This window comes from Psychrobacillus sp. FSL H8-0483 (assembly GCF_038637725.1).
In the GTDB taxonomy this organism is placed as follows: domain Bacteria; phylum Bacillota; class Bacilli; order Bacillales_A; family Planococcaceae; genus Psychrobacillus.
Genome location: NZ_CP152052.1, coordinates 3,872,177 through 3,929,847, shown reverse-complemented (window position 1 = coordinate 3,929,847; position 57,671 = coordinate 3,872,177). Strand labels below are relative to the sequence as shown.

Genomic DNA, 57,671 nt, shown 5'->3' with positions numbered 1-57,671 from the left:
CCATATTATTTATATACTTAGCTTTGGAGGGGTAGCGAAGTGGCTAAACGCGGCGGACTGTAAATCCGCTCCTTAGGGTTCGGCGGTTCGAATCCGTCCCCCTCCACCAGTTTATTGGGGTATAGCCAAGCGGTAAGGCAACGGATTTTGATTCCGTCATGCCCTGGTTCGAATCCAGGTACCCCAGCCATGACCTTACAAAGCTTTTATGATTTAGGGGCCTTAGCTCAGCTGGGAGAGCGCCTGCCTTGCACGCAGGAGGTCAGCGGTTCGATCCCGCTAGGCTCCATAATTTTATATTAAAGTAACCCTTTCCAAAGTACTTGGAAAGGGTTTTTTCTTGCCTTTTAACGGAATATTCCTTGTTTCTCCAAAAAAAAAATTCTTTTCAATATTACCTACTTATCGTTATGATGAAATAAAAAATGCGAGGTGTTGAGTTTTGGGAGAAACAATTATCTATGGGGACGTAACCCTTCGACCATTAACACAAATGGATTTTCCGTTTCTATGGGAACTTTATGAACCCGAAATTTTTGAATTTATGTTGAATAAAATTGAAAATCTAGAGCAACTTGAGAAATGGCTGCAAGTTGGTATTAAACAAATGAGAATCGATAAAACTGCTTTTGCATTTGTGGTGGAAGACACAAACACAAAAGAAATAATGGGTACTACCCGTATTTACGGCATAGATCACACCAATCATGCTTGTGAAATAGGCTCCACTTTTTACGCTAAAAAATTTCAGCGCACGCATGTGAATACGGTATGCAAATACTTGCTTTTGAAATATTGTTTTGAGACATTAGAAATGTTTCGTGTTCAATTTAAAACAGATGAGCAAAATATAGCTTCACAGCGAGCAATAGAACGAATAGGTGGTATAAAAGAAGGGATACTACGCAATGAACGAATACGATCTAATGGTACCATGAGAAATGCGGTCGTTTATTCCGTTGTAGATAGCGAATGGTCCGAAGTAAAAGGTCAACTTGTTCAATTAATGAATAAATACTCATAATATTGTGAGGTTGAGCCAACTACCTATTGGGAATTACAATAGATGTATGAACTGAAAGGGGTAATAATAATGAAAAAGTTAAATCTATCTATTATAGGAGTACCAATGGACCTTGGACAAAATAGACGTGGGGTTGATATGGGGCCAAGTGCGATTCGTTATGCAGGGGTAGTCGAACGTCTAAAAGATCTTGGTCATTCTGTGAAAGATGAAGGCGATATTCCGATAAGTCATACTAGAAAAGAACAATCTCCTAATACCCATTTACGTAACTTAGAAGAAGTTATTGAGGGAAATGCTGCACTAGCAAATAAAGTGCACGAAGTTTTAGTAGAAGGGCAATTCCCACTAGTACTTGGTGGCGATCATAGTATTGCTATCGGGACACTTGCTGGTCTTGCGGATCGCTACAAAAATCTTGGTGTTATTTGGTATGATGCACATGCGGATTTAAATACTGCGGAAACTTCTCCATCAGGAAATATACATGGGATGCCGCTTGCAATAAGTATCGGATTAGGTCATGAAGATTTAGTCAACATTCGTAAATATTCTCCAAAAGTTAAACCAGAAAATATCGTAATCATTGGTGCGCGTTCTGTGGATCCAGGAGAGCGAGAATTAATTAAAGAAAAAGGCATCAAAGTCTTTTCCATGCATGAAATCGATAAGCTTGGGATGACAGAAGTGATGAACCAAACGATTGCGTATTTCCAAGAGCGCGAAGTAGATGGTGTACATCTGTCTTTAGACTTAGATGGAATAGACCCACTTTATACACCAGGTGTCGGCACTCCTGTCCCAGGAGGCATCAGCTATCGCGAAAGTCATTTAGCAATGGAAATGCTGTACTCGTCCAATCTCATTACATCTGCTGAATTTGTAGAAGTAAACCCAATATTAGATGAAAAAAATAAAACAGCAGATGTTGCAGTTGCGCTTATGGGCTCTTTGTTTGGGGAGAGTTTAGTTTAAACACTTACTTTTGAATATAAATTTTGTTTTTAATCTATAAAGCAGACACTTGTCTGCTTTTTCTTTTTTTTATTATCAACACAGAGTTCCAAATTTTTGATAAAATTGAAATAATGAATACATAAAAAATGAAACCTGTTGAAGCCTTTATCCGTATAGGTAAAGACAGCCGCATGGAGCGGAGGGGAAATCACGATGGATGCGTTAGTGAACAAACGAATAAAACAAGTGTTAAAAGGCGATAAAGACGCATTCGCGGAGATTGTCGACCTGTATCAACATAGACTATTTCAAGTGTGTTATCGCATGCTAGGAAATCGTCATGAGGCAGAAGATATATCGCAGGAAGCATTTGTGCGAGCCTTTATAAACATACACACGTTTGATCAGAAAAGAAAATTCTCAACTTGGCTGTACAGAATCGCTACGAATTTATGCATCGACCGTATTCGTAAAAAAAAGCCTGATCTTTATTTAGACGCAGAGGTAAAGGGTACTGAGGGTCTAGACATGTACTCACAAATAGCTGCTGCAGAAGAACTTCCTGAAGAAGAACTGATGAAGCTCGAATTGCAGGATCGAATTCAATATGAGATAAGTCGACTTCCCGATAAATATAGATCAGCCATCGTACTGAAATATATGGAGGAATTATCTTTACAAGAAATAAGTGAGATATTAGAATTACCACTTGGAACAGTAAAAACAAGAATTCATAGAGGTCGAGAAGCGCTTAGAAAACAATTAAGCAAACAACCGAATTTTTAATAGGAGGGAATCACGATGAATGCGTGTCCAGAACGAATTGTTCACTTTATGCATGAATATTTAGATGGCGAAATTAGCCGTGAACATGAGCTGGAACTTAAATCTCATTTGCAATCATGCGTGGATTGTCAGAAACATATGCATGAGCTAAGCGATGTAGTTGCTTTTATCAAAGGAGCAGCTCATATAGAGGCACCAAATGCCTTCACTCATTCAGTAATGGCGAGACTTCCGAAAGAAAAGTCCCACGCCGGTGTTAGCAGATGGTTGCGTCATCATCCAGTTCTTACTGCAGCAGCATTATTCTTCTTGTTTATGAGTAGTGCGCTTTTTACCAATTTTAATGATGAGCAGCAATTTTCTTTTACCAAGCAAGCAAACGTCATCGTCGAGGGTGAAACAGTTATTGTTCCCGAAGGACAAGTTGTAAAAGGTGATCTTGTTGTGAAAAATGGAAATGTTCGGATTGACGGAGAATTAGATGGAAATTTAACGATTATTAACGGATCAAAGTATATGGCTTCTACAGCTGTTATTACGGGAAAAACGGAAGAGATTAACAAAGTATTTGACTGGCTTTGGTTTCAGATAAAAGATGGCGCTAAAGAGGTCATGTCATTTTTCGATAAGGAAGAATCGAAATAAGAAGAAGTCTATCCGGAACTTTGGATAGACTTTTTTCGTCCCAAAAGGTAGAGAATTCCGTAACTGTGTTATACTTACTGTATATGGATTCGTGATGAAAAGTGGGGGATGCCACATGTCGTTTATGGAGCAATTTACAGACTTAATGCCAGTAAACGTTATTGTAAACATTTTGGATGTTCTATTTGTCTGGTTTGTTATTTATAAAATTATAACCCTTATTAAAGGAACAAAAGCTGTTCAATTATTAAAAGGGATTTTTGTCATTGTCATTGCTCGTGTTGTGACTGACTTTTTAGGCTTAAATACGCTTGGTTGGATGTTAGAGCAAGTTATTAATTTTGGATTTTTAGCAATCATTATTATTTTCCAACCTGAAATTAGAAGAGCACTTGAACAAATAGGTAGAGGTAAACTATTCTCGAGAAGCTCGATGCAAGTAGAAGAAGAGCAAAGCCGTTTAATAGAGGCCATGACTAAATCGGTTAGTTATATGGCGAAACGCAGAATTGGAGCATTAATCTCTATTGAAAGAGAAACGGGCTTAACAGAATATATTGAAACAGGTATACAGTTAAATGCACATCTTACTTCGGAATTAATGATTAACATTTTTATTCCAAATACACCACTACATGATGGTGCAGTAATTGTTCAAAAAAATAATATTACTTCGGCAGGATGTTATTTACCATTATCTGAAAGTCCCTTTATCTCCAAGGAGCTAGGGACAAGACATAGGGCTGCAATAGGTTTAAGCGAAGTGACAGACGCTATTACAATTGTCGTATCGGAAGAAACCGGAGCAGTCAGCTTAACATCTAATGGCGACCTCCATCGAAATTTATCCATGGAAGAATTTAAGGTTCACTTAAAACGTCTTTGGTTTGGACCGACGGAGGAACAAGTAACTTCTTCTAAATGGTTGTGGAGGGGGAAACAAAATGGATAAAATGATGGATAATCCATGGTTTTTGCGAATAATTGCACTTACTTTAGCCATATTGCTGTTTGTTTCTGTACAATCCGAAATGGAAAAAGATAACATGAATGTAAGTGGCACAACAGTAGATGTTCTTCGTGATGTGCCAGTGGAAGTATATTATGATGATGATAATTTAGTCGTAACAGGTGTACCCGAGACTGTAAATGTAAATATAGAAGGACCTTCACCACTTGTCTTGTCTTCAAAGGTGATGAAAGACTATAAAGTGTTTTTAGATCTTAGGGAGTTATCTATTGGGAAACATCGTGTTGCTGTATCCAATGAGAATTTTTCTGAAAAGCTAAAGGTACGTACGGATCCGCTCTATGTAGATGTAGTCATAGAAGAACGTATTTCGGAAGAGTTTAATGTAGAGATAGATATGAATGAGGGCTTATTAGCAGAGAATTACGTGGTAAAATCCTATGACGTTGAACCTAAAAAAGTAACGATTACAGGAGCAAAGAGTGTCATTGAAAGCATAGACTATGTAAAAGCTACGATTGTGGGAGATCAAGGGATCAGTAAGTCCTTTGAACAAGATGCAAACGTTCGAGTTCTTGATGCTGATTTAAATAAATTAGATGTATCGGTCGAACCGAAAACTGTCCAAGTAAAAGTGAAGGTTGAAGAATATAGCAAAGACGTTCCGGTAGTCCTCTTAAAACAGGGTACACCTAAAGAAGGTGTGACGATTAATGGTTTATCAACTAATGTGGAGACGGTACGATTGTATGGACCACGCCCAGTGTTAGATAAAATAGAGCAGTTAAACGTAGAAGTAGATGTAAGTAAAATAGAAGATGCGGGTAGTTTTGATATGAAGTTAGCAGTTCCTGAAGGGGTAACGAAATTATCGTTAGATAAGATTAAAATTATAGGAGATGTCATACCGGCTCCTTCTCCACCTGAACAACAAGAAGAAGAAGAAAAAGATGTAACTTCTGGTGTGACAGAGAAATCATTTGAGCAAGTGACAATAGCTGTAAGGGGTCTGCCGGAGCAGTTACAAAGTAATTTTAATACGCCTGTAGATGGAGTTGTCTCTGTTGTAGCAAAAGGGACACCCGAAGCTTTAGAAAATGTCCAGTCTGACAATTTTTCAGTATACGTAGATGCTCAAAATTCAGAAGTTGGAGAAGTAGCTCTCCCTATTCAAATTGATGGCCCAGCTGGTGTAGAATGGGTAACATCTGAAACAGAGGCAAAACTAACGATAAAAGAAGCTTAATACACAGGATAACAGGTAGTTAAGGAGAGAAGATTAAATGGGAAAATATTTTGGGACAGATGGCGTTAGAGGAGTAGCAAACTCAGAGTTAACACCAGAGCTTGCGTTTAAATTAGGTCGTATTGGCGGGTATATTTTAACAAGAGAAGCTAAAGAACGCGCAAAAGTATTAATAGGCCGTGATACACGCGTATCGGGCCATATGCTAGAAGGAGCACTTGTTGCAGGTCTTTTATCAGTTGGAGTAGAAGTAATGCGTTTAGGTGTTATTAGTACACCTGGTGTTGCTTATTTAACAAGAGTGATGAGTGCAGATGCAGGAGTAATGATCTCAGCTTCTCATAATCCAGTAGCAGATAACGGAATTAAATTTTTCGGTGCTGATGGATTTAAGCTTTCAGATGAGCAAGAGTTAGAAATAGAGCAATTAATTGATGCTGATGTGGATGAGCTTCCACGTCCTACTGGTGAAGGTGTAGGGTCGGTGTCTGATTACTTTGAAGGCGGACAGAAATACATTCAATATTTGAAGCAAACAATTGACGAAGAGTTCATAGGAATTCATGTTGCATTGGATTGTGCAAATGGATCAACTTCTTCCCTTGGAACACATGTATTCGCTGACTTAGATGCTGATTTGTCAACAATGGGTTCATCTCCAAATGGCTTGAATATTAATGAAGGCGTTGGTTCTACACACCCAGAAGGCTTAGCGAAATTCGTTTTAGAAAAGGGAGCAGATATAGGTCTTGCTTTTGACGGAGATGGTGATCGCCTAATTGCAGTTGATGAAAAAGGCCAAATTGTAGACGGCGACCAAATTATGTATATATGTGCAAAATATTTAAATACGAAAGGTCGTTTAAATAAAAATACAGTAGTGTCCACTGTCATGAGTAATATGGGCTTTTATAAAGCATTAGAAGCACATGACATGACAAGTGTGAAAACGGCAGTAGGAGATCGTTACGTGGTAGAAGAAATGAAAAAGAATGGCTATAACCTAGGTGGGGAACAGTCCGGACATATCGTATTCTTAGACTACAATACAACAGGCGACGGTTTATTGACTGGTTTACAACTCGTGAATATCATGAAAGTAACAGGGAAAAAACTTTCAGAGCTGGCATCAGAGATGACGATTTATCCTCAAAAACTTGTAAACGTACGTGTGACTGATAAGCATGCAGTTACTGAAAATGAAAAAGTAGCAGCTATTATAAATGAAGTAGAATCCGAAATGGCTGGCAATGGTCGCATACTTGTGCGTCCTTCTGGCACAGAACCTCTTGTACGAGTAATGGTAGAAGCAGCGTCTGCAGAAGACTGTGAAACCTACGTAAATCGTATTGTAGAAGTAGTAAATGCTGAAATGGGCTTAGCAAAATAAATAATACGTAAATCCGGCATATTGCCGGATTTTTTTATTTGGAGGGTCTGTTAAATGATCATGCTGTTATGGACGAAAATCCTCTCGCTTTCCGCGGCCGAACTGCCAAGCCTCCTCGTGGCAACAGGATGTTGGTCACGAATCCGTTGCCACATGGATGTGGCGAACTTAGGATTTGTTCCTATAAGCCCGATTGGGGGTCTTTGCAGTCCCATTTCCGCAGGAGTCTCGCGGATTTTCGTCACAAAATTTATTCTTCTAAAAAACAACAGCATAATTTAACAGAGCCTATTTGAACAAAGTTTCTGCACTATTTTTTATGTTTATTCTACTTCGATAAGTGGAATAGTATGAAAGAACAAACAGATAAGGAGTGAGTAAATGGCTAAAGTAGCAACATTAATCACAAATATGTTTGAGGACGTGGAATACACAAGCCCTGCACAAGCATTAAACGATGCTGGACATGAAGTTTTTATTATTGAAAAAGAAGCAGGAAAAGAAGTGACAGGTAAACATGGGGAAGCTAATTTGAAGGTAGACTATGGAATAGATGATGTAAAGCCAGAAGATTTTGACGCATTATTTATACCTGGAGGATTTTCACCGGACATTTTACGTGCAGATGATCGATTTGTTCAATTTGCTAAATCATTTATGGATGCAAAGAAACCGGTTTTTGCAATCTGTCATGGACCCCAATTACTGATTACAGCTAAGACATTAAAAGGTCGAGATGCAACTGGTTATAAGTCCATTCAAGTAGACCTAGAAAATGCAGGAGCAAATTTTCATGATGAAGCAGTATTCGTTTGCCAAAATCAGCTTGTAACAAGCCGTACACCGGATGACCTCCCAGCCTTTAATAGAGAAATCGTAAAACTGCTGGGCTAAAAGAAAATTGACAAAGCACCTTCCGTTAATCGAAGGTGCTTTTATTATGGCGAATTTTAGAAGTTTGTCTTGGTTATTGAAGCTAATTTATGCTGTTCCCTTTACATTTATATGAATATTCTATATTTTTAATATAATTAAAAGTTAACTAGTTATACACGACAAAAATATAGAATGCTAGGGTTAAAAATAAAAGGGGGGTCAACATGGATTATTTATATCACCCATTTCCAGCTAAAAGGCATACCGTTTTTGCCAAGAAAGGGATGGTTGCAACATCACAACCACTTGCAGCGCAAGCTGGATTAGAAATTTTAAGAAATGGTGGAAATGCGATCGATGCAGCAATCGCAACAGCAGCAGCACTTACAGTTGTAGAACCTACTTCGAATGGGATAGGGGGAGATGCGTTTGCATTAATTTGGACAAAAGATAAGATTCACGGGTTAAATGCATCGGGTCCAGCACCTCAGTCTATTTCAGCAGAAGAACTTAGGACAAAAGGGTATGAGAAAATGCCTATGCACGGGGTTATTCCAGTTACAGTACCCGGGGTACCAGCAGCGTGGGCTGCATTGTCAGAGAAATTTGGAAAGTTACCACTTAAAGAGGTACTCCTTCCAGCTATTCGCTATGCAGAAGAAGGATATCCGTTAACACCTATACTAGGAAAGTATTGGAAGTTGGCTTTCCATAAGTTCAAAACTTCTTTTACATCGGAAGAATTTACGTCCTGGTTTGAAACTTTTGCTCCGAATGGAAAAGTACCAGAAGTTGGCGAGATGTGGAATTCCCCAGGTCATGCCAGAACGCTTCGAGCAATTGGAGAATCAAATGCAAGAGACTTTTATGAAGGGAAAATAGCGGATCAAATAGATACGTTTATGAAAAAATACGGTGGATACTTGACAAAAAGTGATTTGTTGTCCTACAAGCCTCAATGGGTTGAGCCGATTTCTGTAGATTATCGAGGCTATGATGTATGGGAAATCCCTCCTAATGGTCAAGGGATGTTGGCACTAATGGCACTTAATGTGTATAAGAATCTTGAAAAGCCTAAGTGGCAAAATGCGGATACCCTGCATCACCAAATCGAGGCGATGAAAGCAGCATTTACGGACGGCCAAGCATTTATTACGGAGCCAGAAGAAATGCCTATCAGTGTAGAGTATTTATTATCTGAAGAATATGCTAAGAAAAGATCGATCACTATTAAAGATGAGGCTAGTAATCCTGAAGCCTATGATTTTCCTAAAGGTGGCACAGTATATTTAGCAGCAGCGGATGAAGAAGGAAATATGATATCTTATATCCAAAGTAATTATATGGGGTTCGGTTCTGGTATTGTCATTCCCGATACAGGTATAGCATTACAGAATAGAGGCCATGACTTTTCTTTAGATGAATCCCATCCGAATGTGTTAAAGCCGGGTAAAAGAACGTACCATACCATTATTCCGGGCTTCTTATCCAAGGATGGAAAAGCGGTAGGACCGTTTGGGGTAATGGGTGGATATATGCAACCACAAGGTCATTTCCAAGTAGTTACAAATACAGTAGATTTCATATTAAATCCTCAAGCGACACTAGACATGCCGCGCTGGCAATGGTTGAAAGGAAAAATAGTTCATGTAGAACCAGAGTTCCCGAACTATCTCGTACAAAGTTTAGTGAGGAGAGGGCATACCATTCAAGTAACAACGGATGGTGGTAGTTTTGGACGTGGACAGATTATTTGGAGAAACTCTGAAACGGGAGTTCTCCAAGGAGGTACTGAATCTCGTACGGATGGAGCAATAGCAGCTTGGTAATAACAAAATATATTTTGCCTTATCTATGGTGAGATAGAGGTATAAAGAAGAGGCTCTAATTTAGGTCTCTTCTATATTTATGTCTCTAGCCCTAAGGCGTAAAATTGACTTGAATATACTGAGAGTATATAATTAGTAAGTTGCTTAATAGTCTTTGAGTAAGCAACCGCGTAGAAATGGAGGGAAAGAAAACGCGTTAAAACAAGGAAAACAATTATAGCGCCAGAGCTGAAGAAATTGGACGGAAATGTATCTTCAGCAGACGAGGTGGAGGTTATCGATTATTCGGCGGATGCCTCCCGACCGTAATATGCCCGGTTGTAATTCTTTTTCATAAACTATTCGAGCGATCGAATGACAAAGGGAAAAGAAGGCATTCTTAGCTTAATGAGCTACTGCACTTTATGTGTAGAGAGCTTATTTTGACTTGAATGTATATAAATGGAGGAATAGATTATGTGTGGAATTGTAGGATATATTGGTGAGTTAGATGCAAAGGAAATTCTATTAAAAGGTTTAGAGAAATTAGAGTACCGTGGATACGATTCAGCGGGAATCGCTGTACTGAATGAAGATGGCGTAATAGTTTTCAAAGAAAAAGGTCGTATTGCTGATTTACGTGACGTAGTAGACGAAGACGTAGCTGCAAAACTAGGGATTGGTCATACTCGTTGGGCAACACATGGTGTTCCAAACCAGTTAAATGCGCACCCGCATCAAAGTACAACACAACGCTATACACTTGTGCATAATGGTGTAATTGAAAACTACCACCTAATGAAAAAAGCATATTTAGCTCATGTAGAAATGGCTTCTGATACAGATACAGAAGTAATTGTGCAGCTTATCGAAAAATTTGCTAATGATGGTTTATCGACGGTCGATGCACTTAGAAAAACATTGCATCTTATTCACGGATCATATGCACTAGCATTAATTGATAAAGAAGATGAAAATACAATTTATGTAGCAAAAAATAAATCACCACTTCTTGTAGGACTTGGTGAAGGCTTTAACGTAGTGGCATCAGATGCGATGGCGATGCTACAAGTAACAGAACAATATGTAGAGCTTCATGATCAAGAAATTGTAATCGTGCATAAAGATTCTGTAGAAATCCAAAAGCTTGATGGAACAAAAGTAGAACGTGCTCCATACAAAGCGGAGCTAGATATGAGTGATATTGAAAAAGGAACATATCCTCACTACATGCTAAAAGAAATGGATGAGCAGCCAGCTGTAATCCGTAAAATAATTCAAGCATACCAAAACGAACAAGGTGAGCTTACAATAGATCCAGCTATTTTAGAGGCACTACATGAGGCAGATCGTCTGTATATTATTGCTGCAGGAACTAGTTATCATGCAGGTCTAATTGGAAAAGAATACTTTGAGAAAATTGCAGGTATTCCAGTGGAAGTGCATATTTCGAGTGAATTCGGCTACAACATGCCACTTCTGTCTGCAAAACCATTATTTATGTTCATTACACAATCAGGTGAAACTGCGGATAGCAGACAAGTACTAGTGAAAATAAAAGAAAAAGGTTACCCAACGATTACAATGACAAACGTACCTGGGTCTACTCTTTCTCGTGAAGCAGATCACACTTTATTACTTCATGCAGGTCCTGAAATCGCAGTTGCATCAACAAAAGCGTATGTTGCACAAGTGGCAGTACTAATGGTGACAGCTTCTGTGTACGCGCAATCGCAAGGCAAGACATTAGATTTTGAAGTTGTGAAAGAACTAGGTATTGTAGCAAATGCAGTACAAACAATTGTAGATTCCAAGGAAGAAATGGAACAAATTGCAAAAGAATTCCTAGCAACAACAAGAAATGCATTCTTCATCGGACGCAATATCGACTTCTATGTAAGTCTAGAAGGTGCGTTAAAACTTAAAGAAATCTCTTATATCCAAGCAGAGGGATTTGCTGGTGGGGAATTAAAACACGGTACAATCGCACTTATTGAGGACGGTACACCAATTTTCGCTCTTGCCACTCAACAAGCGGTTAGCCTTAACATTCGTGGTAACGTAAAAGAAGTAGTAGCACGTGGCGCAAACCCATGCATTATCGCAATGGAAGGTTTCCAAGAAGAAGGAGACCGCTTTGTACTTCCAAAAGTACACGATCTATTCGCACCACTAGTAGCAGTAATCCCATTACAGCTGATCAGCTACTACGCAGCATTGCATAGAGACTGTGACGTTGACAAACCAAGAAACTTAGCGAAGTCAGTTACGGTTGAATAAGTAAAAAGATTCGATGCTTCACCTGTGTAGTTTTGTAAAAAAGATTGATCATTTAAAACAAAGTTCGATCATTTGAAATAAAGATTGATAATTTATAATAAAGTTTGATAAGAAATAACCTCTTCGGATATGATGTCCGTAAGAGGTTATTTTTTTATTCAGATAAATATTAGGGGTGTTTGTATGGAAAGAGATTTTAGTTGGCTGTGGGAAAATTTAAACTGGGGCGCTAGAGGGGTACGACCGAGGTACTTGTAAAAAAGGGTCATATCATGGGATTAATTTCCATGTATAACCCTTTTTGATCTTTACGGTCTTATAAACTACACAGGAATATCTCCCTCGATTGGTTGTGGAATATTTTCTAAATCATTCATATAGTCTCCAAAACGTTATATTTGCCTAGTTAGATATGGGCTTAGCATGACAATATCTTCCTTTGAAAATTCATAGCCTTCTTTTGAAAGTTCCCATAGAATATGGATGGTTAAGATAACCGCGTTTTGTTGGTAGGACCCCTGATAGTATGTTTTAAAAACAAAGGTTCTTGTATTGAATTGAGAGATAATCGTTTTAAAGAAGTTTTAACCGTGTGTTTTTAGTAATAAACAGTATTTCCTATTCCACCAGTTACCGAAATGACATCGCCAGTAATCGATGCTGACAAAGGTGAAGTTAGGAAGGTAACGACATAAGCAATTTCCTCCGCTGTAATCAAGCGGTTGAGTGGACTCATCGCTGCTGCCTTGCTTAAAGCTTCCTCAGTAGTGAATCGTTCTCTATTCGTTTCCGTGTCAACAATCCCTGGATAAATAGCATTGACGTTAATTCCGTGTTTTCCTAATTCCAATGATGCGGATTTAGTTAAATGAACAACAGATGCATTACGCGGACCAGAACTAAAATAATTGCCGCCTATTCTGGCTGCGAGACCACTTATATTGATAATACGCCCCCAATTATTTTTGATCATATAAGGAGCAACCGCCCGCATACAACGAAAATAGCCCATATATTTTTCTTCAAAATCTTTCAAAATAAGTTCGTCTTTAATGTCGTTAAAATCCTCTGGCTCTCCACCGCCAACACGGGCTCCGCTGTTGATTAGAATATCAATACTACCCATCGCTGCTGCTGATGTTTCAACTAAATTTAGGATAGAGTCAGGATCCGAGGTGTCTGCCACTATAGGATAGATATTTCTTTTTGTTTCTTGGGCTAATTCCTCGGCAGCTTTCTTTAGTGAGGATTCGTTTCTTGAACAAATTGTACAATCCACCCCTTCTAGAGCCAACTGACGGGCAATAGCTTTACCAATGCCTCGGCTTCCTCCTACAATGAGTGCTTTTTTTCCAGATAATTTCAAGTCCATAGATTCAACCTCCTAATTCTATTTAATACTCTATAAGTTCAAACTCAAATTTATTTTTTGAATATTAAATCTTTTATATTTTTGATTCTACCTGTTAATTATAATTGAATCAATTTCATAATGCTCTTTTTTTTAAAAGCCACAGACGCACAGAATTTTTAAATACCTTAAAAAATTTATTAAGCTGCTTGAATTTTAGTCTTATTCTGTAGAGAAAGACGATCACATGCTAGTTTTGATGTGTATTTGAAATTAAGTTGAACCGTTTTGAAAAAAGTCGTACCGTTTATAAAAAATTTTAACCGTTTTAGAAGGATAAATATAAAGAAAACATTGCTATATCAGAGTTTATAAAATGTTTTGATCGAACTTTTTTATAAAAATCGCACACCGATTCATAAGAAAAGCATCCATTTTGATCAATCTTTTTTCAAAAACGGATTTATTAATACAGCGATAAATCAGCGTTTTATCGAGCTTTTTTAATCAAACTTTTTAACAAAGCAACACACCTGTTTGCATACAACTCAATCGTGACGTAAAAACTGGTTAGATTACTAACCAGTTTTTTTATTTATTGCGTGAGTTGTTGACCTTTTGAAAAGCGATATGTTAGAATCATATCTGAAAATGATTCTCGTTATCAAGAAAAGATAATGAAAATGTGCTAATAAGTGCTGTCTCGATGAAAAATAACAGAATTATTGATTTGAATAGTCCATAATGGTTGCGCATTTTGTCCATTATTTCTTCCATCGATATTCTAAATATTTTTCTTCGAGCTTGAGTGCTTTTTTCAGTACTTAATAAAATCGGGCTAAAGTGTGCATTATCCTCGACAAAAAAGTATAACTTCAGACAGATCTAATATGGATTAGGTTACCGAAAATTTGAGGTGCATCATCTTCAAGATGTGGTTGCTGAACCCTAGAAAATTTGTCAGATATAGATACCGTTTGAGCTAACAAGTTCTTCACACAGATACAGGAGAAAGTAATTATTGAAAGGGTGTAAATGATGAGAAATATCGAAAAATATAGAAATGCATTTATCAATGCGCTAGATTTGGAGGAAGATGATGTATGTGAAAATTTAGCACTTGGAGTAACAAGAGAATGGGATTCAATTGGACATATGACACTCATTTCTGAGATTGAGGAAGTTTTTGATGTCTCATTAGATTCTGAATGGATTACAGAGTTCGATTCTTACCTGTCAGGAATGGAGCTATTGAAACGTTTGGGAGTGGACTTTATTAATGAATAGTTTCAAAAAATTTGAGGAGTTTGGGAACCGCACCGCTGTATATGCTGAACGAGAATATTCTTACTCTGAAATGTTAGAAATCGCTGACGCTATCTGTGGTCAAGTAGGTGAAAGAACGCTCGTTTTTTGTTTATGTTCAAATAATAAAGAGTCTTTATTTGGCTACGTGGGCTTTATTAGGGGTGGTGTTGTACCTGTACTTTTGGATGCATCCATCCATATTGATCGGTTGCGCAGACTGATTAACCTTTATAAGCCTACATACATTTGGGCGAGTAGTGAAAATCAAGACCTATTAAAAGTAATGGATAGTTCATTTGTGTTTGGAGATTACACATTATTTAGATGTCCGACATTTTTCCAACATGATCTTGATGAACATCTTGCGCTCCTTTTAACAACCTCTGGAAGTACTGGGAGCCCCAAATTTGTTCGCTTAAGTTATGAAAATATTTTCAAAAATGCTGAATCCATAGGGAAGTACCTTGATATCAATGCAGACGATAAACCTATAACAACACTTCCAATGAATTACTCCTATGGTCTTTCTATCATCAATAGTCATTTCATATGCGGGGCGACGATAATTGTAACGGATGCATCTATCATGAAAAAAGAGTTTTGGGACTTATGTAGAGAGCAACGAGTAACAACTTTTGGAGGAGTTCCTTTCGTGTATGAGATGCTTAATAGGCTGAAGTTTGAAGAGTTTAATCTTCCAAGTTTAAGAAAACTAACTCAAGCAGGTGGAAAATTAAGCACAACTCTATCGTACAAATTTGCTAAAGTATGTAATCAGAAAGGGATTCAATTTTTCACCATGTACGGTCAAACTGAAGCAACGGCTCGGATGACCTATTTACCATGTGAAAAAAATCTTGAAAAAGTCGGTAGTATTGGTATTGCCATTCCAGATGGAGAACTGATTCTGCAAGATAACAATGGTAAAAAAATTACAGCGCCTAATGTTATCGGCGAATTGATATACAAAGGAGCAAATGTTTCATTGGGGTATGCTGAGTCGTTATTCGATCTTTCGAAAAAAGATGAGAACAACGGGATTTTGCGCACAGGTGATATGGCTTACTTTGATCAGGATGGTTATTTTTTTATAGCCGGCCGAATCAAAAGAATGATTAAAGTCTATGGAAACCGTATCAGCCTGGATGAAGTTGAAGGACTTTTAAATGAGCATGGTCATAATTGTATCTGCGCTGGGACGGATGACCAAATGTATATTTACACATTAAAAGAAGATCGTGTTCAAATTAAAAAAATAATTAAGGAAAAATTAAACTTAAAGGGCTTTGAGATTATGAAAATTGAGGATATCCCACGTAATCATTTTGGAAAAATCCTCTATTCTGAGTTACCTAAATATGGATAATCGATAATCGCCTGAATCCATAACAGGAAATGTGATACACGTGACAAAACCTTAAATACTGAGATCTGAAACTGAGTGTGCCACCTTCTAGGTGAAACATTGAAATAACGTGAAACCTACATTAGTACATGGGTTATTAGTTCTTAAGCGTTTCGTCGACACATTTCAGGGTTTCACGCAACTTGGACAACTTTAGGGTTGTTTTTTGTCTCGTTTTATGAAAAATCTTAAGTTTATTTTAATCAGGTGATTGGATGACATTTATATCAATTGAGTTTCTTCTATTTCTCGCAATAATCGTTTTTACTTATTATTTAATCCCACATCGATTGAGATGGATTCTTTTATTAGTAGCAAGTTACGTTTTTTACGCTATCTTGAGTATCCAATTTATACCCTTACTACTTGCAAGCACAGCTTTTACTTATTTTACTGGAATTATAATTGAAAAACAGGAGACAAGAAAACAGAAGAAAAAAGTAATGCTATTTGGTATTTCTGTATTATTGTTTTTTCTCGGTTGGTTTAAATATTTTAATTTTGTAAATGACTCACTTCGAGCGATTGCAAAATACATGGATTGGAATTATACCGTACCATACCAAGAAATTGTCCTACCATTAGCCATTTCTTTTTATACATTTCAGGCAGTAAGTTATCTTGTGGATATCTACTATGGAAAGCAAAAGGCAGAAAGACATTACGGCTATTTTTCAATATTTTTTGCATTTTTTCCACAATTGGTTGCTGGGCCGATTGAACGTGCTAAGAAATTGCTTCCGCAATTTAAAGTTGAACAGAATTTTAATTATGAAGATTTAAGCTATGGGATGAAGCGAATCGCATGGGGTTTTTTTAAGAAGACATTAATTGCAGATCGACTAGCTCCAATTGTATCAAGTGTTTTCGATAGTCCTAACCCGACTGGTTCACAAATCGTACTAGCTACTATTCTATTCTCGTTACAATTGTTCGCTGATTTTTCAGCATGCAGTGACATTGCCATCGGTTGTGCAAGAATGCTAGGGATAAATTTGACAGAAAACTTTAAACAACCGCACTTTGCTGTTTCGATATCGGATTTTTGGAGTAGATGGCATATAACGCTCTCTACATGGCTCAGGGACTATGTCTTTGTCCCGTTATGTAAGGGGAAAAAGAAGAGAAGCGAAATTTATTTAGCAATTCTGATTACTTTTTTAGTAAGCGGCATTTGGCACGGAGCCGCTTGGAATTTTGTTTTATGGGGTCTAATTCATGGGTTTTATCGCGTGTTTGGAGATTATACAAAACATTTTCGTGCAAAAATGGCTTCATTTATTCAATTGGATAGAAGTCCGGTGCTGCATAAATGGGTGAAAATTGCAATAACTTTCCTACTAGTTTGCTTTTCTAGAGTTTTTTTTCGATCGGATTCCGTTACACATGCATTTGAAAATGCACAGCTTTTCTTAACAATTAACTCCTGGAGACCATCGGGAATTGTTAAAGCATTTGAAATATTTTCGCTACTAGATTTAGTGATTTTCATTTTTTTCTTTATTATTGTACAAATTTTTCAATATATCGAAAGAAAAAATGTTTCAACATGGGAATGGCTATCGCAGCGCTCGATATTCGCTAGATTTGCATTTTATATTTTTATCATTGTTTCAGTCCTTATATTCGGTGTTTCGGGTAATGGGTTTGTTTATGGTGGATTTTAATCTAAATACAAATTACATGGGAAATTTGGTTGCGTTTTATTCGTGAGCCATTCAGTAATTTTAGTAAAAGAAGCACTGTATTGAAAGGATTTGCTATGCGACGTTTATTCATTAAGTTAACAATTATCATTACTGTTGTTTTACTACTGTTTATGCCGGTAAATAACTTTGTAAAGCATTCTCATGATTACAACATAGACCATGCAATACTGGCGTTTAAGAAACATCCATATCCAGTTGATATCATCAATCTAGGTGCATCTCATTCAATGTATGGTTATTATTTTAAGCCTACTGGTTTGTCCCATCTGGACTTAGCACTTCCTGGTCAGACGATTCAGTACGACTATAAATTGTTGAGAGAGTATGGCAAGTATCTTAAACCTGGTGGTGTAGTCATCGTTTCCATCTCTCAAATTACTTTCGCAAATTCTGAGACCAAGAACGTAGGAAATTATTATAAAATTTTGGATCGTACCGAAATTGAACCGTTTCGTTTAATTGATTATTACAGTTACTTGTACGTACCTGGGTCAAATAGTGGTAGTTTTAATTCTGCGCTCTCGGGTAAATTGAAAAACTTTAAATGGAATTCTCATCAACCTTGGGCAAATAACGGTAAAAACTATTCGGAAAGAAAGTATGCGAAAGTAGAAGCACAATATAGAGAAGCGGTTGAAAACGATAACATTGAACGAAATGTGAAGCAGTTAAAAGAGATAGTAGATTATTGTAATGAGAAAGGCTACCGAGTAATATTAACCATGGAGCCAGCACATCAGTCTTATCAAGAATATTTCAATGAAGAAGTAATGAATAGACTTGTTTTTCAGTACTTAAATGCTCTTGAATTAGATGTCCCTTTTTTAAATTATATGGGTGATCAAAGATTCATAGACAACAGAGATTATTTTATCGATCCAGATCATTTAAACAGCGAGGGAAGAAAAATGTATTCTTGGATAGTTTATACGGACCTCAAGAAATTGGGCTATTTGTGAGTGATTTATATTACTTGATATTAACTTATTTAAACGTGGAAGATTTATTTTCTATTGAGGCCCATTTAAACGGGGTGTAACAAAGTTTGTGCTATCATCTCCTAGAAGACAAGAATTGAAATACAATTCTTAGTTAAAAGGGAGATTTTTTTTATGTCTACAATGACAAAAGATGTGATTAAAATTAGGTGAAATCCAACATTTTTATGGAATCATGTCAAAAAGCAATACTTTCAATATTTATCGATTTAATTAGAGAAAAAACCCTGAATATAGCGATAATCTCTTTTTTTCTATTTGACCAAATAGTGGTACTTCTTGTGCGACTAAACTGCCAGTTAGTCCAATAAAAAAGACTACCAAAGTAGAACCCCAGAAATCCAAAGGTCTCTGGGGTTTAATATGTATTTTTCTCTTTTTTCTTTTTGGTTTGTTTATGTCTATAAAGGAATTTACGGCCTGTTAGAGAAATCAGTAATAAGATCAGTACTAGTACTAATAATTGCATATATGATAAATTAAAATATTTAGCACCTGTAACAATTAAAAGTGTAGAAATCGTACCTTTTACAATGAAAAAAACAATAATCCATAATCCGCCCTTTTTCCAGTTCATTTTTATTTTACCCCTTCCTAGTTTAAATTCATAATATAAAATCAGTGATAGTTCTTGAAAGTGATATCTTAATGGAGATATATTACATTAATAAATAAACAAGTAGATTTTTTAACAAAAATTATGTCAAATTAAATGTGAAGACTGTGACGACTTCATGTTAATGAAATTGATATTCGTTGTCAATTAGTTTATTAAAATTTTTATTCTAAACTTAATTTTCAAAAAAATATTTCTGATAATCTGGTATGGGTTAAAGATGGAATAAATAATCTAGAATATCGGTGATTAAAAAATGTAGACTCTGCACCGACCTTTTTCAATAAAAAATAACTGAAGTATCCATAACCTCTATATTTTCTTTTTCAAGCAAAGATGGCTTTAGTGGGAGATTGTAGAGTTACCAAAGGCAGCTTTTTTTTCTTATTGACCTAGAGTGGAAGGCTGGTTAAAGATGATATTATCTATTAAAATGCTAACAGTAGATAATCAGGGAGGTTATAGTTATATGGCACACCCATATGAAATATTTGAAGGGACACCTTTATGGGACGTTATTAATAAAGGAATTGATGACCTTGTAGAAAATAATGACATTGAAGAAATGACTCAAAGAGAATATATCGTTGGATATCTTTGTAAGTTAATAATAGAATTAGAAATAGAAAAATGAGTAGTCCCTTATTGAACTACCTGAAAATAAATTTCTTCAAGAAAGAAAAAATGATAACAGTTAAGAAGACCCTGCTCAATAGTTTTAAAAAAAAGAGGAGGGCGTACATACATTAATAAGTCTATGGATTTCGGTGGGCTATTAGTATTGACTACTCTTAACCATTTTCATACTCTGTGGTGAAGCACTATTTTGTGCTGTATGGATGGCTAACGGGGCAGTTTAGTTGAACAAGAGATATAAAAATTCCATTCTTTTTATGTCGCATTTGACACAAAATGTGGAGTGGAAAGGAGCCGATGAAATGAAAATTACAAACGAAAAAATTTATGCAAATGATAATGATGGTCATGGAGAAAATAAGAAGATTTAGTAGAACTTACAACATAAAGAGAGAAATCATGTATTGGAAAACACAGATTCTCGAGAAAGAAGAGATCAATAAAGTTCGCTGGTCCCTTGAAAGTTATCCTGCTTGGGGGCCAAAAAGATAATGCAAACTTCTAATAGGTATTCTTAAGAGGAGGTACAGATATTGTTTGTACTTAGGAAGTTGTATTTTAAGATGACAAGCATTTCCTGGTTGGTATTAACGACATTTACGGTTGGCTTAATTTTATTAAGTACTATTATCTTGCCGTTAATAGAACCCTACACGTTTGGTTCGAATATGGATTCATTTTGGTTTACGATGACAACTATGTTGACAGTTGGGTATGGAGATTTATCGCCCTCTTCAACACTTGGAAGAATCTACACGATTATCTTCCTTTATGTTATTGGAATTGGTTTGTTCGCTACCTTTATTGGAAAGGCAATGGAGAGTTTAACTATGTATAGAAGACTAAAAGAGAAGGGTGATTTAATGTTCGAAGGTGAAAATCATATCGTCATTATTGATTGGTCTCATAAAGCAGAAATCGCAATAAAGAACATCTTGTCGAAAGATAAAAAAGTAGAAATTGTAGTAATAGATACAAATGAGAAGGCATTGGAGATCCATGAAAGAATTCACTATGTCCGTGGGTATGCAACGAATAACGGAACGTTAGAACAGGCAAATATTCAAAAAGCGAAAGCAATTTTAATTTTTGCGGATGATAGAGTTAGTGACCAAGTTTTAACTGATGGAAAATCTCTAATGATTGCATGTGCAGTGGAGAGAATAGCCCCACATGTTAGGACGATTGTAGAGGTTGAACGTGAAGAACACATTGAAAACTTTTCCCATGTTAACATTGATAAATTCTTATTGTCTGACGGAACCATTGCTAAATTAGCTGTAGACTCTATCGAATAAACCTTACTAACAAATCTAACTTTTATGGAAATTCGTTTAAGGCACTAGTTGCGCATTCCAACCAAAATGTGCAGGGGCTTCTTAAACTAACGAAGCAGGTTAGTTCAACAAGGAATCTTTGGGAATAATCTTTATTTAACGGAAAATTTAAAGGGTTGTGCTTGAGATGGTTTGGATGTATTTAGGGGTATCGATACTTATTTTAGTCGGAATTTTCTTTATTATTTTGGGGATTAAACTGACCGAGGATGAACACAAGAAAGAAGTATATATAAGAAATTCCGCTTATTATAATGCTTCAATTAGTCAAATGATAGGATTGTTTTTACTTTCATTACTATTTAAATACATTCCGTTTTGGTTAATGAGAGTATTTTTAATACTACTTGGTTTAGCCATTATCACATTCGTTATCTTTGTTATTTTATTGGGTAATTAACTTTTAAATAATTCAATGGTGAACTAAATAGGGAGTTGTTTATAGAAGTTCCTTCTTGTGCTAACTGGTGCGTTGATCCAGAAGGATTAACATTCTTTTTTTGTTGAAGATGTTGAACTCACGGTAGTTTAATTCGAGAAGAGAGTGGATGTTTGAGTAAGAAACCAATATAAAAACCACCAAGTTTCTATGGTGTCTTGGCTTCAAACTTACGGACGAAACGGACGTAGTTCGGATCGGAGAAGTTGAAAAAATCGACGAATTTACGGTAAACCGTGGACATGACAAAATTCCTCTATTTAATCTCAAAATGAGTGTTAATTTCTTAGTACGCTCATTGATCATAGCGGACTTCGCTGTTAACAGAATCCGTATTGCTCTATTGCTATGTTCAATCTTCTTTTTATTACTACTTGTTCAATAAATTGTTACCCAGGCGGATTGGGATCCTTGGAAGAAGCACATTGATAACCTGATTAACTTCCTCCACATGTCAGTCACTCTATATTAATTATATTGAATATATTTATAAACTCACCAAATATATCAAACTGAAATAACTTCAAATATAGATTTTCATTAAATGAATGCCTTAAAATTGCAGTTAGATGTGCATATTATAAGAAGCATATATAAATTTAAAGTCACACCATTTTGAGATGTTTTCTTCCTTTATAAAATTTATTTTAAAGGGAATTCATTATACTTATTAGAACAACAACATGATATAGACAAAGCTAAAGAATAAACATAATGGACTATAGAACCAAGTGTCGTATCTAGCAAACTGAGAATGTTTAATTTTTTTAAAAAATCCAACAAACTTAAAATCACCAATTGCCCTAATAATGAAAACTAAAGCACAGACAATACTTCCGATTTTAGATAAACTATTTACTTGGAACCCCTGCAAATAACCTCCTTGAACAACAATAATGACACTAGCCAGTAGAATAAGAATGGCTACGAATAATGTTCCCCATATTCTCGGAGTAAAAGCAGGCTTATGTTCTCCCTCTTTTACTGGGAGAACAGCGGCAGAACCCCATCGACCTCCAAAAGCCCAATAAATATGCAAAAAACTGATAATCCACAGAACTCCTACAGCTACTAATATTAATAGTAATTTCATTTATTCGCCCCCAATGTCGTAACTTCAAATAAAACATACACTATCGTATGTTATAGTAAAAATTTTGTCCCTTCAGGTTTTATAACCATATTAGGGACATTTATTATCGAATAATCAATTATGCCTCGGCATAATTGCGTCCGGAATCGGCTTTGTGCTTGCACAAAGAACTCTTTTCCGATTCGGTGACATCCGCCGGAGGCTTTAACTTCTTTCAGAAGATGTTTGGACACCGCTGAAAGAAGTTAAAAGCTCAACCGTTTTATCAATATCAAAATTAGGATTTGCTTCAAACCTTGTCATCCATCCTACATATGTTAAATAGGCCAGTCTCGCTCGATCATTTGATTCAGTTTCGTCTATGCCCATTTTTTGATACAATTTTGCAACATAAGAAATTCTCTGTTCTTCCATATCTACTAAACGTGCTGCCACAACAGGATCATATTTAGCCCAAGTATAAATACCATTCTCCATTTTTTTATCTCGATTAAAACTAATCTGTAATAGCTGTTCTAAAGAGGCATCCTGTTGCTCCATACTTTTAACAATCAGCTTTGTTGCATGTACTTCCCAAAAATCAAGCATAGAATCTAAAAGCTCTTGATGGTCACGAAAATAGTGATAGAAGCTTCCTTTGCTTATTTTTAGCAATCGAGCAAGTGCTTCAATGCGAACTTTATTTATCCCTTCATCAGCTAATTGTTGTAATCCTGCTTTTATCCAATCTTCCCTCGTTAATTGCATATCATCTCTCCAGTAAAATACGGTAGCGTATGTTTTACGTCAGATTACTACTATTCTCATTTTTTGTCAATTATTCATTCTGTTTATTTTTATGAACTTTAATGTTGTTGTTGTTGTTAATCGTAATATTGATCGTCATCACCCTTGGTAAAATACAAGCACATACTAAAATTATTGACACATGTTTCTCGTTATAAGGTACACCTTTATTTATTCTTCATCAGACTAATTTTCAATAGATTTATGAAACTTTCTAACTATTTTGTAATTATAATCAAACCGATTACGGTTTCTCTTCGTTTCCTTTGATAGTACCGTTAAAAAACATGTATGAAATGGAGGAGGAATCATGAAGAAGACCGTGTTTCTATCAGCTTTACTGCTCTTTGTCATTACGGCTACCGGATTGTCAGCCTATGCAAAAATGGACCGTAAGCCGGCGTCCCAGGCGACACCAAATACCAGCCAAAGTGATCATGTCATCCGGGTGTACGGACCAGGCGGACCACTTGGACCGATCAAGGAAGCTGCTGAACATTTTTCAGTTGAAACGGGAATCAGGGTGGAAGTAACAGCCGGACCAGAGGGCAATTGGATCAGCCAGGCAAAGCAAGATGCAGATATTATTTTCGGCGGCTCCGAGTATATGCTGCAGGACTTCATCTTTAACCATCCCGAAATGATCGACACTAAATCACGAACTGAGCTTTACTCGCGTGCCGCAGGAATATTGGTGAGGAAAGGAAATCCTAAGAAGATTGAAAGCCTGGAAGATTTAACGAAAAATGGAGTCAAAATACTCGATGTGAATGGGGCTGGCCAGCTAGGCCTGTGGGAAGACATGGCAGGCAGAAAAGGGCTAATCGAAGGGATTTCTCAAAATATTAACCTTTCTGTAAAGTCGAGTGCTGAAGGCATTGAACGATGGAAATCGAATTCTAGCCTAGATGCTTGGATTACCTATGAATCATGGCATTATCGTCTCAAAGATGTGACCGACCTGGTCGAACTGCCTGAGGAAGAGAAGCTCTATCGTGGAACACCGATTGCCATGACCAACATTACAGATCAGAAAAAAGAGGCACAGCAATTTATTGACTATTTAAAAACAGAAGAAGGTCACCAAATCTTTCAAAAATGGGGCTGGAAATAAGGATGAGCCTTGAATCTAATAAATTACTAGGAGGAACAAACATGAAAAAAGGAATTTTTACCCTCGCTTTACTATCGATTATTTTTGTTTTAGCTGCATGCGGACCAACCAAGGAGGAAAAAGTAGAGACGAGTCAAACTAATCAAACAGAACCAGCTGTCAGTCTTCAGCTTTTGAAGAATGACAAAGTTGGAGAATATCTAGCAGATTCACAAGGAAAGACGTTGTATTACTTTACAAAGGACGAAGCTGGAAAAAGCAATTGTAGCGGAGATTGCCTGGCAAACTGGCCAGAATTTACTGAGGAAGATTTCGCCGTCCCAGAAGGTTTTGACAAAAAGGATTTCGGTACAATCACAAGAGAAGACAACTCTAAGAAGCAGGTTACGTATAAAGGCTATCCTCTTTATTATTTTGCTAAAGACCAGCAAAAAGGGGATGTAAACGGACAGGGAGTAAAAGATGTGTGGTATATCGTAAACAGTAAAACTGAATTTAAGTAAGCCTGTTCAGGGAACGATCAATTGCGGTCGTTCCCATCCTTACTTTTACACTAGTATAGTGGTAATATATTTTTATCCAATAACAGGGAGTGCCACATGAAAGAAAAACACGATGCGGAATTAATGAGATTGGTAAACGAAAAAAACCGACAAGCATTTGAGGAGCTTTATGATAAGTATATAAAGCTTGTCTACAGCTTCGTTATGAAGTTTTGCAATGGGAATGAGGATAAGGCGAAAGAGATGATTCAGTTGGTCTTTTTAAGGCTATGGACAACAAACAGTCATTACGATCCCGCTCAAGGAAACTTTGTAAATTGGCTCCTCACGATTACTCGAAATATATGCATTGACTACCTCCGCAAAGAGAAGAGGCATACTGAGCACCATCAAGAGGAACATGTAGAGATTGCGGACCCTGCCAATCCAATTGATCAACGAGTAGATATGAACGATATTGCAACAGCGAAAAACAAATTGCCGACGGCGCAAAGAAAATTAATCGATTTGCTTTATTGGAAAGGGTATTCTCTCTCAGAAATCGCCAAACTGGAGCAAGAGCCGATCGGAACGATTAAAAGCAGGCTTCACCAGGCTCTTAAAGGATTGAGGAAACATCTGGAACTGGAGGATATAAAATGAGAAGAGATTGTGATCATTTGATTCCATATATAGCAAATGAGCTCAAGGAGAGCGAACACATGGCCTTTGAAAAACATTTAAAGAATTGTAAGGAGTGTAAGAAAGAATTTAAGGAATTGTCCGAGGTGTGGCATGCTTTGCCATTTGATAATACCGAAATTGAGGTACCTGAATCGCTAAAAAGCGAGGTAATGGAGTTTGTTTTTGATCATAAAGAGCAAAGCGGTACTGAAACATTTATGGCTAAGATGAGTATGCTTGTCACGATGTTCAAAAGTCAGTTCACTCCAGTTTCAGCTAGTATCGTTGGTGCCTTGTTGCTCGCGATTACTGTCCTTGGAATAGCGAATGTACAGGAAAAAAATCTCCAGGCCGAAAGTATGCCTATTGAAATATTAACTACTATTCCTTTACAAGCAACCAATCAAAACCAGATTGGAACAAACGGCATCGCCTATATTGTCCAACAGGGATCAGAGAAAAATTTGGTGGTGCAGGTTAATGACTTTCCAGAAGTCGAAGGTTCACAAGTTTACCAAGTTTGGCTGCTAAAAGATGGCAAGAGAGAAGATGGAGGCATATTTAAGCCAGACGGAAACGGCTCCGGAATACTTACCTACCAGCTCGCTGAAGGGCAGACATTTGACCAAATCGGTATCACCGTTGAACCAGACGCCAATAGTAGCCAACCAAGGGGAGAAAAAATAGTTGGGTCATAGATGGTAACAGAAAAGGACAGATACATTACATTTTAAATATCTGGCTAACTTTATATTGCGAACGTGTGCTAATGTTCAAGAAACTTACCCAAAAATGATCAATCTTTATTCTAAAACTTACAAATTTGTTGAATGACAACAAAGTCGGGTACCGATAAAAATATCATCATAAAAAAATGGGGCTGTCCGGCCTATAAATTGAAGCAGGTGTAGAAAAACGAGTCTTTTTCTACACCTGTTTTTTGTATATTTTTTTAAAACTACTATTTTTTGTAGGCAATTGATTGTAATGAAAGACGGCGACTCCAGCGGGAATAGCAGATGTTTTCTGCACCGAAAGCGACGAGGAGACTGAAGCCATGCCCGCGGAAAGTGCATAGAGACACAAAAAATATGAGATTATATTTATTTCCGTGTTTTATTACCGGGACCCTATTATGAAAACAAAAGATGATGAATTGGACAAATAAAGAACTGATTTACAAACCCTTAACATCTGATTAATGTGGGATTAATATTGACTGATTATGATTAAGCCGTAACAAACAGTAGCAAACGTTAAAAATCCCACATTAAATGGAGGAACTTTTTATGAATTACACATTCAAGAAGAATTGTTACAAGTCTATTCAAGTTTTGATGTTAGGAGCTAGTGTACTAGGATTAGCTGCTTGTGGTGCTACTAAAGAGGAGGCTGCTCCAGTTGTTAAGGATCCAAGTACGTTAACCCTGAAAGAAATTGAAACAAAGGCAAAAGAAGAGGGGACAATTAATAGTGTCGGTATGCCTGATTCATGGGCTAACTGGGGAGAAACGTGGAATGAAGTGATGGAAAAATATACATTGGAACACAATGATACAGATTTATCCAGTGCCGAAGAGATTGCCAAAATGGAATCTGAAGGAGAGAATGCAACAGCTGATATCGGCGATGTAGGGATTTCCTTTGGGCCAATCGCAGAACAAAAAGAATTAACGATACCTTATAAAACTTCCTATTGGGACGAGGTACCTGACTGGGCAAAAGATGACAACGGAGATTGGGTTGTTGGCTACCAAGGAACGATTGCATTCTTTACTAATAAAGAATTAGTAGATAACCCGCCAAAATCTTGGGATGACATATTAAAAGGAGATTATAAAGTAACTGTTGGAGATGTTCAGCGTGGTACACAGAACCAAATGGCCGTTCTTGCTGCTGCTATCGCTTACGGCGGTGATGAAACAAATCTCCAACCAGGAATTGACTTTTTTGCTAAGCTTGCCAAGCAAGGTCGCCTTAGCTTAACGGATGCCAAACCGGCTAACATCGAAAAAGGGGAAGTGGAAGTTGCCCTTGTTTGGGATTTCAATGCTCTTGGTTACGCTGACCAAATTAACCGTGATCAATTTGAAGTAGCCATTCCAAGTGAAGGTTCAGTCGTAAGCGGCTACGCAACTATTATTAACAAATATGCAAAGCATCCGCATGCGGCGATGGCAACTAGAGAATATATCTTAAGCGATGAAGGACAAATTAACTTAGCTAAAGGATTTGCCCGTCCAATTCGCGATGTAGAACTTCCGAAAGAAGTAGCTGAAAAAATGGTTCCAGAAGAACAGTACAAAAATGCAGAACCAATTGAAGATTACAAAGCTTGGGAAGAAACGGCAAAAAATTTACCGCAGCTTTGGCAAGAAGAGGTGTTAGTCCATGTCAAATAAAGTAATAGCAATTGTTGTTGATGGTATGAGATACGATAAAGCATGTGAGGCTCTTGGATTTATTCAACATCTAGTTGAAACAAATCAGGCAGCACTTTACAAAGTAAAGTCGGAACTCCCAAGTCTTTCTCGTCCATTATATGAAGTGTTGCTAACGGGTACACCGGCATCAGTGAACGGAATTACGTCCAATCAAGCCGTTCGCTTATCTACTGAGAAAAGTCTCTTTCATCTTACGAAAGAAAACGGCTTAAGAAATGGAACAGCATCTTATTACTGGGTAAGCGAACTTTATAATCGCGCGCCATTCCATTTTATTGAAGATCGTGAGCAAGAGGATGAGTCTAAGGCGATTCAATATGGAAAATTTTATTGGGATGATGACTATCCAGACAGTCATGTGTTAATGGATGCAGAAGCTTTGCGCAGAAAGTATGACCCACACTTTTTATATATTCATCCGCTCGGTGTAGATGTAAAAGGTGAAATTTTCGGTTCGGAATCGAAAGAATATCGTGAACAAATCTTAAAAATGGGAAGCTTGTTGGCACAACTTTTGCCAATTTGGATCAAAGAAGGTTACCACATTTTAATTACATCTGATCATGGCATGAGTGAATATGGTAACCATGGCGGCATAACTGATGGTGAGCGTGATGTACCGCTCTTTATCATTAGTCCAAAAGTCGAACCTGGCGTTTACAGTGAAGTGGTTCCGCAATTAGCTTTTGCACCGCTTGTTTGCGAGCTTTTAAATATTGAGCCTTCCAATAAAATGATTTCATATCAATTGCCAGGTCTCAAAGAAAAAACTAACCTTTAAAAAAGATGCACACTATTCAACATTAAAATGAAGAATGACAGTTGATAGGAATTGGTTTAATGGACGTACTGTTAAACCAATTCCCAAATTGTTGGAGAACATAGAGGAGCGAGAAGTCTTGCGAAAAATTAAAAAACAAAAAATTTACTTATTAGCTCTTTTACTGCCATTTATTTTGTTTGTGATTGGATTTGAAATAGCACCATTAGTGGCAATGATTAAAAATAGTTTTTATGCAGACGATGGAATTCAAGTTACGATAAGTCAATATATCACCATATTTAAAAGTAAATTTTACTTACAGGCCATTCAAAATAGCCTTGTCATTTCCTTATTTTCTGCTGTAACTTCTGTGATTATAGCAGTCATTGCAGCCTATTCGATTACAAAGTTCTCACAAAAAGTACAAAATCGCTTTTTAATGATTACCAATATGACTTCGAACTTTGAGGGGATTCCCCTTTCATTTTCATATATTATTTTACTTGGAAACAATGGGTTGTTTACATTGCTTTTTTCAAAGATTGGTTGGGATTTGTTTGCGGATTTTAATTTGTATTCATGGACAGGCCTCATTCTTGTTTATGTATATTTTCAAATTCCGCTTGCTGTTATGCTCATCTACCCTTCTTATCAAGGAATTAAGAAACAATGGAAAGAAGCCTCTTCATTATTAGGAGGGTCAACAGTATCATTTTGGACTCGCATTGGGATTCCAGTTCTTTTACCAAGTATTGTAGGAACATTCAGTATTTTGTTTGCTAATGCGATGGGAGCTTACGCTACAGCCTATGCATTAGTCGGCAGCAACTATAACTTATTGTCATTGCAAATTGCCTCTCTGGTTGCTAGTGACGTTGCACTAAAGCCGCAGTTAGGCAGTGCGTTGGGAGTTCTTCTAGCAGCGACTATGATAGGGGCGATGTGGTTTAATGGACGAATGATGCGTCGCATTAGGAGGGATTTACGATGAAATCTTCATTGACTATTCATAAAGTGATTGTTGGGTTATTAGTTATCTATTTATTAATTCCTCTTGTAGGAACATTTTTATTCTCGATTGCCGGTAAATGGGATCATACCATTTTACCTGAGAGTTATACAATGAAATGGTATATTGAATTATTTCAAGATGAACGGTTTTATGATGCTTTTCAACGAACGCTGTTTTTAATTGTCATGACTGTAGGTCTTAGTGTTGTTATTATGATTCCGACTATCTTTATCATCACGGTATATTTCAGTAAATGGGAAGGATTACTTCAAGCAGCAGCTATGCTTCCTTACGGAATTCCACCCATTGTTGGAGCTGTTGGATTAATCAAGATATATTCAGATGGACCGATTCAAATTGCCGGTACACCTTGGATTTTAATCGGTGCTTATTTCATAACGATTCTGCCATTTATGTATCAAGGCATTCGTAACAGTCTTCGTACGGTTAATGCTGTACAACTTGTTAATGCAGCTGAACTACTCGGTGCTACAAAATTCCAGGCGTTTCGCACGGTGGTGTTTCCAAATATTACATCTGGTATTTTAGTTTCTACCTTATTATCAGTCGCTCTTTTATTTAGTGAGTTTGCTTTTGCCAATTTGCTTGTCGGGGGCCGATTTGAAACTCTTCAAATTTATCTTGCCGACAAACTAAATAGCAGTGGTCACTTAACAAGTGCAATTGTTATTACTTATTATTCAGTGATTTTGCTTTTAACGGGGGCTGTATTAAAACTTACGTTTAGAAACGAAAAAAAACCTGTCGTGTCAAATAAGAAGCGAATTCTTTCTTTTCATAAAAATACTACTTTAGAAGGTGAAAAATAATGAGCTATGTAACCATTGATCAAGTGACTAAGGGGTATGAAAATCAAGTCGTTTTAAATGACATTTCTATCAAATTAAAAAAAGGAGAATTTGCTACACTTCTTGGGCAAAGCGGATGCGGAAAAAGTACATTATTACGTTCTATTGCGGGGCTTGAAGACGTAGATTTAGGAAGAATCTTAATTGATGGAAAAGATATTACTAATTTATCACCGCGTCAGCGTGAAGTCGGTATGGTATTTCAGTCTTATGCGCTTTTCCCGAATATGAGCGTTTTTGACAATATCGCGTACGGCCTCAAAATGAAGAAGGTAAAAGATATTAAATCAAGAGTGAAAAAGATGATTGATATGGTTGATTTAATAGGAAAAGAAGAATCTTATCCTCATCAGTTATCTGGTGGGCAGCAGCAGAGGGTTGCTCTTGCCCGTGCGCTTGTCATGGAGCCGAAAGTACTGCTTTTGGATGAGCCATTAAGTGCATTGGATGCGAAAATTAGAAAAAGTTTGCAAAAAGAATTAAAGAGAATACAGAAAGAATTAGATATTACAACTATTTTTGTTACTCATGATCAGGAAGAAGCAATGACGATGTCTGATCGAATTTTTGTCATGAATAAAGGACAAGTTGTACAATCCGGTTCTCCATCAGAAATTTACACTTCTCCAGTCAATACATTTGTTGCAAAATTTATTGGAAATTATAATGTTTGTGATTTGGAAGTTTTCCGTAAACTTGTTCGCAGCACAGAAATAAAAGGGAATGAAGTCGCGATTCGTCCTGAAGTTTTACAATTAGTTTCTGTTGGTGAGGATAGCTTGGATTTACAAGAGAACTGGGTAATTAAAGGGTTAATTAAAGATGTTTCCATGATAGGGAATGTATTAAGGTATGAAGTAGAAACAGAGGAGTCCGCTTTCCTTGTAGACTATCTTCACCACCGAGGGAATATGTTTGAGCAAGGAGAACGCGTTCATATTCTTGTACCGAAGAAAGAATGCATTATTTTATAAAATGATGACGGGGGAAGAAGTATGTCTGTTTTTCCAGAAGAAAGAAAGAATGAAATTTTAAAAGAACTTAACGTAATGGGCAAAGTAAAATTGATGGAATTAGTTGAACAATTTAATGTTTCAGAGGAAACGATTCGACGCGATTTGATGATATTAGAGGAAAAAGGACTTTTAAAAAGGGTTTACGGGGGAGCGATTAAAACAGTCTTTGAATTTGAGGAGCCTCCATTTACACAGCGTACGACGGTGAATCAAGGAGCGAAGGTCAAGGTTGGGAAAAAAGCAGTAGAACTCATTTCTAACGGAGATGTGATTGCCATCGATGTAGGGACAACCATGCTTGAATTTGCGCAGTGTATTGAAAATAAAAAAGACATTACGATTTTAACCAATTCTCTTCCTGTGTCGTCTGTGTTAACCGAAAAGCTCAATCAAAATAAGTTTACAGGACAAGTTCTATTATTAGGGGGACAAATTGATCCAAAGCATCAATCTATAAGCGGCGGTCTCACTGAACAAATGTTAAATCAATTTAATATTGATAAAGCGTTCATTTCAGCTGGTGGTGTTTCCATTCAAAGTGGGGTTAGTAATTATCATTTACATGAAACATTAGTTTCACGAAAGATGGTCGAGGTATCAAAGCAAGTTATATTGCTAACGGATTACTCTAAAATTGGTGTCGACACATTTTGTAAAGTTTGTCCTATAGAAAAAGTCGATGTGATTGTCTGTGAGCAACCATTTCCAGAGGAATGGAGAAATCATTCAAAATTAGAGGAAATCAATTGGAATCTAGCATAGTCTATCTATAAAAGGACATATCGAGATGGAAGAGTGAGTTCTCTCTTTTATGATTAGATTTTTATTGATCGTAGGTAAAATAGCTAAAAAGATAATATAATAGCTAGAATGAGAAAAGGAGCTACATAGCATGAGTTTCATTGCGATAGATTTAGACGGAACGTTATTAAACAACAAGAATGAAATTAGTGAAGAGAATATAAAGGCTATTGAATATGCCCAAGATAGAGGCATTGAAGTAGTTATTTCAACTGGACGGGCTTATTTTGATGTTCAAACAATTTGTGAAAAAGCTGGGATTTCCCCATTTGTAATCGGGACAAATGGCGCAACTATTCATTCAAAAAGCGGAAAGTGCATTTCTTCTATTACGATAACTAAAGATTGTGTCCAATCTATTCTCCAATGGTTAGATGAACGGAATTATTATTACGAAGTGTTTACTGATAAAGCCATTTATTCTCTTAAAAAGGGCAGAGAACATTTCCAGAATGAGATTAATAGTTTGAAAAACACAGATTTGAATACAGATATGAAAGAATTAGTTGAAGTAGCGGAAAGGCAATTTGATCAGTTTGGATATGTTTTAGTTGAAGATTATCATGATATCTTAAAACAAGAGGAAGAATTCTATAACATTTTAGCATGTTCTTTTGATAATAAGAAGTTAGAGGGTGCATGGAACCAATTCAAAAAGTTTGATGAGTTGATGGTTGTTTCATCTGCTGATCATAACATTGAAATTACAAGTAAAAGAGCTTCAAAAGGAATGGCCCTCGAAAAATTGGCTATCCTGATGAACGGCTCCTTAGATCAGTCTATGGCAATCGGGGATAGCAACAATGATTTATCCATGTTCCAGAAAGTTGGATACAGCGTAGCGATGGGAAATGCGAAAGATGTCATAAAAACTGTTTGTACAACGACAACCCTTAAAAATGACGAGAATGGGGTTGCTCATGCGATTTATCGATATATGGAGAACTTCGTGGTTCAAAAATAAGTGTCAATGCCAAAAAAGAAAGCGATAAAATGGCATGGATATATATCATATTGGCAGGAGACCAAGCGATGCCTTACGTGTCCAACTTGGTCTTTTTGCATTTCATGGAGAAAAGCAAATATCATAGAAGCAGACTTATAAACACTTTTTCCCCAATTGTGTACTAAATCTACAAAAGTTGCGCAACAACTATGTATATAGCATACGTTCTCCACAGGTTACACACATAATCATTTTGTTCACACTTAATAACAATGAAATTAACCGAAATTCATCAAAAGTTACACACATATACACAGCTATTGTTCATCACTTCGAAAAACCCTCTATACGTTATCCCCACAATGACAGTAAATTATTTAAAATTAACACCGAAACAAATGGGCATATTCATTGGATACAGGAACTAGAAATCAATCCTTGAAGAGGTTGAGGTTAGCATAAACCAAACTAAAATGGAATCATAGGAATGGCATTAGTTGTTGTATGGCAAAGACTATTATATTAGAATGGACAATAGCGAACGAATGGAGGAAATATAATTATGTCTGCTTTACCAAATTGCCCAAAATGTAATTCAGAATATACGTACGAAGATGGAAGTCTTTTTGTTTGCCCAGAATGTGCCCATGAGTGGACAGCGGAGGCAGAACAAGAACAAGAAAATAATGAAGATCAAAAGATTGTTAAAGATTCAAATGGAAATGTCTTAAACGATGGTGATTCTGTATCGATCGTTAAAGACCTTAAAGTAAAAGGAAGTTCATCTACGTTAAAAATTGGAACGAAAGTAAAGAGTATTCGTTTAGTGGATGGAGATCATAATATCGACTGTAAAATTGATGGTTTTGGAGCGATGAAATTAAAATCGGAGTTTGTTAAAAAGATCTAATTTTGTCTTCATCAAAATACAATGTAAAAAACCTGTGTAAATATAATACACAGGTTTTTTTCTTATTTATTACGGGTATTAAATGGTTAGACATTAAGGCTCTTTTAAACGATGCTGTTAATGTCGAAAATCCACTCGCTTTCCGCGAATGAACTGCCAAGCCTCCTTGGGGCAACAGGATGTTGGTCACGAATCAGTTGCCATTTCGTCACCCCTAATTTAGCAGAGTCTACATTAAAGTAAATTACGATTCCTTAGTTGGAATTCTAACATTGCTCATTTGGCGTTCTTGTTCTTGCTCTGCGATGATTTCGTTATCCTCCGCATTATCACGTGTGACTTTTTGTGTAAGGATCGCTCCAACCGCCACTAAAATCATAACCGCAATATAATATCCCTTTTCATTTAGCTGTAAGTTATCCGCATTATAAAGACCTATACTGAACATAAAGACACCTGCAAATAATGTGAAATAAGCTAATACCGTAAATGCTACTGTATTGCGTCTTCTGTACCTCTTTTGAATCGTGATGATCTCTCCTTTTCTATTTATTTCTATTGTTTATTATATGAATTCAATGAACTTTCTAGGCATCAAATTCCTTAACTGATCTATTTTGTAGAGAGACAATTTTCTAAACGAAAATGCTTCTTTGGTAAAAGTGGAAAAGCTTGCAGACAATCTAGAAGGAATTATGAAATTTGATACGGCAAATTATAGGTGGAAGGGGTCGTTGTTACTGATAGAAAAACACTTCTTTTCATGATTATATTGAGAATTTTTTCAGGAAGTGTAGAAGTAACAGCTGCAAATTAACACTCTACTAGCCTTAGTCGGTCCTTGTATATTAATCATTATGACAGGAATAGCATTATTTTTTTCAAATACTCTCCTGCTGTTTCCATTCTTGCCCCGTACCAAAACATTTCCCCTTCTACTAATACGATTTTGGTGTTTGGTAGAAAAGCTTGAAATTCTGCTATATGTTTTTGTTGAAAAGGAAATGGTTCGGAAGCGAGCAAAAGGACATCGAGATTTGCATCTGCCAGTTCCTCTTTCGTTACCGCGGGATATCTCGATACTTCGTTTGCAAAGGGATTATGCAATCCAAGCGTATGTAATATATCATTAATATAAGTAGTTCTGCCAACGACCATGTATGGTTTTCGCCAAATTACATAAGCAGCATTTCCACTCTGAACATGTGGAGAAGGGAATACTGCTTTACAAGAGTCAATGAGTCGCTCTGCTACCTGTTCCTTATTTGTCAGAAATCCGAGTGTATGGATAAATCGGTAAGCCTCTTTAATTGAACGAACCTCTAAGACGAAAACAGGTGCAATTTGTTCAAGTGCTTGCACGATTGCTTCTGTATTTTCTTCTTTTTCAGCTAGAATAAGGTCTGGTTGTAAATCACGAATTTTTCCCTCGTTTACTTCCTTTGTCCCTCCAACAATCGCCACGTTTTCGACTATTCCCTCAGGGAAAATACAATATTTTGTCCGACCAACTATTTCACTTTCGAGACCTAGAGCAAAGAGTGTTTCTGTAATCGCTGGGCAAATCGAAACGATGCGTTTTGGTGGAATGGAAATGTTCACTTGTCTTCCAACATGATCGGTTATAATGTATGTCATCGAATTCCTCCTTTGATGTTAAAATATCTACAAAATCCTAATGGTATTTAATTCGCTGTTAGAGGAAAGTTCTCCTTCTCCTTTTCGAATGGAGCTTTAGTGGTCTCACACGTGCTTCTTTACTAGTAATTTTTTCTTTGGATATTTATACTTACGAAAACGTGTATCAGCTATTACAAGGGAAGAAAAAATAGCTTCGTATTTCGAATGAAATAGTAAAAATATTTGCTCCACTAACTGATCGTTTCGGCACCCAATATAATATAAAAAAATGCACCACCGAAATTTCTATGCAAATTTTATGGGGTGTTGGATTAGTTCGTATTCGTTTTTAATCCTAATGACACAAAATATCCACATTTAGTTTTAGCTCCTATTTCATCGCAATATTCCACCTTGTCCCTCATCTGGAAATGTTTTAATTTGCCCTTTTTACAGTTTTTTAAAAATTGATGGTTAAAAATTACCTTATTATTGTCGATATAAGATTTGCTAAAAAAAAGGGAGATTTTCTATGAATATATTTAAAAAACTATCTTTTGTGACAAAATCTATTGCTACAACAACGGCATTAATTCTCTTAGTGGGAGTCGTACTTATCGTTTCCAGCCTAAAAGTTCAAAATGGTGTATTAACAACTGAAATGGAAAAACAAGCAACAGAAATTGCAGTTCTTTGGGGAAAGACTATTGATCCTAAGTTAGTAGAAGATGCAGCCAATGAGAAGGATTTTGATGATAAGGCTCAAACAGAGTTGATAGCTATGTTTGACAATATATCTAAAACTAACCCAAATGTTGCCCAAGGATATCTTTTTACTTCTGAATTAATAGAAGGAAATAAATCAGCTATTATTGCTAACCCAACGCACATTGTGGAAGTATTGAAAGAAAACAACATGAAAATAGGTGACTTAAACGAGCATCCTAAGGCAACCGCTGAAGCTATTAGAAAAATGAATGAAACAAAAGAAATAACGGCATCAGAAATTTATGATGATCTATTAGGGACATGGATTACAGTTATGTATCCAATTAAAAATTCTTCCGGTGAAGTCTTTGCTTTCTTCGGAGTAGATGTTGATGCGAGCATGGTTAAGAACGGAACAAAAGAGTTCTTGTTTAATTCATTACTGATCCTTATTCCTGCAATGATAATTATCGTTCTTATACAAGTGATTTTTACACGAAGAAGTTTCAAGCCATTGAAACAATTATCATTTGGTATTAACGAGATGAGAAATGGAAATCTTGATATTAAGTTACCTACAAGAGAAGATGATTTAGGGAAAATAAATGAAGCTTTTAATGAGATGGCGTATGAATTAAAATCGATGATTCAGAGTATAAGAAAGACTTCTGACACAGTATTACAATCATCTGAATTAGTTACAAAAGTTACAGATCAATCAAAAGACCATTCTATAAAAATCAGTGAAAACATTAAAGAAATGACAGCGGGAATACAAGCACAAGAAGTGTCTGTTACTGAATCAGCAAGCGCCATCGAACAAATCGCGAATGAAATCGGTTCTATAGCAAATTCTTCTCAAGACGTTACTGTTATATCGAAAAATATGGAAGATTACGCAGAGCAGGGTCTCGACGCTATAAGCAAAGTTGTTTCTCAAATGGAAATCATCAATGACACTGTGCAGAACTCAAGTAACATTATTGGTTTATTAAAAGAGCGTTCCGATGAAATTACAAGTATTCTAGATGTAATTACTGGTATTTCTAACCAAACGAACTTACTAGCTTTAAATGCGGCAATTGAAGCAGCTCGTGCTGGAGAACACGGTAAAGGGTTTTCTGTAGTAGCACAAGAAGTTAGAATATTAGCGGAAGAGTCTAGCAAATCTACGGAGAAAATTTCGAAAATTATTGAAGAAATTCAAAATGAGACAAAGAATGCAGTTTCATCTATGAAAATCGGTACGATTGAAGCAGATAAAGGTACAAAAATTGCTCATACAACAGGTGAAATGTTCGTTAAAATCAAAGAAATAGCAGACCAAATTTCAAATCAAATTGAAGGAGTTTCTGCTGCATCACAAGAGATCTCAGCAGGAACAGAAGAAGTCTCTGCCTCTGTTAATGATCTAACAGCAATAGCGCAGAAAAATTCACATTCTACGTATGAAATTGAAGGTAGCACAATGCAACAAGTAGAATCCATTAATCAATTATCTGATGCGGCAAAAGAACTAAATGTACTAGCATATGAATTACAATCAATGATAACGAAGTTTAAAGCATAATTGATAAGACAATAAAAAACACCTTCGAAATGTACTAATAAGTACATTTAACGAAGGTGTTTTTTTGAATGTTATTAAATCAAAACAAGTGATTTGTTATGGATAACCATATGTTCTTTTAAGAACGATATATATCTGTGTACTTCTTCTACAGTTGAGTAAGGAGAGGTAGTATAGAATTTATGGACATATACTGGCAAACGCTTAGGAGAATCTGTAACAGATATAAGTCGTTGTTTCTTTGTGTTACCAAAGAAAATAACATCTCTATCTAATCCGATTAATTCAGCAAAGTCCTCATTATATTGATTAATTTCCGTTACTTCTGTTGTTGTTAGATTTCCATCAAGTTCGGCACGCCATTTAATATTTTCTGGATAAAATCTAAAAGTAGTAACCGGAGATATTCCATTCGTCAGTTCCACATTAGAAAATTCCTTTTTCAAAGCATTTCTAAAGGAAATATTCACAAGCAAATAATTTGCTAATATTTGCTGATAACCCTCTAATCCAAATGCTAATAAAGAAGTATAAATAGAAATTGAACTTCCCATTCTAGAGCATTCTAATGTATAGCTTGTATGATAGCTGCCATATCCGCGGCTACCAACATATGGAGTTTCAGAAGCATCTAAATCCAAGTATTGTAGATCCGTTTTATCTTTCATAAGGAACAAGCTTGTAATGTATGGAGTTTGACCTAACTTATGAAAATCAAAAACCATACTGTCAGCAATATTCATATGTTGGAAGTGAACTTGATATTGTTTTAATACTGCACATACTTCCTCTTCGAATTGAAGTGGGTTATTTTTAAAATCGTAATCATTAAAGAAAGTATACATCCCACCCATTGCTGAATCAGCATGTATATAAATAGGATTTAGGTTGTGGCGTTGTTCAATATCTTTCAATATTTGTTTAATACCATATAGGTCGTCAATACCAAATGTATCTGTTGTACCCATTGTTGCTAAAACATAGACAGGAATTCCACCATTCTCTATTACTTCTTCCATTTTTTTGATTAAATCATTTAAATCCATTGAATGATCGTCATTTGCTCTTACACGCACCATGTTATTTACACCAATGCCTGTTGCTTCTGCGGATTTATAAAGACTAAAATGAGAGAGTTCAGAACAGAAACAATAGAGGTTACTTGGAATACCTTCTTTATTTGATTCCGGAAATTGGCGTGCAATTGCTAAGCGTAAAGAGTTAAATACTGCACCTTGTCCTCCCCATGTAGTATACCCTGCGCTTTCATTTGGGTCATAGCCAATTAATTTGGATAACATACTAGTTACTCGTACTTCTGCATTGGCAGCAGCTGAACCATCTACATCCCAAAGATTGTTACCGTTTAAGAGAACCATTACTAAGTTCCCAAGTATACTAGCGATGTTAGGTAATGGCGTTGCATTGGCTACGTAGTTACTATTTAAGAAACGGTGACCTTTTACCAATTCCATTAATTTTTCTATCGTTACATCCATAGAAACACCTTTTTCAGGTACTAATGCACTTTGAATGATTTGATTGTAGTAATCCTCGGTATAATTAGGCATCTCACCTAAAGTTAATTTAGAAGGATCCTTTAATTCATCCATTTTTGTTAATATTGTTTTAAAATGGCCTAATAGTTCATCTCTTTGTTGTTGATTTCCATCAGCACTTGGAAATAATTGTTGTAGTTTATTCATAGTTGTCATGTGTTAAGCCTCCGTATAATATGTAAAATAGTTGTTTGTTACTTTGTAAATAAATCTAATAACCCTAGTACGTCAAGAAACACAATAATAATGGCAATTGGAGTTAAATATCTTAATAGATAGTACCAAACGTTAAAGAATAGTTTACCCACTTTAGAACCTTGTTTCATTTCCTCATATAATTCTTCTTTTGATATTTTCAAAGAAATAAATATAGAAATTAGCAATGCACCTAAAGGCATCATTACATTACTCACTGCATAATCGACTAAATCAAATATCGTTTTATCGAATAATTTAACGTCTGCCATTATTCCATATGATAGACAAGATGGAATCCCAATAACAAAAATCAACATACCAAAGAGCCATGTGTGTTTCTTTCGCTTAGAAGGATCATTTTTGGCTGTTGTTGAAACAGCAATTTCAATCATCGAGAAAGCAGAAGTTAAAGCAGCAAATAAAAATAAAATTAAAAAAGCAATAAAGAAGAATATCCCGAAGGACATTTGGCTAAACACTGCTGGTAATACAGCAAAAACCAATGGTGGTCCTGCATTTGGTTCTATGCCAAATGAAAATACACCTGGAAAAATCGCAAGTCCCGCTAATAAAGCGATAAATAAATTCAACATAATAATTGAAAAAGCAGACCTAGGTAGATTTTGTGTTTTCGGAAGGTAAGAAGCATAAGTAACCATTACTGAAGCACCTAAAGTAATAGTGAAAAATGCTTGTCCTAGAGCAAATAAAATTGATTCGGATGTTAATTTTGTGAAGTCAGGGACAAGTAAAAATTTTACCCCTTCCATAGCTCCGTCTAAACTAAGTGAACGAATAACGATGACTATAAACAGTATAAAAAGAATAGGCATCATGATTTTACTTACTTTTTCAATACCCTTTTGAACCCCTTGTGCAACGATAAGGACCGTAATTAATATAAAAATAAATTGACCAAGTAGCGTTGAAAATGGATTTGAGATAATTTCTCCAAATAATGCTCCGTACTGTTCTTGCGAAAGTCCATTAAGTCCTCCAGTAAGTGCTTTAAATAAATAGAGAATAATCCAACCTCCAACAACACTGTAAAACGATAAGACTAGGATACCTATTAATACTCCCATTCTGCCTAAAAGGTGCCATTTCGAATTAGGAGCAAGCTTCTTATAGATAGAAATAGCATCACTTTGCCCCTTGCGACCTACAATGAATTCACCGACTAATAGCGGGTATCCTAATAAGAAAGCAAACAACAAAAAGATTAGGAAAAATGCTCCACCTCCACCCGTTCCAGCCACATAGGGGAATTTCCATATTGCTCCCAATCCAATTGCAGATCCTGAGGTAGCTAATATGAACCCTAGTTTTGATTTCCATTGTTCTTGCTGCGACATACATTCAATCCTTTCTTTTCTTATAAAAATTATTCTAGTGGTTATTCCCTTCATTAGTAAAATTACCCATTTATGTTCATGGGAAATCATGAATATTAAGTGAGGAGAGACCACCTGGATTATTATCGGTTTAAACGTTAACAGTTTTTATCTATTTTTCAAGTTTTTGTTGAATATATGTATATAGGCGCATTTAACTAAAGTAGATGGTGGAATTATTGATGAAAATAGTAATGATGAACGATTGTTTGCGTACGACAATTTATTTGTTTATTATCCAATAAGAATCGATTAGTAGGTCTATAGTAACTAAATTATTCTAGTGTTGTTACAGAAGAGCAATGGATATTTTTCTTGCAAATTTTTATTTTTGGGGCTTCTGAGAAATTCCCTTATCTATTGGTTTTACTATTTATTATTAAAAGAAGAAAAGATAGGAAAGGGAATCCGTTGTTAAAAAGGAATCCCAATTGAAGCTGTAGGAACACTAATTCATAGACTTTCAAAACATCTAAAGTTGATAAAATAGTGGCTGAAATTAAAAAATCCCATGTTGATATATACACAGGATTTTCTAATATAGATATATTAAAATGATGCAGTTTTTAATGCATCCCCTAATTGCTCAATAGAGTCTACAATCACACCATTTTGTTTGATCAAACCAACGACAAACAAATTGCGATACATAAATTGGTTTTCAGTTCCATCTGCCACTAAAGCATCAATTTTTTTCGTGTTGTCACGACCTTGTTGACGTGTATCTGTATAGAGCGCGAAAATAGGACGATTCAACATGGAAAATGCACCAATTTCAGCAGCAACCCCAGCATCAATTTCAACTCCATCAATAATGGCAACTAAAAAGTCGCTCTCCTTTAATGCTTTAATGTCGGCACTTGCTATTGCAAGACTATCTGCATAAGCCGATTTGTCATTAATGGACATATTTTCTTGTGGTACATATAAATCCACTCCAGGAATCGTAGCACGTACCTCTTTTGCGACCAATTCATTAACCAATCTATCTCCTAAACCAAATAACCCATTTGCTAAATAACCTTTTTTCATAACCATTCCTCCAATTCAATCTATATTATTTTAGGGAAAAACAAAGACGAATACAATGTTTGATATGTACTTAATCAGTATGAAAAAAAGAATTTCGTTCATACTAGGTCGTACAAGTTAATAGATGTTTGTGAATCTTTACGTTAATTTTATTATTACGAATAAGGGTTAACGTATTGATTCTTGAAAAGGGAACGAGTAATATTTCTTCATATCAATTGATACAATAAAATTTTTCTTGTATATGATCAGAAATATGGCCTGATTGTTTCTACCTAGTAACCGTAAAATACTAGACTACAGAAAAGTTTGATTAAATTTTGTATGAAGAAGGGGATAGTGTACTATTCCTTCTCTGAATCCCTTATTTTTCATTCTTTTTCTTTTGACAGAAATTATGAAAAATAAGGGATTATTTATTTTATTAATTCACATCTAGGGGCTGCTTACATGTACTTTTTACTAAATATTTTAGGCGTTTTTGTAGTGATTGGCGCCGTGTTTTTATGTTCTCCGAAAAAGAAAGAAGTGAAATGGAGAGCGATTGCTTCTCTAATTGTTGTCGAATTACTTATTACATGGTTTATGCTAGGAACAGACATTGGCGGTTTGATCATTAATAAGATCGCTTCTTTCTTTACATGGTTAATTGCCTGCGCGAACGAAGGAATTTCCTTTGTATTTCCAACTGCTATGGCAAATGAAACAGTAGACTTTTTCTTTAGTGCACTGCTACCGATTATTTTCATCGTAACCTTTTTTGACATTTTATCTTATTTCGGTATTTTAACGTGGATCATTGATAAGGTGGGCTGGGTTATTTCCAAAGTGTCACGCTTGCCTAAACTAGAAAGCTTTTTCTCCATTCAAATGATGTTCTTAGGTAACACGGAAGCATTAGCCGTTATTCGTGATCAGCTTTCTGTCTTAAAGGATAATCGTTTACTCACTTTTGGAATTATGGGGATGAGTAGTATAAGTGGATCGATTATTGGGGCTTATTTAACCATGGTTCCAGCAGAATATGTATTTACTGCAATTCCGTTAAACTGTTTAAATGCACTGATTTTAGTGAGTCTTTTAAATCCTGTTCATGTACCTAAGGAAGAAGACATCGTATACGTTCCGCCAAAATCGGAAAAAAAGGACTTCTTCTCAACTATTTCTAATAGTATGTTAGTCGGTATGAATATGGTGATCGTTATTTTAGCGATGATCATTGGATATGTAGCTCTTACTGCTGCTTTAAACGGAATTTTAGGTGTGTTTTTAGATGGTCTTACGATTCAAAAAATCTTCTCATACGCTTTCAGTCCATTTGCCTTTTTACTTGGTTTAACGGGGAATGATGCGATGTATGTAGCACAATTAATGGGAATCAAAATGGCTACGAATGAATTTGTTGCCATGATGGATCTAATGAATCACTTAGATACACTGCCACCGCATACTATTGCTGTAGCAACAACATTTTTAACGTCATTTGCGAATTTTAGTACAGTTGGTATGATTTATGGAACTTACAGTTCAGTTTTATCAGAAGGAAAAGCATCAATTATTGGCAAAAACGTTTGGAAGCTTCTTGTAAGCGGTATTGCTGTTTCATTATTAAGTGCAATGATTGTTGGTTTATTTGTTTGGTAATAGAATAGAGAAAAGAGGCAGAAAACATCAAGCGGAGATGTTTTCTGCCTTTTTATTATGATATCGAAGTAGATTTAATATCTTAAAAAATAGGGGAATAATTGGAATGTACAATTTACTCCAAGATTTTAATAAAGCTCTTTACTCCATCTAGTGAGTTATTTCTTTGCGTAATGAACAAATAAAAAGGTAAATTCCAATTTCTGTCGAATTAATTTTATAAAAGAAAAACACATTAATTTGAGGTGATAAAAATGATTAATGAAGTGAAAATAGAACAACTAATAACCACAGAAGAACAGATGGAGGAACTTTCAGAGCTTCTAATTCAAGTAGTAGATGATGGAGCATCAGTCGGATTTTTACCACCTTTGGACCTGCTGGATGCTATGACATATTGGGAAGACGTTTTAAATCCAGGAGTCATTCTTTTTGTCGCTAAAAGAAACAATCGGATAATTGGAAGTATCCAGTTGCATTTATGTGCGAAACAGAATGGTATTCATCGAGCTGAAATTGCCAAATTAATGACTCACCCTAGTTATCGCCGTAATGGTATTGGACGTTTATTAATGAAAGCGGCAGAAGAGAGAGCTGTTGAAGAAGAAAGATCGTTACTCGTTCTGGATACAAGAGAAGGAGATCCTTCTACTCACCTATATACTTCATTAGGCTTTATTTCAGCTGGAAAAATTCCCAACTATGCAAAATCCGCAACTGGCGAATTACATGCCACGATTTTTTATTATAAGACTATTTAATATGTTGAAGGAACGTAAATTGAATTGAAATGGGAGTTAGCATAAGTCGAATAATGAGCACTAGGTCCATCACAAATCTTAGATTGTGTATGAACTGGTGCTTTAATTTTGCTGTTTTTTATTTTAAAGCGTAAATATTTTTACTTTTTAAATAAAATAAAGTTGCTTTTAAGGGTAAAATAAATTACTATTAAAAGTAATGGGGGAATGTTATGGATGACATTCGATTAAACGTGGCTTTACTAAGAAGAAAGGTACCAAATTTAACGACTGCAGCAAAATCAATAGGGATTCGACCTGCCACAGTATCAAATTTGTGTACAGGAAAAATTGATTTAGGAAAAGCAGAGGTAAGGACACTTGTGGGTCTAGCGGGATTAGCAAATTGCACGGTGGATGAATTGATCATACGAGGGGAGAAGTTGAATATGATTGAAACGCAAATTAAAACGTTGGATTTCTTTGCACCACTAGTTAAAGGAGGAACAACTGGATTGGTTGCTCGCCCAGGTATGGGGCAACTTGTTATTCTGGCTGAATTGATGCATCGTTTTAAAGAGATTGACTATACAACAGTATTTTTATTACCAAAGGCTGAACATAGTGAGTTAGATGGGACGACAGAGTTAGCTGACCATATTACTAAGTCGATTGACGATACGTTTGAGAAATTATCAGAGCTATCTGGAGACATCATTTTTATAACGGATAAGAGCTATATTGAATCTGGTGAGCTTCTAGATCTACAAGAAAAATTGGTGGCTGAAAGAATGCATAACATCACGACTATTTTATTAGATCTTTCAGGTGAAGTGGTTGATGAAGATATGCCTTATGGTCCATTAGAAACAGTCTGGCAATTAGATGCAGATTTAGCTTCGCGTCATCTATTCCCAGCGGTTCACCCAATCTATTCCACGTCATCTATTATAGAAGGTGTGGATTTAGATCAACGTCACTTTAATTTGAGACAGCGTGCGCAAAAACTACTTCGTCGATATAGAGAATTACGTTCGATAGTAACTGTTCATGGGATTAAAAAAATTCCGGATACTGAATTAGAAAAGTATGCACGTGGGGAACGCTTAGAAGCTTATTTCACACAACCATTTTTTGTTGCAGAAGCTTTTTCTAGAAAAGAAGGAAAAGCAGTATCCATGTCACAAACATTACTAGACGTAGAGTCCATTTTAGAAGGTAAAGCAGATCAGATGAAAGTAAAAGAATTAGCATACAAAGGTAGTCTAGCATAATTATCAATAAAGTGAGTGGATGTATATTTCTACTCGCTTTTTTGATTTGGCTCAGTTCTTTGATTTACATGTATGACTTTTTTTCTTTAGGTTAATCTAAGTTTTCATTAACCATGAAGAAAGGAGATGACATAAATGAAAAAGAACCAATCCAATTATACGGTTGCTGGGACAGATATCGAGGAAGTGAAAAGACAAAATGCAAACTCAGGTCTTAGCTATAGCGAATTAAACGAATGGTTTGCCCAAAAATATAAAGAAGAAAATGGCTCTAGTCAAACGGAGTTCGGTAAGGAAGTTGACTTTAAAAAAATAAAGAAATAAATCTTATGAATGCAGTGCTTCCAAGCGAGTATAGGAAGTACTGTATTTTGTTTGAATTCCTTTCGAAGGTGGGTATAAAGGGTTATCTAGAACGATAACTATGGGGGTACTCATTTATGGTGAAGCAGATCAAAATCCAACCTCTTGATATCACCAAGGCTTACATGACATACTTATTTCCATTTTCTTTTCACGAGAGAGAACGTACGAAACTAATGGAGCAGCTGGAAAAACATCAATTTACCTTCTTTAGCTTGGAGAAAGAGAAGCTTCAAGATCTTTACTATGGGGAAGATATAAAAATACGACATGAAGAATTGGATCAATTTTTTCTGCCGTTTATTGAAGATAAATTATTTCCTTATTCAACGAAAAAAAGAGGATTTCTGCGTTATTCTAAAGGAATAAAAGAATCCTTTCTATGGGAGTTAAATGACAATGAAATAGACTTCCTCGTGAATAGTGTAGATATTACATTATGTCCTTTTGGAATTGGTCTACTTACAATTCGTACAGAAATGAATAAGGAAAAAGAAACTTTAACAAATGTATTAGATTTTATGTCTCATTTTCGAGTATTAGAGCCTAAGCTGGAAGAGGAAAAAGGAGGACAGATTCATCAATCTGATCGGACGTTTACTACTACGAATGAACTTGTACTAGACTATCTCTGTTCTCCTTTAAAGCCGTATATTGTTCGAAATAAGAAACTAGAAGGCAACTATGGAAGTCTCGCGTTTTTTGAAGATGAGCGTATGCTGTCATCAGCGTTTTTAATAAGTGATAGTCAAACTATTACAAACGATCAATTATATCGAATGGGCAAATTAGATGGAAAAGATTTAAACGGAGATGATTTTATATCTAGTACTAATTTGGACTATATAGAACGTTATATACAAAAAAGAGTGCATGACCGATGGGCGCCGAATACATATACGATAACTTCCGAGCATACACAAACGACTATATCTATAAAAAAAACACATCAATTAAACAAGGAAGTATCTCAATTTATGAGCATTCATTACTATAATTTAATGCTCCATTACTATTATAAAATAATTTTATTAAAGCTTTCCTTCGAACATAGTGAAGTAAGTTGGAGAAAAGATAAAGAATATGTGGAAGAATTGATTGAGCTTATTTCCAAGTTCTATTCCAGGTACTATTTTGAAGAAGTATCGGTTCGTGCAGAGGGGAAAGAATTTACGCATATATTGCGGGAATCATTTAATTTAGATCACCTGTTTGAAGAAGTAAAACGAACTGTGGATGATCTTTATCGTTCGCAGGATAATCAAACAAATAAGCGGCATAATATGCTGTTGTTTATGCTAACTGTTTACACAGTTATATCAGGAATATACGGTATGAACTTAGTAATAGAAGATTGGAAAGGAATGACGGATTGGTCCAAAGTAACAGGGTATTCCTTTTTTGAATGGATTTCTCTGATTACGGCTCTGACTGGTATCGTGCTGTCTGGCATTTTACTTGCCACTACAGGAGGAAAAGGAGTTTTGAATAAATATAGAAAGTGGAAACGAGATCGTTAAGTAACTTCTTATCAATAGATGAGAAGTTTTTTATTGTTTAGCAAATAAAAAGACGAATTTAACATAATTGAGTTAATTTCATAAGTAGTACTTTGTCATTAAAATACGAACATATCTCATTGTTGATTGAAGCGGCAGGCGACGACTCCAGCGGAAATCAACTATACTTTATTCCGTGTAAAATATATATTTCTTTAGTTTCCTTTAGAGGAAGGACATCATCCAGAACCAATTTACTATTTGAAAATAAAGTAATTGATTTTAAAAAGTCACCTGTTTCTTTTGTTGACTTTTTTCTGTTATCTTTAAATGAATGTTTGTTACAATAGTCTATTGTAGATAGTTATAATATAAATTACGAAAGTAATAAGAATGGGGTAAAAAAGTGAGTCAAGAAAATGCATCAAAGTCCATTGTATTGCCATTAATCATTTCTATTATTGCAATTTCATTTGCTGCAATTTTTGTAAAATGGTCCAATGCACCGGCAACAATCTTAAGTATGTATCGCATGATACTAGCGTGTTTACTATTAGTACCAATCGTTTGGTTTAAAAGAAAAGAGTTTCCAAAGATCTCGAAAAGAGAGTGGTATTTGCTGTTCTTCGCGGGAATGTTTTTAGCTTTACATTTTGCACTTTGGTTTGGTTCATTAAAGTTAACCACAGTAGCTAGTTCGACTATTATCCTTGCTTTACAGCCTATTATTGCTCTAATAGGAGGCGTTTTTTTATTTAAGGAACGAACAACTACTTCAGCCTTGTTGACGATGGGTATTGCTGTCATTGGAGCGGTGATGGTTGGTTGGGGTGATTTCGGGTTAAGTAAGAATGCTATTATCGGAGATATTTTGTCCTTTTTAAGTGTGATTGCCGTTGTTGGATATTTACTCATTGGTCAAAGTGCAGTGAAAAAAGTATCCCACTGGATCTATAGTTTTTGTGTGTTTGGCTTTGCAGCAATTGCATTAATTATCTATAACGTAGTAACAGGAGTTACACTTGGGGGATATGAAGCAAAAGAATGGGGTATTTTTATTTTGCTTGCTGTCGTTCCGACCATCTCCCATCTGATCAATAACTGGCTATTAAAATATGTAAATGCAACGACAATTTCCATGAGTATTTTAGGAGAACCAGTAGGTGCAACGATTTTAGCAGCTATTATTTTGGGAGAACGTCTGGTTACTTCGCAAATTATTGGAGGTTTTATTGTACTGCTTGGTGTATTTTTCTTTTTGATGCAGCAAATGAAAGGCTATAACAAAGTTACACAGAAAACTAAAAACCCTTAGAGGACTATTGTCTAAAGGATTTTAGTATAGGGGGAAGGTTGAGTTAGCATGAATGGAGCAGCAATGCTGAAGATGACATTGTCGATGGCAATTTTCGGTTCTATCGGCTTTTTTACTGGGAAGACGGGTATTCCAGCAGCAGAATTAGTATTTGTTCGATGTATTTGTGCCACACTTTTTTTAGGTTTATGCTGGGTACTCACTGGGCAGCACAAAGTAGAAGCTTGGAAGAAGCGGGAAGTCATTCAAACGATGATTTGTGGTGTCTTCTTAGTGTTAAACTGGGTGTTTTTATTTAAAGCATTTGAGGAGATGTCTATTACGGTTGCCATCTCTATTTATAATCTAGCGCCTATTTTTGTTTTAATATTAGGAAGTTTGTTCTTAAAAGAAAAGATGACAATAGCATCTCTTTTAGCAATTCTTGTGTGCTTTCTTGGAAGTATATTTATTATAGGAATTCAAAACTTCACTTCATTAGCTGACTTGATGAGTTCTGGATTTGTATGGGCTTTACTGTCTGCATTATGTTACGCAATGACGATGCTACTTGGAAAAGGTATAAATGGGCTAAGTGCGTATGCAATGACGTTTGTTCAGACGACAATTGGTATCCTCGTGCTATTTCCATTTATGAACTTTGATGTATTTCAAGGCTTAAACACATCCAATTGGCTCTATATATTAGGGACAGGCTTAATACATACAGGATTTGTTTATTATTTGTTTTTCGATAGTTTAAGAAAGTTATCGACGATTGTCATTTCGGCATTAGTATTTGTCGATCCTGTGGTTGCGATTTTACTCGACACAATTATTTTAGATTTTCGTCCTTCTATTTTACAATCAGTCGGCATTCTGCTTATTTTCGGAGGGATTATTTATACATTAATCAAACCAAAGGAGCAACAACTGACCAATTAATACTATTGAAAGCAAAAGACTTGAGCGATATTCTGAACTCAAGTCTTTTGCATATATTAGTTATGTAGATTTTTTTACGTATTAGATTTAAACTGTATGTGTAAAAATGGATAGTATTCATGTGACAGCGAGAATCGTGCTATTATTACACTTAGTAAGTGCTTAGCGCCAATGCTTAAAGGAGAAATAAATATGCATACCTACACATATAAACAACCAATAGCTATAGACATAACTCCCATGACCTCAGTCTTTAATGAAGAGGGTATTGTTACTTATAAATTCCAAAGATATTATTCCAATGGATTAAAAAAATTCGCGGATAAGTTATGGGACTACCGCTACTTTCTTCATTACAATGTATATGACACAAACGATCAACTGGTGTTCATGTGTAAGAAAGTTTCACGAAAAGGTAGAGTTTATTATGAAGCAGTTGACTACTTGCACGAACGAAAATATATGATTGCATATGATAAGTGGAAAGAATTAATTCCAGATCTCATGATTACAGATGGTAATAAGACCATTATGATAGACAAAGAAATGGATGATTGGTCTCGCTTTATGCATAACGACCAAGAAATTGCTCGGTGGAAAGCGGAAGTTGGAGAAGAGTTCTCGCTACAGTTAGAAATTAAGGAAGATTCCCCTATTACAAATGCAGCATTTTTTATTGCGATTAGCCAATGTGCGTTATTTATTGGAGCTTAAAAGGGGAAAAAAGGTAAACTCTTCACTTGCAAAGAATATGGAACCTCGATTAGAGTTAGGGGAAATAGAAAAAGCCATAGATAAATTTACGAGTTGCAATATTTATGATATGAATGCGCAACCACTCATGTCTCATATAAAAAATCTAAATACCTTTTTGTCAAAAATAGAGGAGTGAATGAAAATGAGTATTTATGAGATTAAAGTAAAAAAATCCAATGGTGAAGAATATGAGTTAAGTGAGTATAAAGGAAAACCTATGTTAATAGTTAACACGGCAACGAAATGTGGATTCAGCAATCAATTCGATGGTTTAGAAAAGTTATATGCGAAGTATAAAGAAGATGGGCTAGTTGTACTAGGTTTCCCTTCCAACCAATTTCATCAAGAAGTAAGCAATGCAGAAGAAGCTGCACAAGCATGTCGTATGAGCTATGGTGTAACGTTCCCAATGCACGATATGGTGAAATTGAATGGCAAGGATGCTCATCCATTATTTAATTATTTGACTAGCAATAGTAAAGGTTTTTTATCGGATAGTATTAAATGGAATTTCACTAAATTCTTAGTAGATAAAAACGGCAATATTGTAGAAAGATACGCTCCAAAAGATCATCCTGAAACCTGTGAAAAAGATATTCAGCAAGTACTAAGCGAATAGATGAAATGACCTGAATGGAAAGTCGATTCAGGTCATTTTAATGTTTAGAAGTATGAAAGAAAGGAAATAAGGATGAAAAAAGGGAAATGGGGATTAAGTAAATGGGCAATTTAACGAGAACAGAAGAAGCGCTACTGGCTTATTATATTTGTAACTTTTTGGAGGATAAAGAAGAATCATTCGGGGAATTAGGAGAAGTATTAAAAAAGGGATTAGGCGAAGAAGTGAATCAAATTAATGAAAAGCTTAATAATGCTGGATTAGTTAGTAACATCAATTATCAAATAACAAATGAGGGGATAATGTATATCGATAATATTTTACACATTCAGTCGTATGCGACTGAAAGAGATAAATTAGATTATGTAAAAAATAGTCTATTAATTAATGAAATGCATATTTCTGTGGAGGAACTGAAAGAATACATCCATAAACATGTGGGAATCGAATAGCCCTACTACACAATACATGTTTAAACACGTTTGATTGCACATAAGTAGTCAAACGTGTTTTTTATAGGAGACATTATTGTCCGATATGTTCAATATTACATGCACTTAGATAATTTCCATCGAGATCTTTAAATCCAAAACCACCAATACCTTCTTCGTTGATATTAAGGGGTCCAATTTCTACCTTGTTTTTCTTCAGCCAATGATAGAAATCCTTTAAAGTTGGAGTATAGAAATCAATTACACTATGCATTGCATTTGAATTAGTATTGGTAAAAGAAAGAGGATGAATTTCTTCTGTTTCAACTAAATATATAGTAGGGACACCTTTTTGATGAAATGAAAGCATAGCTGTTTTTTCCATTTTAGATTCAATATGGACACCTAGTACCTTTATATAAAAATCAATCGAGCTATCCAAATTACTCACCGGTATTTCTACGGTTGCGATACGAGAAATAAAATGGGACATCTGCATTTCCAACCTCCTTTGTTGTAATGAGTACTCTATTCGACAATTCCCTAATTTAATCCTGCTAGTAAATATAATTTAACAAACGGTAGCATATTAATAGCGTTAAAGTCCGACATTTTTCTACTAGTAAAATAATTAGACTGACCAATTTTGTATCATTATAATTGAGCTGTAATAATGAGTAAATAAAATGCGAATAGGAGAATTATATGGGAGAAAGAAAATTATTAGCTGCGTTTTTAACTTCTTTGCTTTCTTTTTTTCTATGGCCGATCATTTTAATGGAACCATATAATGCTTATTTTGAAGTTGGCTTAGGGGTAAGTATAGTAGCGGTTCCTATAATTTTCACGTATGGTATTTTCTCTTCCATTTGGGCCGAGCGCATAGCTAATAAACGGGAAAAAGGGATTGAACTTGTTAAGTTTCTTTTGAATATTGTTTTCGGAATTGGCTTTACTGGACTATTATTTATTCTTATTTATCCTTTTTGGGGTATCGACTTTTTTATCTATGGAAAAACATTGTTGATAGGTGGGTTATTTTGTTCCATGCTCTATTATCTATTTGATCTGTTCATTAGAATGATGTTTATTAAAAAGGAGTTATAAAATGATTTCTTATTTTCAGAAGAAAAGTTAATGAAGGAACTTGTGCTATAGTTTGATAGCTATATCTATGGTAAGATACTTCTTATTGTAAAAATGCATACGTAAAGAAGGTATAGATGTGACAATTGGTAAGAAAACGTTAGGGGAGAAGTTGAGTTTATTTCACTTAACTTGGCCCATTTTTTTAGAAGTATTTTTGTTTATGTTAATGGGTATTGCGGATACGTTTATGCTAAGTAGCCTATCAGATGATGCGGTGTCTGGGGTTGGAGCGGCAAATCAATACATACATATAGCTATATTAATATTAGAAGTAGTAGGAAACGGGGCTGCTATCGTAGTATCACAGTATTTAGGTTCCAAGCGATACATAGAGGCCTCGAAAATTTCTGGATTAGCGGTGACGTTGAATTTAGGAGTCGGAATTGTTCTAAGTATTGGGTTCCTATTATTTTCTAAGGGCATGATGACAGCAATGAACCTGCAAGGAGATGTACTACTCCATGCACAGCAGTACTTGTCTATTGTAGGAGGAGCGATTTTCCTACAAGCAGTCATCAATGCTCTAGCGGCGATTATTCGGGTGCATGGTTATACAAAACAGACGATGTTTGTTTCATTAGGGATGAATATTATTCACGTCATCGGGAACTATGTATTAATATTTGGGAAGTTTGGATTCCCGGAACTAGGTGTACAAGGAGCGGCTATTTCATCAGTAGTTAGTCGTTTTATCGCTTTACTTGTATTCTTTTGGCTGCTCTATCAAGTGATGGAATATCGAGTGAAAGTTCATTATTACTTTACAATCTCCAAAGAGTATATTCGTAAGATATTGCAGATCGGTCTTCCATCCGCATTCGAGCAAATTTTGTATCAAGGCTGTCAGATTGTGTTTTTGTATTATGCTACTTATTTAGGTGCAGAGTCATTAGCGGCTAGACAATACGCGGTGAATATATCGATGTTCACGTATTTATTTGCGATTGCAATTGGGATGGGAACAGCTATTATTGTCGGTAGATATGTAGGGGCAAATGAAAAAGACGAAGCGTATAAATCCGTGTGGTCGAGCGTCAGATGGGCGCTATTATTCACGCTGGTTATGGTAACAATCGTAACGTTATTCCGAATCCCGTTAATGAGTTTGTTTACGGATAATGAGCAAATTATTAAAATTGGTGCATCTGTTCTAGTTCTAAGCCTTTTACTTGAAACTGGCCGTACGATGAACATTGTCATTATTAATTCCTTGCGAGCTGCAGGAGATGCAAGCTTTCCAGTAGCCATTGGGGCTTTATCAATGGTGATGATGAGCTTGCCGCTAGGTTACTTTTTAGTATTTGTATTAGATTTGGGTCTGCCGGGGATTTGGCTAGCCATTGCAGCGGATGAATGGACTCGTGCAATTATTATGTACTTCAGATGGAAAAGTAGACGATGGGAAAAGTTTGCTCTTGTACATCCTCAAGAAAAAGAAACAAGTTCAAGTGAAAGTTAGACATTTTTTAACAATAAAAACGTTTCTAAGGAGTCTTGTCACTTAGAAACGTTTTTGGTTTGGGATTATTTTTGTGAAAACCTACTTAGAAAGCAGTAGGGACTTCTATTTTTAATTTCTTCAATTGTTCCACAGCTTTTTTAAGGATCTCCACATCTTGCACAAGGGCAACTCGAACGAAGCCAGAACCTGCAGAACCGAATACGGTACCTGGTACCATGACAACTCCTGTTTGATCAATTGCTTTAAAGGCAAATTCTTTATCATCCATGTCGTACGGATATTTTGCCCATACAAACATTCCACCTTTTGAAGGAGTTACGGTCCAACCGATATCTTCCAAACCTTGCGATAATACTCTGTGTCGCTCTGCGAAAATTTTTCGTAAACGATCTGTAATTTCTTCCGCATTATGCAATGCAGTAATTCCTGCTTCTTGGATGGGTTCGAAAATACCGAAGTCCAAATTCGATTTAAGCTGTTTCATTATATGAATCATTTCCGCATTTCCAACGATATACGCAACACGCGTACCAGCTAGACTAAAGCTTTTGGATAATGAATTGATTTCCATTCCTACTTCCATAGCTCCTGGTGTCGTTAAGAAGCTGCTCGGAGAATCGCCAGAAAAGTAGAATTCTGAATAAGCGGCATCGTGAAGAATAATGACATTGTATTTATTGGCAAATGCAACAGCCTTTTCAAAAAAAGCTGCGTCAGGCATTGCCGGAACAGGGTTTCCAGGTAAGTTCAATATCATTAGCTTTGCTTGATAAGCTACTTCTTCTGGAATTGCATCTAAATCAGGTAAAAAATTATTTTCTTCTAATAGATTCATATAATATGGAACTGCACCAGCCAGCTTAATACCTGCATCGTATGCAACATAGCCAGGGTTGGTTGTTAATACATAATCTCCTTCATTACAAAAAGCAATTGGAAGATGGACAAGCCCTTCTTGAGAACCCATTGTTTGTACAATCTCGGTTTGTGGGTCAAGGATAACATTCGAACGTCGTTTATAATAATCAGCCACTGCTTCATAAAAACGTTGAGTACCATTAAGTGTATAACCGTATGAAGTCGCTGAATAACTTTGTTCTGATAATACTTTTCTTACTTTTTCATCGGGTGGCAGGTCAGGGCTGCCTAAGCTTAAATCATATAGTTCAAAGCCTGCTGCTTTTTTTGTCGCGGCGGCTGCTTTTAAATCACCGAAAATAGCAGGTTCAAATATGGACATTTTTCTAGATGGTTCGATATTCAATTAAAAGCACTCCTCGCGTATGTAAATAATTTTATCATTCATTTTATCACAAGTTACATCAATATTGTGAAAAATTCAAAATGGAATATATTAATATTTTCTTATTAAATCGTTTTTATAATTTACTAATAAGTAAACTCCTTTACTGTACGATTTATCTATCAAAATTTTTTTCTGAAAATAATTTTAATGATACTTTTAATTACAAATTTACTTAGAAGGTCGTTTTTGGACCATCCAAACTACCTAAGTTAGGTAAAGCAGTTGGACAAACATTAAAAGAATTCAAAAACTCCACAAAAGATATAGTGGAAGAAGTTACAAGCGAAGATAAAGAAGACGGCGATAAAAAGAAAAATTAATATAAAAAATCCAGCTATCTATTGGGGATAGCTGGATTTTTTATATTAACGATTAATACTATTTTTTAATAGCAGGTAAATTCATTAGAATTAAACTAATGATCATCAATGGTAGCCCTATTGCAATCCCCAAATGAAATGGTTCTTGTAAAAAGAAAATGCCTAACGCTATTGTAATGAAAGGAACAATAAACGTAACCATTAATGCAAGGAGAGGGCCTCCACTAGAAACGATATGATAAAAAATAACATTTCCTAATCCTGAACTTAGGCACCCTAAAATGAGAAGGGGTATAATAGTATCCCATGTTCCTAAGTGAGCATAAGCTTGTGGCTCCATAAAAATGCTTATTACTCCATTAATCACGGCCGAGATTAGTAGTGTCAAAAAACCTAATAATACAGCTGGTATATTTGTATAATATTTTTTTATCCAAATGGAATTTAGAGCATATGACATCGTAACTGCAAACATGAGTAGTGCATGAAATATAGAGAATTGAATACCCGCAGCTTTGCCAGAGAAAATCATCAAGACTGTTACAGCTACAAATCCAATTAGTAAACTTGTAGTCTGATTCCAAGAAGGTTTTGTTTTCAAAATAAAAATAGAAAATATTAAGGCAAACAATGGGGTAGTGGCATTTAATATTCCACTTAAACTTGTATCAAGACCTTGTAAAGAAAAGGCCATAATGTTCCATGGAATTGCAGCCCCTAAAGCCAAAACAAGGAGGAAAAATGGTCGTATTTTGACTTTCAAACGATTTTTTTTCAACAAAACAAAAGGTAACAGAGCAACTAATCCAAACAAACATCGGAAAAATACAATGGTAGGGGGCTCAAAATAACTTAAAAGTTCTTTCGTCCATAAGAATGCAGAACCCCACAGTAAGCTAAGGAAGAGTAAATAAATGATGGATTTCATCATTTATTTACACGAAAAGAAGAGGGAATAGTAGGTTGTGCTCCCATTTTAGTGACAACGTATTCAGCCACTTTAGATGCATACAAAATGCTATTACGCAAAGAAAGACCGTTACATAAACCTACTGCTAAAGCTCCATTAAATGCATCGCCTGCTCCA

General features: G+C 35.8%; 56 protein-coding genes, 4 tRNA genes, 1 pseudogene and 1 riboswitch (2 of these 62 running past the window's edge). Of the genes and pseudogenes, 48 read left to right on the top strand and 13 right to left on the bottom strand.

Going from position 1 to position 57,671, the window contains the following annotated elements; genetic code table 11:
* The 14 genes from MHB48_RS19255 to glmS all read left to right on the top strand — a co-directional run.
* Positions 1-3 (top strand) — tRNA-Val (locus MHB48_RS19255); it begins 73 nt to the left of the window's first position.
* Between the two features lie 22 nt (positions 4-25).
* Positions 26-109, top strand: a tRNA-Tyr gene (locus MHB48_RS19250).
* Positions 110-115: 6 nt separating this feature from the next.
* Positions 116-190: transfer RNA gene (locus tag MHB48_RS19245), tRNA-Gln, on the top strand.
* A gap of 26 nt (positions 191-216) precedes the next feature.
* Positions 217-289: transfer RNA gene (locus MHB48_RS19240), tRNA-Ala, on the top strand.
* A gap of 153 nt (positions 290-442) precedes the next feature.
* On the top strand, positions 443-1,024 hold the full coding sequence (locus tag MHB48_RS19235; RefSeq protein WP_342599450.1) for a GNAT family protein: 582 nt from the start codon (positions 443-445) through the stop codon (positions 1,022-1,024).
* Positions 1,025-1,093: 69 nt separating this feature from the next.
* Positions 1,094-1,999, top strand: a complete 906-nt coding sequence (gene rocF, locus MHB48_RS19230) for an arginase (RefSeq protein ID WP_342599449.1) — start codon at positions 1,094-1,096, stop codon at positions 1,997-1,999.
* Positions 2,000-2,194: 195 nt separating this feature from the next.
* On the top strand, positions 2,195-2,767 hold the full coding sequence (gene sigW, locus MHB48_RS19225) for an RNA polymerase sigma factor SigW (protein ID WP_340924537.1): 573 nt from the start codon (positions 2,195-2,197) through the stop codon (positions 2,765-2,767).
* Between the two features lie 15 nt (positions 2,768-2,782).
* Entirely contained in the window at positions 2,783-3,412 is a 630-nt protein-coding gene (locus MHB48_RS19220) for a zf-HC2 domain-containing protein (RefSeq protein ID WP_340924535.1), read from the top strand.
* A 115-nt stretch (positions 3,413-3,527) separates the two neighbouring features.
* A complete protein-coding gene (gene cdaA, locus MHB48_RS19215; protein WP_342599448.1) occupies positions 3,528-4,364 on the top strand; it encodes a diadenylate cyclase CdaA in 837 nt (278 codons plus the stop codon).
* Complete coding sequence (locus MHB48_RS19210; protein ID WP_342599447.1) at positions 4,357-5,628, top strand: CdaR family protein; 1,272 nt, start codon at positions 4,357-4,359, stop codon at positions 5,626-5,628. Before cdaA ends, MHB48_RS19210 begins: the two co-directional genes overlap by 8 nt.
* 37 nt (positions 5,629-5,665) lie before the next feature.
* Entirely contained in the window at positions 5,666-7,018 is a 1,353-nt protein-coding gene (glmM, locus tag MHB48_RS19205; protein WP_342599446.1) for a phosphoglucosamine mutase, read from the top strand.
* 381 nt (positions 7,019-7,399) lie between these two features.
* A complete protein-coding gene (locus MHB48_RS19200) occupies positions 7,400-7,912 on the top strand; it encodes a type 1 glutamine amidotransferase domain-containing protein (RefSeq protein ID WP_342599445.1) in 513 nt (170 codons plus the stop codon).
* A 206-nt stretch (positions 7,913-8,118) separates the two neighbouring features.
* Positions 8,119-9,723 (top strand): gamma-glutamyltransferase family protein, encoded by a 1,605-nt coding sequence (locus MHB48_RS19195; protein WP_342599444.1) that lies wholly within the window; start codon positions 8,119-8,121, stop codon positions 9,721-9,723.
* Between the two features lie 456 nt (positions 9,724-10,179).
* Positions 10,180-11,982: a glutamine--fructose-6-phosphate transaminase (isomerizing) gene (glmS, locus tag MHB48_RS19190; protein ID WP_342599443.1), complete on the top strand. Its 1,803-nt coding sequence runs from the start codon at positions 10,180-10,182 to the stop codon at positions 11,980-11,982.
* A 598-nt stretch (positions 11,983-12,580) separates the two neighbouring features.
* Here the strand turns inward: glmS and MHB48_RS19185 are convergent.
* On the bottom strand, positions 12,581-13,354 hold the full coding sequence (locus tag MHB48_RS19185; RefSeq protein ID WP_342599442.1) for an SDR family oxidoreductase: 774 nt from the start codon (positions 13,352-13,354) through the stop codon (positions 12,581-12,583).
* Between the two features lie 1,014 nt (positions 13,355-14,368).
* Between MHB48_RS19185 and MHB48_RS19180 the strand changes: the two genes are divergently transcribed.
* The 4 genes from MHB48_RS19180 to MHB48_RS19165 all read left to right on the top strand — a co-directional run bounded on the left by MHB48_RS19180 (position 14,369) and on the right by MHB48_RS19165 (position 18,714).
* A complete protein-coding gene (locus MHB48_RS19180; RefSeq protein WP_342599441.1) occupies positions 14,369-14,620 on the top strand; it encodes an acyl carrier protein in 252 nt (83 codons plus the stop codon).
* Positions 14,613-16,007 carry an AMP-binding protein gene (locus MHB48_RS19175; RefSeq protein WP_342599440.1) on the top strand — a complete coding sequence of 465 codons (1,395 nt, stop codon included), beginning with the start codon at positions 14,613-14,615 and terminating at the stop codon, positions 16,005-16,007. The genes MHB48_RS19180 and MHB48_RS19175 overlap by 8 nt, the downstream gene beginning before the upstream one ends.
* A 254-nt stretch (positions 16,008-16,261) precedes the next feature.
* A complete protein-coding gene (locus MHB48_RS19170) occupies positions 16,262-17,713 on the top strand; it encodes an MBOAT family O-acyltransferase (RefSeq protein WP_342599439.1) in 1,452 nt (483 codons plus the stop codon).
* A gap of 29 nt (positions 17,714-17,742) precedes the next feature.
* Positions 17,743-18,714 (top strand): hypothetical protein, encoded by a 972-nt coding sequence (locus MHB48_RS19165; RefSeq protein ID WP_342599438.1) that lies wholly within the window; start codon positions 17,743-17,745, stop codon positions 18,712-18,714.
* Between the two features lie 397 nt (positions 18,715-19,111).
* Here the strand turns inward: MHB48_RS19165 and MHB48_RS19160 are convergent, their stop codons facing one another.
* A complete protein-coding gene (locus tag MHB48_RS19160) occupies positions 19,112-19,330 on the bottom strand; it encodes a hypothetical protein (RefSeq protein WP_342599437.1) in 219 nt (72 codons plus the stop codon).
* A gap of 508 nt (positions 19,331-19,838) precedes the next feature.
* Here MHB48_RS19160 and MHB48_RS19155 point away from each other — a divergent pair.
* From MHB48_RS19155 to MHB48_RS19140, 4 genes are all read left to right on the top strand, one after another.
* Positions 19,839-20,003: a hypothetical protein gene (locus tag MHB48_RS19155; protein WP_342599436.1), complete on the top strand. Its 165-nt coding sequence runs from the start codon at positions 19,839-19,841 to the stop codon at positions 20,001-20,003.
* 226 nt (positions 20,004-20,229) lie between these two features.
* The gene (locus MHB48_RS19150) at positions 20,230-20,376 is read left to right on the top strand and encodes a hypothetical protein (RefSeq protein WP_342599435.1); all 147 of its coding nucleotides are present in this window, start codon (positions 20,230-20,232) and stop codon (positions 20,374-20,376) included.
* 162 nt (positions 20,377-20,538) lie between these two features.
* Positions 20,539-21,303, top strand: a complete 765-nt coding sequence (locus MHB48_RS19145; protein ID WP_342599434.1) for an ion channel — start codon at positions 20,539-20,541, stop codon at positions 21,301-21,303.
* 166 nt (positions 21,304-21,469) lie between these two features.
* Positions 21,470-21,742: a hypothetical protein gene (locus tag MHB48_RS19140; RefSeq protein WP_342599433.1), complete on the top strand. Its 273-nt coding sequence runs from the start codon at positions 21,470-21,472 to the stop codon at positions 21,740-21,742.
* Positions 21,743-22,451: 709 nt separating this feature from the next.
* Here the strand turns inward: MHB48_RS19140 and MHB48_RS19135 are convergent.
* Positions 22,452-22,874: a DUF3995 domain-containing protein gene (locus tag MHB48_RS19135; RefSeq protein WP_342599432.1), complete on the bottom strand. Its 423-nt coding sequence runs from the start codon at positions 22,872-22,874 to the stop codon at positions 22,452-22,454.
* A gap of 204 nt (positions 22,875-23,078) precedes the next feature.
* Complete coding sequence (locus MHB48_RS19130; protein ID WP_342599431.1) at positions 23,079-23,621, bottom strand: TetR/AcrR family transcriptional regulator; 543 nt, start codon at positions 23,619-23,621, stop codon at positions 23,079-23,081.
* Between the two features lie 349 nt (positions 23,622-23,970).
* On the opposite strand from MHB48_RS19130, the gene MHB48_RS19125 reads away from it, so the two are divergent.
* The 12 genes from MHB48_RS19125 (at position 23,971) to MHB48_RS19070 (ending at position 34,701) form a co-directional block, all read left to right on the top strand.
* Positions 23,971-24,774, top strand: a complete 804-nt coding sequence (locus MHB48_RS19125) for a substrate-binding domain-containing protein (RefSeq protein WP_342599430.1) — start codon at positions 23,971-23,973, stop codon at positions 24,772-24,774.
* Positions 24,775-24,815: 41 nt separating this feature from the next.
* Positions 24,816-25,277 (top strand): hypothetical protein, encoded by a 462-nt coding sequence (locus MHB48_RS19120; protein ID WP_342599429.1) that lies wholly within the window; start codon positions 24,816-24,818, stop codon positions 25,275-25,277.
* A 96-nt stretch (positions 25,278-25,373) separates the two neighbouring features.
* Positions 25,374-25,919 (top strand): sigma-70 family RNA polymerase sigma factor, encoded by a 546-nt coding sequence (locus MHB48_RS19115; protein WP_342599428.1) that lies wholly within the window; start codon positions 25,374-25,376, stop codon positions 25,917-25,919.
* Positions 25,916-26,638, top strand: coding sequence for an anti-sigma factor (locus tag MHB48_RS19110; RefSeq protein ID WP_342599427.1), 723 nt, complete (start codon positions 25,916-25,918; stop codon positions 26,636-26,638). The genes MHB48_RS19115 and MHB48_RS19110 overlap by 4 nt, the downstream gene beginning before the upstream one ends.
* 591 nt (positions 26,639-27,229) lie before the next feature.
* Positions 27,230-28,342 carry an extracellular solute-binding protein gene (locus MHB48_RS19105; RefSeq protein WP_342599426.1) on the top strand — a complete coding sequence of 371 codons (1,113 nt, stop codon included), beginning with the start codon at positions 27,230-27,232 and terminating at the stop codon, positions 28,340-28,342.
* Positions 28,332-29,165: an alkaline phosphatase family protein gene (locus MHB48_RS19100; protein ID WP_342599425.1), complete on the top strand. Its 834-nt coding sequence runs from the start codon at positions 28,332-28,334 to the stop codon at positions 29,163-29,165. The genes MHB48_RS19105 and MHB48_RS19100 overlap by 11 nt, the downstream gene beginning before the upstream one ends.
* Before the next feature lie 118 nt (positions 29,166-29,283).
* Entirely contained in the window at positions 29,284-30,138 is an 855-nt protein-coding gene (locus MHB48_RS19095; protein ID WP_340924449.1) for an ABC transporter permease, read from the top strand.
* On the top strand, positions 30,135-30,989 hold the full coding sequence (locus MHB48_RS19090) for an ABC transporter permease subunit (protein WP_340924447.1): 855 nt from the start codon (positions 30,135-30,137) through the stop codon (positions 30,987-30,989). The genes MHB48_RS19095 and MHB48_RS19090 overlap by 4 nt, the downstream gene beginning before the upstream one ends.
* Entirely contained in the window at positions 30,989-32,002 is a 1,014-nt protein-coding gene (locus MHB48_RS19085) for an ABC transporter ATP-binding protein (RefSeq protein WP_342599424.1), read from the top strand. The genes MHB48_RS19090 and MHB48_RS19085 overlap by 1 nt, the downstream gene beginning before the upstream one ends.
* 21 nt (positions 32,003-32,023) lie before the next feature.
* Complete coding sequence (locus MHB48_RS19080; protein WP_342599423.1) at positions 32,024-32,806, top strand: DeoR/GlpR family DNA-binding transcription regulator; 783 nt, start codon at positions 32,024-32,026, stop codon at positions 32,804-32,806.
* Between the two features lie 130 nt (positions 32,807-32,936).
* Positions 32,937-33,809 (top strand): Cof-type HAD-IIB family hydrolase, encoded by an 873-nt coding sequence (locus MHB48_RS19075; protein ID WP_342599422.1) that lies wholly within the window; start codon positions 32,937-32,939, stop codon positions 33,807-33,809.
* A 544-nt stretch (positions 33,810-34,353) separates the two neighbouring features.
* Positions 34,354-34,701, top strand: coding sequence for a zinc ribbon domain-containing protein YjdM (locus MHB48_RS19070; protein WP_342599421.1), 348 nt, complete (start codon positions 34,354-34,356; stop codon positions 34,699-34,701).
* A gap of 244 nt (positions 34,702-34,945) precedes the next feature.
* Here MHB48_RS19070 and MHB48_RS19065 read toward each other — a convergent pair whose 3' ends face one another.
* Both MHB48_RS19065 and MHB48_RS19060 read right to left on the bottom strand, forming a co-directional pair.
* Positions 34,946-35,227, bottom strand: a complete 282-nt coding sequence (locus MHB48_RS19065) for a YiaA/YiaB family inner membrane protein (RefSeq protein ID WP_342601432.1) — start codon at positions 35,225-35,227, stop codon at positions 34,946-34,948.
* 329 nt (positions 35,228-35,556) lie between these two features.
* Positions 35,557-36,339 carry a helical backbone metal receptor gene (locus MHB48_RS19060; protein ID WP_342599420.1) on the bottom strand — a complete coding sequence of 261 codons (783 nt, stop codon included), beginning with the start codon at positions 36,337-36,339 and terminating at the stop codon, positions 35,557-35,559.
* Positions 36,340-36,853: 514 nt separating this feature from the next.
* Here MHB48_RS19060 and MHB48_RS19055 point away from each other — a divergent pair.
* Positions 36,854-38,599 (top strand): methyl-accepting chemotaxis protein, encoded by a 1,746-nt coding sequence (locus MHB48_RS19055; protein ID WP_342599419.1) that lies wholly within the window; start codon positions 36,854-36,856, stop codon positions 38,597-38,599.
* Between the two features lie 74 nt (positions 38,600-38,673).
* Here the strand turns inward: MHB48_RS19055 and MHB48_RS19050 are convergent, their stop codons facing one another.
* From MHB48_RS19050 to MHB48_RS19040, 3 genes are all read right to left on the bottom strand, one after another.
* Complete coding sequence (locus MHB48_RS19050) at positions 38,674-40,305, bottom strand: pyridoxal-dependent decarboxylase (protein ID WP_342601431.1); 1,632 nt, start codon at positions 40,303-40,305, stop codon at positions 38,674-38,676.
* Between the two features lie 47 nt (positions 40,306-40,352).
* Positions 40,353-41,711, bottom strand: a complete 1,359-nt coding sequence (locus tag MHB48_RS19045) for a sodium-dependent transporter (protein WP_342599418.1) — start codon at positions 41,709-41,711, stop codon at positions 40,353-40,355.
* 588 nt (positions 41,712-42,299) lie between these two features.
* Complete coding sequence (locus MHB48_RS19040) at positions 42,300-42,782, bottom strand: nucleoside 2-deoxyribosyltransferase (protein WP_342599417.1); 483 nt, start codon at positions 42,780-42,782, stop codon at positions 42,300-42,302.
* A gap of 218 nt (positions 42,783-43,000) precedes the next feature.
* Positions 43,001-43,102, top strand: a riboswitch (purine riboswitch).
* 130 nt (positions 43,103-43,232) lie between these two features.
* Here MHB48_RS19040 and MHB48_RS19035 point away from each other — a divergent pair.
* The 10 genes from MHB48_RS19035 (at position 43,233) to MHB48_RS18990 (ending at position 52,368) form a co-directional block, all read left to right on the top strand.
* Positions 43,233-44,426: a nucleoside transporter C-terminal domain-containing protein gene (locus MHB48_RS19035; protein ID WP_342599416.1), complete on the top strand. Its 1,194-nt coding sequence runs from the start codon at positions 43,233-43,235 to the stop codon at positions 44,424-44,426.
* A 254-nt stretch (positions 44,427-44,680) separates the two neighbouring features.
* On the top strand, positions 44,681-45,187 hold the full coding sequence (locus tag MHB48_RS19030; RefSeq protein ID WP_342599415.1) for a GNAT family N-acetyltransferase: 507 nt from the start codon (positions 44,681-44,683) through the stop codon (positions 45,185-45,187).
* A 212-nt stretch (positions 45,188-45,399) separates the two neighbouring features.
* Positions 45,400-46,440, top strand: coding sequence for a hypothetical protein (locus MHB48_RS19025; protein WP_342599414.1), 1,041 nt, complete (start codon positions 45,400-45,402; stop codon positions 46,438-46,440).
* 135 nt (positions 46,441-46,575) lie between these two features.
* On the top strand, positions 46,576-46,764 hold the full coding sequence (locus MHB48_RS19020) for a hypothetical protein (protein WP_340924420.1): 189 nt from the start codon (positions 46,576-46,578) through the stop codon (positions 46,762-46,764).
* Between the two features lie 116 nt (positions 46,765-46,880).
* Entirely contained in the window at positions 46,881-48,323 is a 1,443-nt protein-coding gene (locus tag MHB48_RS19015) for a hypothetical protein (RefSeq protein WP_342599413.1), read from the top strand.
* Between the two features lie 385 nt (positions 48,324-48,708).
* Positions 48,709-49,617, top strand: coding sequence for a DMT family transporter (locus MHB48_RS19010; RefSeq protein ID WP_342599412.1), 909 nt, complete (start codon positions 48,709-48,711; stop codon positions 49,615-49,617).
* 48 nt (positions 49,618-49,665) lie between these two features.
* Positions 49,666-50,541 (top strand): DMT family transporter, encoded by an 876-nt coding sequence (locus tag MHB48_RS19005; protein ID WP_342599411.1) that lies wholly within the window; start codon positions 49,666-49,668, stop codon positions 50,539-50,541.
* 192 nt (positions 50,542-50,733) lie between these two features.
* Positions 50,734-51,255, top strand: a complete 522-nt coding sequence (locus MHB48_RS19000) for a hypothetical protein (protein WP_342599410.1) — start codon at positions 50,734-50,736, stop codon at positions 51,253-51,255.
* A gap of 184 nt (positions 51,256-51,439) precedes the next feature.
* Complete coding sequence (locus tag MHB48_RS18995; protein WP_342599409.1) at positions 51,440-51,916, top strand: glutathione peroxidase; 477 nt, start codon at positions 51,440-51,442, stop codon at positions 51,914-51,916.
* Positions 51,917-52,017: 101 nt separating this feature from the next.
* Positions 52,018-52,368 carry a hypothetical protein gene (locus MHB48_RS18990; RefSeq protein WP_342599408.1) on the top strand — a complete coding sequence of 117 codons (351 nt, stop codon included), beginning with the start codon at positions 52,018-52,020 and terminating at the stop codon, positions 52,366-52,368.
* Positions 52,369-52,441: 73 nt separating this feature from the next.
* Here the strand turns inward: MHB48_RS18990 and MHB48_RS18985 are convergent, their stop codons facing one another.
* Positions 52,442-52,846 (bottom strand): VOC family protein, encoded by a 405-nt coding sequence (locus MHB48_RS18985; protein ID WP_342599407.1) that lies wholly within the window; start codon positions 52,844-52,846, stop codon positions 52,442-52,444.
* 206 nt (positions 52,847-53,052) lie between these two features.
* On the opposite strand from MHB48_RS18985, the gene MHB48_RS18980 reads away from it, so the two are divergent.
* Positions 53,053-53,454 (top strand): hypothetical protein, encoded by a 402-nt coding sequence (locus tag MHB48_RS18980; RefSeq protein WP_342599406.1) that lies wholly within the window; start codon positions 53,053-53,055, stop codon positions 53,452-53,454.
* A 112-nt stretch (positions 53,455-53,566) separates the two neighbouring features.
* Entirely contained in the window at positions 53,567-54,955 is a 1,389-nt protein-coding gene (locus tag MHB48_RS18975) for an MATE family efflux transporter (RefSeq protein WP_342601430.1), read from the top strand.
* A gap of 85 nt (positions 54,956-55,040) precedes the next feature.
* On the opposite strand, the gene MHB48_RS18970 is transcribed toward MHB48_RS18975, so the two are convergent.
* Positions 55,041-56,222: an aminotransferase class I/II-fold pyridoxal phosphate-dependent enzyme gene (locus tag MHB48_RS18970; RefSeq protein WP_342599405.1), complete on the bottom strand. Its 1,182-nt coding sequence runs from the start codon at positions 56,220-56,222 to the stop codon at positions 55,041-55,043.
* Positions 56,223-56,497: 275 nt separating this feature from the next.
* On the opposite strand from MHB48_RS18970, the pseudogene MHB48_RS18965 reads away from it, so the two are divergent.
* Positions 56,498-56,584 (top strand): annotated as a pseudogene (locus tag MHB48_RS18965) (hypothetical protein); the annotation flags it as partial.
* Between the two features lie 58 nt (positions 56,585-56,642).
* Here MHB48_RS18965 and MHB48_RS18960 read toward each other — a convergent pair.
* Positions 56,643-57,515: a DMT family transporter gene (locus MHB48_RS18960; RefSeq protein ID WP_342599404.1), complete on the bottom strand. Its 873-nt coding sequence runs from the start codon at positions 57,513-57,515 to the stop codon at positions 56,643-56,645.
* On the bottom strand, positions 57,512-57,671 hold the 3' end of the coding sequence (gene rbsK / locus MHB48_RS18955) for a ribokinase (RefSeq protein WP_342599403.1). The gene runs 734 nt beyond the window's last position; the window shows 160 of its 894 coding nt (coding positions 735-894); its start codon lies beyond the right edge, outside the window; its stop codon occupies positions 57,512-57,514. The genes MHB48_RS18960 and rbsK overlap by 4 nt, the downstream gene beginning before the upstream one ends.

Excerpts from the sequence above, each read along its gene's own strand:
- rocF (WP_342599449.1), top strand. The coding sequence starts at position 1,094 with ATGAAAAAGTTAAATCTATCTATTATAGGAGTACCAATGGACCTTGGA.
- sigW (WP_340924537.1), top strand. The coding sequence starts at position 2,195 with ATGGATGCGTTAGTGAACAAACGAATAAAACAAGTGTTAAAAGGCGAT.
- MHB48_RS19220 (WP_340924535.1), top strand. The coding sequence starts at position 2,783 with ATGAATGCGTGTCCAGAACGAATTGTTCACTTTATGCATGAATATTTA.
- cdaA (WP_342599448.1), top strand. The coding sequence starts at position 3,528 with ATGTCGTTTATGGAGCAATTTACAGACTTAATGCCAGTAAACGTTATT.
- MHB48_RS19210 (WP_342599447.1), top strand. The coding sequence starts at position 4,357 with ATGGATAAAATGATGGATAATCCATGGTTTTTGCGAATAATTGCACTT.
- glmM (WP_342599446.1), top strand. The coding sequence starts at position 5,666 with ATGGGAAAATATTTTGGGACAGATGGCGTTAGAGGAGTAGCAAACTCA.
- MHB48_RS19200 (WP_342599445.1), top strand. The coding sequence starts at position 7,400 with ATGGCTAAAGTAGCAACATTAATCACAAATATGTTTGAGGACGTGGAA.
- MHB48_RS19195 (WP_342599444.1), top strand. The coding sequence starts at position 8,119 with ATGGATTATTTATATCACCCATTTCCAGCTAAAAGGCATACCGTTTTT.
- glmS (WP_342599443.1), top strand. The coding sequence starts at position 10,180 with ATGTGTGGAATTGTAGGATATATTGGTGAGTTAGATGCAAAGGAAATT.
- MHB48_RS19185 (WP_342599442.1), bottom strand. The coding sequence starts at position 13,354 with ATGGACTTGAAATTATCTGGAAAAAAAGCACTCATTGTAGGAGGAAGC.
- MHB48_RS19180 (WP_342599441.1), top strand. The coding sequence starts at position 14,369 with ATGATGAGAAATATCGAAAAATATAGAAATGCATTTATCAATGCGCTA.
- MHB48_RS19175 (WP_342599440.1), top strand. The coding sequence starts at position 14,613 with ATGAATAGTTTCAAAAAATTTGAGGAGTTTGGGAACCGCACCGCTGTA.
- MHB48_RS19170 (WP_342599439.1), top strand. The coding sequence starts at position 16,262 with ATGACATTTATATCAATTGAGTTTCTTCTATTTCTCGCAATAATCGTT.
- MHB48_RS19160 (WP_342599437.1), bottom strand. The coding sequence starts at position 19,330 with ATGAACTGGAAAAAGGGCGGATTATGGATTATTGTTTTTTTCATTGTA.
- MHB48_RS19155 (WP_342599436.1), top strand. The coding sequence starts at position 19,839 with ATGGCACACCCATATGAAATATTTGAAGGGACACCTTTATGGGACGTT.
- MHB48_RS19140 (WP_342599433.1), top strand. The coding sequence starts at position 21,470 with ATGGTTTGGATGTATTTAGGGGTATCGATACTTATTTTAGTCGGAATT.
- MHB48_RS19135 (WP_342599432.1), bottom strand. The coding sequence starts at position 22,874 with ATGAAATTACTATTAATATTAGTAGCTGTAGGAGTTCTGTGGATTATC.
- MHB48_RS19130 (WP_342599431.1), bottom strand. The coding sequence starts at position 23,621 with ATGCAATTAACGAGGGAAGATTGGATAAAAGCAGGATTACAACAATTA.
- MHB48_RS19125 (WP_342599430.1), top strand. The coding sequence starts at position 23,971 with ATGAAGAAGACCGTGTTTCTATCAGCTTTACTGCTCTTTGTCATTACG.
- MHB48_RS19120 (WP_342599429.1), top strand. The coding sequence starts at position 24,816 with ATGAAAAAAGGAATTTTTACCCTCGCTTTACTATCGATTATTTTTGTT.
- MHB48_RS19115 (WP_342599428.1), top strand. The coding sequence starts at position 25,374 with ATGAAAGAAAAACACGATGCGGAATTAATGAGATTGGTAAACGAAAAA.
- MHB48_RS19110 (WP_342599427.1), top strand. The coding sequence starts at position 25,916 with ATGAGAAGAGATTGTGATCATTTGATTCCATATATAGCAAATGAGCTC.
- MHB48_RS19105 (WP_342599426.1), top strand. The coding sequence starts at position 27,230 with ATGAATTACACATTCAAGAAGAATTGTTACAAGTCTATTCAAGTTTTG.
- MHB48_RS19100 (WP_342599425.1), top strand. The coding sequence starts at position 28,332 with ATGTCAAATAAAGTAATAGCAATTGTTGTTGATGGTATGAGATACGAT.
- MHB48_RS19090 (WP_340924447.1), top strand. The coding sequence starts at position 30,135 with ATGAAATCTTCATTGACTATTCATAAAGTGATTGTTGGGTTATTAGTT.
- MHB48_RS19085 (WP_342599424.1), top strand. The coding sequence starts at position 30,989 with ATGAGCTATGTAACCATTGATCAAGTGACTAAGGGGTATGAAAATCAA.
- MHB48_RS19080 (WP_342599423.1), top strand. The coding sequence starts at position 32,024 with ATGTCTGTTTTTCCAGAAGAAAGAAAGAATGAAATTTTAAAAGAACTT.
- MHB48_RS19075 (WP_342599422.1), top strand. The coding sequence starts at position 32,937 with ATGAGTTTCATTGCGATAGATTTAGACGGAACGTTATTAAACAACAAG.
- MHB48_RS19070 (WP_342599421.1), top strand. The coding sequence starts at position 34,354 with ATGTCTGCTTTACCAAATTGCCCAAAATGTAATTCAGAATATACGTAC.
- MHB48_RS19060 (WP_342599420.1), bottom strand. The coding sequence starts at position 36,339 with ATGACATACATTATAACCGATCATGTTGGAAGACAAGTGAACATTTCC.
- MHB48_RS19055 (WP_342599419.1), top strand. The coding sequence starts at position 36,854 with ATGAATATATTTAAAAAACTATCTTTTGTGACAAAATCTATTGCTACA.
- MHB48_RS19050 (WP_342601431.1), bottom strand. The coding sequence starts at position 40,305 with ATGAATAAACTACAACAATTATTTCCAAGTGCTGATGGAAATCAACAA.
- MHB48_RS19045 (WP_342599418.1), bottom strand. The coding sequence starts at position 41,711 with ATGTCGCAGCAAGAACAATGGAAATCAAAACTAGGGTTCATATTAGCT.
- MHB48_RS19040 (WP_342599417.1), bottom strand. The coding sequence starts at position 42,782 with ATGAAAAAAGGTTATTTAGCAAATGGGTTATTTGGTTTAGGAGATAGA.
- MHB48_RS19035 (WP_342599416.1), top strand. The coding sequence starts at position 43,233 with ATGTACTTTTTACTAAATATTTTAGGCGTTTTTGTAGTGATTGGCGCC.
- MHB48_RS19030 (WP_342599415.1), top strand. The coding sequence starts at position 44,681 with ATGATTAATGAAGTGAAAATAGAACAACTAATAACCACAGAAGAACAG.
- MHB48_RS19025 (WP_342599414.1), top strand. The coding sequence starts at position 45,400 with ATGGATGACATTCGATTAAACGTGGCTTTACTAAGAAGAAAGGTACCA.
- MHB48_RS19020 (WP_340924420.1), top strand. The coding sequence starts at position 46,576 with ATGAAAAAGAACCAATCCAATTATACGGTTGCTGGGACAGATATCGAG.
- MHB48_RS19015 (WP_342599413.1), top strand. The coding sequence starts at position 46,881 with ATGGTGAAGCAGATCAAAATCCAACCTCTTGATATCACCAAGGCTTAC.
- MHB48_RS19005 (WP_342599411.1), top strand. The coding sequence starts at position 49,666 with ATGAATGGAGCAGCAATGCTGAAGATGACATTGTCGATGGCAATTTTC.
- MHB48_RS19000 (WP_342599410.1), top strand. The coding sequence starts at position 50,734 with ATGCATACCTACACATATAAACAACCAATAGCTATAGACATAACTCCC.
- MHB48_RS18995 (WP_342599409.1), top strand. The coding sequence starts at position 51,440 with ATGAGTATTTATGAGATTAAAGTAAAAAAATCCAATGGTGAAGAATAT.
- MHB48_RS18990 (WP_342599408.1), top strand. The coding sequence starts at position 52,018 with ATGGGCAATTTAACGAGAACAGAAGAAGCGCTACTGGCTTATTATATT.
- MHB48_RS18985 (WP_342599407.1), bottom strand. The coding sequence starts at position 52,846 with ATGCAGATGTCCCATTTTATTTCTCGTATCGCAACCGTAGAAATACCG.
- MHB48_RS18980 (WP_342599406.1), top strand. The coding sequence starts at position 53,053 with ATGGGAGAAAGAAAATTATTAGCTGCGTTTTTAACTTCTTTGCTTTCT.
- MHB48_RS18960 (WP_342599404.1), bottom strand. The coding sequence starts at position 57,515 with ATGATGAAATCCATCATTTATTTACTCTTCCTTAGCTTACTGTGGGGT.